General features: G+C 71.6%; 58 protein-coding genes and 2 pseudogenes (2 of these 60 cut by a window edge). 26 read left to right on the top strand and 34 right to left on the bottom strand.

Annotated features, from left to right (window positions below):
• Positions 1–491 carry the 5' portion of a diacylglycerol/lipid kinase family protein gene (locus JKJ07_RS07685; protein WP_202990523.1) on the bottom strand. It extends 424 nt beyond the left edge of the window, so only the first 491 of its 915 coding nucleotides appear in the window; it begins with the start codon at positions 489–491; its stop codon lies beyond the left edge, outside the window.
• Positions 492–612: 121 nt separating this feature from the next.
• On the opposite strand from JKJ07_RS07685, the gene JKJ07_RS07680 reads away from it, so the two are divergent.
• The gene (locus JKJ07_RS07680; protein WP_202990815.1) at positions 613–1383 is read left to right on the top strand and encodes an MBL fold metallo-hydrolase; all 771 of its coding nucleotides are present in this window, start codon (positions 613–615) and stop codon (positions 1381–1383) included.
• The gene (locus JKJ07_RS07675; RefSeq protein WP_202990522.1) at positions 1380–1982 is read left to right on the top strand and encodes a DedA family protein; all 603 of its coding nucleotides are present in this window, start codon (positions 1380–1382) and stop codon (positions 1980–1982) included. The genes JKJ07_RS07680 and JKJ07_RS07675 overlap by 4 nt, the downstream gene beginning before the upstream one ends.
• Here JKJ07_RS07675 and JKJ07_RS07670 read toward each other — a convergent pair.
• Positions 1957–2922 carry a serine hydrolase gene (locus JKJ07_RS07670; protein WP_202990521.1) on the bottom strand — a complete coding sequence of 322 codons (966 nt, stop codon included), beginning with the start codon at positions 2920–2922 and terminating at the stop codon, positions 1957–1959. The two genes, JKJ07_RS07675 and JKJ07_RS07670, sit on opposite strands and share 26 nt — an antisense overlap.
• A 139-nt stretch (positions 2923–3061) precedes the next feature.
• Here JKJ07_RS07670 and JKJ07_RS07665 point away from each other — a divergent pair, with 139 nt between their 5' ends.
• Positions 3062–3955, top strand: a complete 894-nt coding sequence (locus JKJ07_RS07665) for a hypothetical protein (protein WP_202990520.1) — start codon at positions 3062–3064, stop codon at positions 3953–3955.
• On the opposite strand, the gene JKJ07_RS07660 is transcribed toward JKJ07_RS07665, so the two are convergent.
• The 8 genes and pseudogenes from JKJ07_RS07660 to JKJ07_RS07630 all read right to left on the bottom strand — a co-directional run bounded on the left by JKJ07_RS07660 (position 3952) and on the right by JKJ07_RS07630 (position 10500).
• Positions 3952–4449 carry a DinB family protein gene (locus tag JKJ07_RS07660; RefSeq protein ID WP_202990519.1) on the bottom strand — a complete coding sequence of 166 codons (498 nt, stop codon included), beginning with the start codon at positions 4447–4449 and terminating at the stop codon, positions 3952–3954. The two genes, JKJ07_RS07665 and JKJ07_RS07660, sit on opposite strands and share 4 nt — an antisense overlap.
• A 26-nt stretch (positions 4450–4475) precedes the next feature.
• Entirely contained in the window at positions 4476–5081 is a 606-nt protein-coding gene (locus JKJ07_RS07655; RefSeq protein WP_202990518.1) for a sensor domain-containing protein, read from the bottom strand.
• Positions 5082–5220: 139 nt separating this feature from the next.
• The gene (locus tag JKJ07_RS07650; RefSeq protein WP_202990517.1) at positions 5221–5838 is read right to left on the bottom strand and encodes a carbonic anhydrase; all 618 of its coding nucleotides are present in this window, start codon (positions 5836–5838) and stop codon (positions 5221–5223) included.
• A gap of 18 nt (positions 5839–5856) precedes the next feature.
• Positions 5857–6213, bottom strand: a complete 357-nt coding sequence (locus tag JKJ07_RS52425; protein WP_438871374.1) for a methyl-accepting chemotaxis protein — start codon at positions 6211–6213, stop codon at positions 5857–5859.
• Between the two features lie 150 nt (positions 6214–6363).
• Positions 6364–7311: pseudogene (locus JKJ07_RS52420) on the bottom strand (GAF domain-containing protein); the annotation flags it as partial.
• A gap of 237 nt (positions 7312–7548) precedes the next feature.
• The gene (locus tag JKJ07_RS07640; RefSeq protein WP_307834157.1) at positions 7549–8583 is read right to left on the bottom strand and encodes a S1 family peptidase; all 1035 of its coding nucleotides are present in this window, start codon (positions 8581–8583) and stop codon (positions 7549–7551) included.
• Between the two features lie 166 nt (positions 8584–8749).
• Positions 8750–10003 (bottom strand): FAD/NAD(P)-binding protein, encoded by a 1254-nt coding sequence (locus tag JKJ07_RS07635; protein ID WP_202990515.1) that lies wholly within the window; start codon positions 10001–10003, stop codon positions 8750–8752.
• Complete coding sequence (locus tag JKJ07_RS07630) at positions 10000–10500, bottom strand: winged helix-turn-helix domain-containing protein (RefSeq protein ID WP_202990514.1); 501 nt, start codon at positions 10498–10500, stop codon at positions 10000–10002. The genes JKJ07_RS07635 and JKJ07_RS07630 overlap by 4 nt, the downstream gene beginning before the upstream one ends.
• 93 nt (positions 10501–10593) lie before the next feature.
• On the opposite strand from JKJ07_RS07630, the gene JKJ07_RS07625 reads away from it, so the two are divergent.
• Entirely contained in the window at positions 10594–11073 is a 480-nt protein-coding gene (locus JKJ07_RS07625) for an NADPH-dependent FMN reductase (protein WP_202990513.1), read from the top strand.
• A gap of 407 nt (positions 11074–11480) precedes the next feature.
• Here JKJ07_RS07625 and JKJ07_RS07620 read toward each other — a convergent pair whose 3' ends face one another.
• A complete protein-coding gene (locus JKJ07_RS07620) occupies positions 11481–13121 on the bottom strand; it encodes a S8 family peptidase (RefSeq protein WP_202990512.1) in 1641 nt (546 codons plus the stop codon).
• A 115-nt stretch (positions 13122–13236) separates the two neighbouring features.
• On the opposite strand from JKJ07_RS07620, the gene JKJ07_RS07615 reads away from it, so the two are divergent.
• Positions 13237–13359, top strand: a complete 123-nt coding sequence (locus tag JKJ07_RS07615; protein ID WP_202990511.1) for a ribosomal protein bL36 — start codon at positions 13237–13239, stop codon at positions 13357–13359.
• A 130-nt stretch (positions 13360–13489) separates the two neighbouring features.
• Here JKJ07_RS07615 and JKJ07_RS07610 read toward each other — a convergent pair whose 3' ends face one another.
• From JKJ07_RS07610 to JKJ07_RS07600, 3 genes are all read right to left on the bottom strand, one after another.
• A complete protein-coding gene (locus JKJ07_RS07610) occupies positions 13490–14125 on the bottom strand; it encodes a response regulator (protein ID WP_202990510.1) in 636 nt (211 codons plus the stop codon).
• Positions 14126–14138: 13 nt separating this feature from the next.
• Entirely contained in the window at positions 14139–15293 is a 1155-nt protein-coding gene (locus JKJ07_RS07605) for a sensor histidine kinase (protein ID WP_202990509.1), read from the bottom strand.
• A gap of 168 nt (positions 15294–15461) precedes the next feature.
• A complete protein-coding gene (locus tag JKJ07_RS07600) occupies positions 15462–16511 on the bottom strand; it encodes a hypothetical protein (protein ID WP_307834156.1) in 1050 nt (349 codons plus the stop codon).
• Positions 16512–16678: 167 nt separating this feature from the next.
• On the opposite strand from JKJ07_RS07600, the gene JKJ07_RS07595 reads away from it, so the two are divergent.
• Positions 16679–17974, top strand: coding sequence for a hypothetical protein (locus JKJ07_RS07595; protein WP_438871366.1), 1296 nt, complete (start codon positions 16679–16681; stop codon positions 17972–17974).
• On the opposite strand, the pseudogene JKJ07_RS07590 reads toward JKJ07_RS07595, so the two are convergent.
• Positions 17964–18374: pseudogene (locus JKJ07_RS07590) on the bottom strand (DinB family protein); the annotation flags it as partial. The gene JKJ07_RS07595 and the pseudogene JKJ07_RS07590 sit on opposite strands and share 11 nt — an antisense overlap.
• 91 nt (positions 18375–18465) lie before the next feature.
• Between JKJ07_RS07590 and JKJ07_RS07585 the strand changes: the two are divergent.
• Complete coding sequence (locus JKJ07_RS07585; protein WP_438871373.1) at positions 18466–19038, top strand: helix-turn-helix domain-containing protein; 573 nt, start codon at positions 18466–18468, stop codon at positions 19036–19038.
• Here JKJ07_RS07585 and JKJ07_RS07580 read toward each other — a convergent pair.
• Entirely contained in the window at positions 19025–20353 is a 1329-nt protein-coding gene (locus tag JKJ07_RS07580; protein WP_202990505.1) for a reverse transcriptase family protein, read from the bottom strand. The genes JKJ07_RS07585 and JKJ07_RS07580 overlap by 14 nt on opposite strands.
• Positions 20354–20541: 188 nt before the next feature.
• Here JKJ07_RS07580 and JKJ07_RS07575 point away from each other — a divergent pair, with 188 nt between their 5' ends.
• Entirely contained in the window at positions 20542–21186 is a 645-nt protein-coding gene (locus JKJ07_RS07575; protein WP_202990504.1) for a flagellar brake protein, read from the top strand.
• A 63-nt stretch (positions 21187–21249) separates the two neighbouring features.
• On the opposite strand, the gene JKJ07_RS07570 is transcribed toward JKJ07_RS07575, so the two are convergent.
• Both JKJ07_RS07570 and JKJ07_RS07565 read right to left on the bottom strand, forming a co-directional pair.
• Positions 21250–21915: a SanA/YdcF family protein gene (locus JKJ07_RS07570; protein ID WP_202990503.1), complete on the bottom strand. Its 666-nt coding sequence runs from the start codon at positions 21913–21915 to the stop codon at positions 21250–21252.
• 22 nt (positions 21916–21937) lie between these two features.
• Positions 21938–22480 carry a nuclear transport factor 2 family protein gene (locus JKJ07_RS07565; protein ID WP_236028464.1) on the bottom strand — a complete coding sequence of 181 codons (543 nt, stop codon included), beginning with the start codon at positions 22478–22480 and terminating at the stop codon, positions 21938–21940.
• Positions 22481–22924: 444 nt separating this feature from the next.
• On the opposite strand from JKJ07_RS07565, the gene JKJ07_RS07560 reads away from it, so the two are divergent.
• Entirely contained in the window at positions 22925–23686 is a 762-nt protein-coding gene (locus JKJ07_RS07560) for a class I SAM-dependent methyltransferase (RefSeq protein WP_202990502.1), read from the top strand.
• A gap of 9 nt (positions 23687–23695) precedes the next feature.
• Positions 23696–24232, top strand: a complete 537-nt coding sequence (locus JKJ07_RS07555; protein WP_202990501.1) for a dihydrofolate reductase family protein — start codon at positions 23696–23698, stop codon at positions 24230–24232.
• Here the strand turns inward: JKJ07_RS07555 and JKJ07_RS07550 are convergent.
• The 3 genes from JKJ07_RS07550 to JKJ07_RS07540 all read right to left on the bottom strand — a co-directional run bounded on the left by JKJ07_RS07550 (position 24220) and on the right by JKJ07_RS07540 (position 27035).
• The gene (locus JKJ07_RS07550; RefSeq protein WP_202990500.1) at positions 24220–25317 is read right to left on the bottom strand and encodes an XdhC family protein; all 1098 of its coding nucleotides are present in this window, start codon (positions 25315–25317) and stop codon (positions 24220–24222) included. The genes JKJ07_RS07555 and JKJ07_RS07550 overlap by 13 nt on opposite strands.
• Positions 25310–25879: a nucleotidyltransferase family protein gene (locus JKJ07_RS07545; RefSeq protein ID WP_202990499.1), complete on the bottom strand. Its 570-nt coding sequence runs from the start codon at positions 25877–25879 to the stop codon at positions 25310–25312. The genes JKJ07_RS07550 and JKJ07_RS07545 overlap by 8 nt, the downstream gene beginning before the upstream one ends.
• 187 nt (positions 25880–26066) lie before the next feature.
• A complete protein-coding gene (locus JKJ07_RS07540; RefSeq protein ID WP_202990498.1) occupies positions 26067–27035 on the bottom strand; it encodes an NAD-dependent epimerase/dehydratase family protein in 969 nt (322 codons plus the stop codon).
• Between the two features lie 148 nt (positions 27036–27183).
• Here JKJ07_RS07540 and JKJ07_RS07535 point away from each other — a divergent pair, with 148 nt between their 5' ends.
• Positions 27184–28233, top strand: coding sequence for an RNA ligase RtcB family protein (locus JKJ07_RS07535; RefSeq protein ID WP_236028463.1), 1050 nt, complete (start codon positions 27184–27186; stop codon positions 28231–28233).
• A complete protein-coding gene (locus JKJ07_RS07530) occupies positions 28233–28874 on the top strand; it encodes a peptide chain release factor-like protein (protein WP_202990497.1) in 642 nt (213 codons plus the stop codon). The genes JKJ07_RS07535 and JKJ07_RS07530 overlap by 1 nt, the downstream gene beginning before the upstream one ends.
• Here the strand turns inward: JKJ07_RS07530 and JKJ07_RS07525 are convergent.
• Positions 28816–29556 carry a dienelactone hydrolase family protein gene (locus tag JKJ07_RS07525; RefSeq protein ID WP_202990496.1) on the bottom strand — a complete coding sequence of 247 codons (741 nt, stop codon included), beginning with the start codon at positions 29554–29556 and terminating at the stop codon, positions 28816–28818. The two genes, JKJ07_RS07530 and JKJ07_RS07525, sit on opposite strands and share 59 nt — an antisense overlap.
• A gap of 143 nt (positions 29557–29699) precedes the next feature.
• On the opposite strand from JKJ07_RS07525, the gene JKJ07_RS07520 reads away from it, so the two are divergent.
• Positions 29700–29912 (top strand): hypothetical protein, encoded by a 213-nt coding sequence (locus JKJ07_RS07520; protein WP_202990495.1) that lies wholly within the window; start codon positions 29700–29702, stop codon positions 29910–29912.
• On the opposite strand, the gene JKJ07_RS07515 is transcribed toward JKJ07_RS07520, so the two are convergent.
• From JKJ07_RS07515 to JKJ07_RS07505, 3 genes are read right to left on the bottom strand one after another with little or no spacing between them, the layout of a single operon-like run.
• Positions 29909–30592, bottom strand: coding sequence for an HAD family hydrolase (locus JKJ07_RS07515; RefSeq protein WP_202990494.1), 684 nt, complete (start codon positions 30590–30592; stop codon positions 29909–29911). The two genes, JKJ07_RS07520 and JKJ07_RS07515, sit on opposite strands and share 4 nt — an antisense overlap.
• Before the next feature lie 9 nt (positions 30593–30601).
• On the bottom strand, positions 30602–31483 hold the full coding sequence (locus JKJ07_RS07510) for a GlxA family transcriptional regulator (RefSeq protein ID WP_202990493.1): 882 nt from the start codon (positions 31481–31483) through the stop codon (positions 30602–30604).
• Between the two features lie 7 nt (positions 31484–31490).
• On the bottom strand, positions 31491–32075 hold the full coding sequence (locus tag JKJ07_RS07505; protein ID WP_202990492.1) for a cysteine hydrolase family protein: 585 nt from the start codon (positions 32073–32075) through the stop codon (positions 31491–31493).
• 115 nt (positions 32076–32190) lie between these two features.
• On the opposite strand from JKJ07_RS07505, the gene JKJ07_RS07500 reads away from it, so the two are divergent.
• The 3 genes from JKJ07_RS07500 (at position 32191) to JKJ07_RS07490 (ending at position 34670) form a co-directional block, all read left to right on the top strand.
• Positions 32191–33057 (top strand): S66 peptidase family protein, encoded by an 867-nt coding sequence (locus JKJ07_RS07500; protein WP_202990491.1) that lies wholly within the window; start codon positions 32191–32193, stop codon positions 33055–33057.
• A 69-nt stretch (positions 33058–33126) separates the two neighbouring features.
• The gene (locus tag JKJ07_RS07495; RefSeq protein ID WP_202990490.1) at positions 33127–33468 is read left to right on the top strand and encodes a YciI family protein; all 342 of its coding nucleotides are present in this window, start codon (positions 33127–33129) and stop codon (positions 33466–33468) included.
• Positions 33465–34670 carry an RNA polymerase sigma factor gene (locus JKJ07_RS07490; protein ID WP_202990489.1) on the top strand — a complete coding sequence of 402 codons (1206 nt, stop codon included), beginning with the start codon at positions 33465–33467 and terminating at the stop codon, positions 34668–34670. Before JKJ07_RS07495 ends, JKJ07_RS07490 begins: the two co-directional genes overlap by 4 nt.
• Here JKJ07_RS07490 and JKJ07_RS07485 read toward each other — a convergent pair.
• The gene (locus tag JKJ07_RS07485; protein ID WP_202990488.1) at positions 34653–35114 is read right to left on the bottom strand and encodes a hypothetical protein; all 462 of its coding nucleotides are present in this window, start codon (positions 35112–35114) and stop codon (positions 34653–34655) included. The two genes, JKJ07_RS07490 and JKJ07_RS07485, sit on opposite strands and share 18 nt — an antisense overlap.
• A 10-nt stretch (positions 35115–35124) precedes the next feature.
• Entirely contained in the window at positions 35125–35526 is a 402-nt protein-coding gene (locus JKJ07_RS07480; RefSeq protein ID WP_202990487.1) for a hypothetical protein, read from the bottom strand.
• 84 nt (positions 35527–35610) lie between these two features.
• Between JKJ07_RS07480 and JKJ07_RS07475 the strand changes: the two genes are divergently transcribed.
• Together JKJ07_RS07475 and JKJ07_RS07470 are read left to right on the top strand one after the other, a co-directional pair.
• Positions 35611–37665, top strand: coding sequence for a M14 family zinc carboxypeptidase (locus tag JKJ07_RS07475; RefSeq protein ID WP_202990486.1), 2055 nt, complete (start codon positions 35611–35613; stop codon positions 37663–37665).
• A 76-nt stretch (positions 37666–37741) separates the two neighbouring features.
• Entirely contained in the window at positions 37742–37933 is a 192-nt protein-coding gene (locus JKJ07_RS07470; protein ID WP_184955943.1) for a hypothetical protein, read from the top strand.
• Here the strand turns inward: JKJ07_RS07470 and JKJ07_RS07465 are convergent.
• Genes JKJ07_RS07465 through JKJ07_RS07455 form a run of 3 tightly spaced genes read right to left on the bottom strand, consistent with a single transcriptional unit; the run spans position 37930 to position 40090 of the window.
• Positions 37930–38856: a sugar kinase gene (locus JKJ07_RS07465; protein ID WP_202990485.1), complete on the bottom strand. Its 927-nt coding sequence runs from the start codon at positions 38854–38856 to the stop codon at positions 37930–37932. The two genes, JKJ07_RS07470 and JKJ07_RS07465, sit on opposite strands and share 4 nt — an antisense overlap.
• Positions 38853–39500, bottom strand: coding sequence for a bifunctional 4-hydroxy-2-oxoglutarate aldolase/2-dehydro-3-deoxy-phosphogluconate aldolase (locus JKJ07_RS07460; RefSeq protein ID WP_202990484.1), 648 nt, complete (start codon positions 39498–39500; stop codon positions 38853–38855). Before JKJ07_RS07460 ends, JKJ07_RS07465 begins: the two co-directional genes overlap by 4 nt.
• Entirely contained in the window at positions 39497–40090 is a 594-nt protein-coding gene (locus JKJ07_RS07455) for a hypothetical protein (protein ID WP_202990483.1), read from the bottom strand. The genes JKJ07_RS07460 and JKJ07_RS07455 overlap by 4 nt, the downstream gene beginning before the upstream one ends.
• 147 nt (positions 40091–40237) lie before the next feature.
• On the opposite strand from JKJ07_RS07455, the gene JKJ07_RS07450 reads away from it, so the two are divergent.
• Positions 40238–41140 (top strand): NADP-dependent oxidoreductase, encoded by a 903-nt coding sequence (locus tag JKJ07_RS07450; protein ID WP_202990482.1) that lies wholly within the window; start codon positions 40238–40240, stop codon positions 41138–41140.
• Positions 41141–41163: 23 nt separating this feature from the next.
• Here JKJ07_RS07450 and JKJ07_RS07445 read toward each other — a convergent pair whose 3' ends face one another.
• Entirely contained in the window at positions 41164–42069 is a 906-nt protein-coding gene (locus tag JKJ07_RS07445) for a TetR/AcrR family transcriptional regulator C-terminal domain-containing protein (protein ID WP_202990481.1), read from the bottom strand.
• Positions 42070–42151: 82 nt separating this feature from the next.
• Here JKJ07_RS07445 and JKJ07_RS07440 point away from each other — a divergent pair, with 82 nt between their 5' ends.
• Positions 42152–43348, top strand: a complete 1197-nt coding sequence (locus tag JKJ07_RS07440; protein ID WP_202990480.1) for an FAD-dependent monooxygenase — start codon at positions 42152–42154, stop codon at positions 43346–43348.
• 35 nt (positions 43349–43383) lie between these two features.
• Positions 43384–43848: an NUDIX hydrolase gene (locus JKJ07_RS07435; protein ID WP_202990479.1), complete on the top strand. Its 465-nt coding sequence runs from the start codon at positions 43384–43386 to the stop codon at positions 43846–43848.
• A 19-nt stretch (positions 43849–43867) separates the two neighbouring features.
• On the opposite strand, the gene JKJ07_RS07430 is transcribed toward JKJ07_RS07435, so the two are convergent.
• The gene (locus tag JKJ07_RS07430) at positions 43868–46162 is read right to left on the bottom strand and encodes a putative bifunctional diguanylate cyclase/phosphodiesterase (protein WP_307834154.1); all 2295 of its coding nucleotides are present in this window, start codon (positions 46160–46162) and stop codon (positions 43868–43870) included.
• A gap of 177 nt (positions 46163–46339) precedes the next feature.
• On the opposite strand from JKJ07_RS07430, the gene JKJ07_RS49685 reads away from it, so the two are divergent.
• Both JKJ07_RS49685 and JKJ07_RS07420 read left to right on the top strand, forming a co-directional pair.
• On the top strand, positions 46340–48757 hold the full coding sequence (locus tag JKJ07_RS49685; RefSeq protein WP_307834153.1) for an N-acetylmuramoyl-L-alanine amidase: 2418 nt from the start codon (positions 46340–46342) through the stop codon (positions 48755–48757).
• A 40-nt stretch (positions 48758–48797) separates the two neighbouring features.
• On the top strand, positions 48798–49163 hold the full coding sequence (locus JKJ07_RS07420) for a VOC family protein (protein WP_202990478.1): 366 nt from the start codon (positions 48798–48800) through the stop codon (positions 49161–49163).
• Here JKJ07_RS07420 and JKJ07_RS07415 read toward each other — a convergent pair.
• Positions 49160–49792 carry a TetR/AcrR family transcriptional regulator gene (locus JKJ07_RS07415; RefSeq protein ID WP_202990477.1) on the bottom strand — a complete coding sequence of 211 codons (633 nt, stop codon included), beginning with the start codon at positions 49790–49792 and terminating at the stop codon, positions 49160–49162. The genes JKJ07_RS07420 and JKJ07_RS07415 overlap by 4 nt on opposite strands.
• A gap of 54 nt (positions 49793–49846) precedes the next feature.
• Here JKJ07_RS07415 and JKJ07_RS07410 point away from each other — a divergent pair, with 54 nt between their 5' ends.
• Positions 49847–51400, top strand: a complete 1554-nt coding sequence (locus tag JKJ07_RS07410; protein WP_202990476.1) for a CocE/NonD family hydrolase — start codon at positions 49847–49849, stop codon at positions 51398–51400.
• Positions 51401–51457: 57 nt separating this feature from the next.
• Positions 51458–51604: a hypothetical protein gene (locus JKJ07_RS07405; protein WP_202990475.1), complete on the top strand. Its 147-nt coding sequence runs from the start codon at positions 51458–51460 to the stop codon at positions 51602–51604.
• Here JKJ07_RS07405 and JKJ07_RS07400 read toward each other — a convergent pair.
• Positions 51594–53288, bottom strand: coding sequence for a glycoside hydrolase family 13 protein (locus JKJ07_RS07400; RefSeq protein ID WP_202990474.1), 1695 nt, complete (start codon positions 53286–53288; stop codon positions 51594–51596). The two genes, JKJ07_RS07405 and JKJ07_RS07400, sit on opposite strands and share 11 nt — an antisense overlap.
• Before the next feature lie 82 nt (positions 53289–53370).
• On the opposite strand from JKJ07_RS07400, the gene JKJ07_RS07395 reads away from it, so the two are divergent.
• Positions 53371–54161 carry the 5' portion of a glycosyltransferase family 4 protein gene (locus tag JKJ07_RS07395; protein WP_202990473.1) on the top strand. Its footprint extends 211 nt past the window's final position, so only the first 791 of its 1002 coding nucleotides appear in the window; its start codon is at positions 53371–53373; its stop codon lies off the right edge, out of view.

The raw sequence follows: 54161 nt of genomic DNA, 5'->3' as shown, positions 1-54161 counted from the left end.
TCCAGCACGATCCGGGCCCGCATCGGCCTGTCCCGCAGGTGCTTGAGCGCCCCGCCCACGTACGCGAGCCAGCCGATCCGCTTCTTGGCCTGCTCTGACGTGCCCTCGAGCATCTGGGCGTCGAACCCCATGCCGGCCATCACCACGAAGCACTTGCCGTCGCAGACGCCCACGTCGATGCGGCGGCGCCCGCCCTCGATGGCGACCTGCACGCCGGTGGCCGCGTCGGTGCCGAGGCCCAGGTTGGCCGCGAGCAGGTTGCCCGTGCCGGCCGGGAGCACGGCCATCGTCGTCTCGGTGCCGGCCAGCGCGGTCACCACGGCCATCACCGTGCCGTCGCCGCCGCAGGCGAACACCAGCTCGGCGCCGTCCTCCACGGCCTGCTTGGCCTGGCCCTCGCCGGGATCGTCGGGCGTCGTCTCGTACCAGGCCGGGCGGGGCCAGCCGACGCTGTCGACACCCTCGTCGACGATCCGATGGAGAAGCTCCATATCGGGCACTTTGGTGGGGTTTACGACAACTGCGCTGCGGGGTCCCGTCACGCGGCACAGTTTGCCCGGCTGAGGTAACGACTGAAACTCCCCAGCGGCTCTGTACCTTTAGCTCGTGAGCATGACAACGGTCACCTGGTGGGGCCACAGCACCGTCTGGCTGGAGGACTCGGGCACCACCCTGCTCACCGACCCGGTGCTCACCGATCGGGTGGCCCACCTCAAACGCATGACCGGTCCCACGCCTGAGCTGCCCGGCGTGCCCGACGCGGTGCTGCTCTCCCACCTGCACGCCGACCACTTCCACGTGGCGTCGCTGCGCAAGCTCGGCGGCCGTCCCCAGCTGATCGTCCCGCGCGGCGCCGCGCCGTTCGTGGCCCGTTGCCTGGGCGCCGAGGCGGCCGCCCGCACGATCGAGCTCGCCCCCGGGGAAGAGACAACCGCGGGGTCCGTACGGGTCAGGGCCGTGCCCGCCGCCCACGACGGCGGCCGCGGCCCCTGGTCGCGGGAGCGCGCGATCGCCATCGGGTTCGTCGTCGAGGGCGCCTCCCGCACGTGGTATGCGGGCGACACCGGCCTGTTCGACGAGATGAGCGACCTCGCCCCGCTCGACCTGGCCCTGATTCCGGTCGGCGGCTGGGGCCCCACGCTCGGCTCGCACGGCCACCTCGACGCGGAGGCGGGCGCCGAGGCCCTGCGCCGCGCGAAGGCGTCGTGGGCGGTGCCGGTGCACTACGGCACGCTGTGGCCGATGGGCCTGAGCCGGGTCCGCTCGCACATGTTCCGCGAGCCCGGGGTCACCTTCGCCCGCAAGGCCGAGCGCGCCGCCCCCGACTCCGTGGTGCGGGTGCTGGCGCCCGGCGAGAGCCTGACGATCGGCCCCACCGCGTGATCGCCACCCTGGGCGCGCTGGCCTGGTTGTTCGCGGTGGTGGCGTTCGGCGCCATCCTGCCGATCGTGCCGACCGGGGCCGCCGTCAGCGGTGCGGCCGCGCTGGCCTTCCACGAGCACCACCCGCTCACCATCGTCTTCGTGATCGCGGCCGGCGCCGCCGGGGCGTACGTGGGCGATCTGGTGATGTACGCGATGTGCCGGTTCGGCGGCGAGAAGCTGGCCCGGCGCCTGCGCTGGCTGCGCGACGAGGAGCACCTGGCGGCGGTGAAGGAGAAGCTCCACAAAAGCCAGATCCCGGTGCTGCTGGTCTCCCGCCTGATCCCCGGCGGCCGGGTGCCGGTGCTGCTGGCGGCGGCCTTCCTGGGCATGCCGTGGCGCACCTTCGTGGTGGCCAACGCCCCGGCCTGCGCGCTGTGGTCGACCGTCTACGCCGCCATCGGGGTGGCCGGCGGCTCGATCTTCCCCGAGCCGTGGGAGGGCGTGGTCGCCGCCGTCCTGGTCATCCTGATCGTGAACCAGACGATCTCGTGGATCTCGAAGCGCCGCGAGGCCCGGGCCACGGCCGAGGCCCCTAATACTTCAGGTGCTGCCGGGTGAGCTTGGCGACCTTCTGCACCGAGGTGATGCCGCCCGACATCGTGCCGTTGTCGTGCGACAGGACGGCGATCGAGATGTCGGTCCGCGGGCCCGTGACCCGGCCGACCGAGTTGATGATCCAGCGGTAGTTCTCGGTCGAGCGGGCCAGCCAGCCGTTCTTGACCGTGAACTTCTCGCCGGCCTTGGCGACGGCGGGCACGCCCCAGTCCTGGCTGTCGTCGACCGTGCTCATCAGCGTGTAGGCCAGCTTGCGCGAGCCGACGTCGAGCGGGCCCGACGTGTCGACCAGCTCGGACAGCAGCTTGACCTGGTCGTTCACCGTCGTGCGGGTCAGGCCCCAGGCGCTGTTGACCTTGGTCTCGGTCAGCCCGAGCCGCTTGTTGCACGCGCCGACGCCACCGGCCCGGCCGAGCTTGGCGAAAAGGGACGTCGTGGCATCGTTGTCGCTGAGCCGGATCATCCGCTTGGCCAGGGACAACTCGGTTGCCGTGAGGTCGCGGCCGGCGTCCTGGGCCTTGAGCAGCAGGCACGCGAGCACCTGCACCTTGACGACGCTGGCGGTCTCGTACTTCTCGGTGCCCCGGAACGAATAGCGCTGCCCGGTGCGGCGGTCGAGCACGGCCACCGAGAACTCGGGGGCGCTCGCGGCGTACTTCTTGAGCGCGGCGTCGAGGGCCTTGACCCGCTTGGCACGCTCCTGCGCGGCCAGCTCGGCCTGCGACGGGCCGCTGGGCACCGGCGCCACCTGCGCCCGTACGCGGGCCGGGCCGGTCGAGGCGGGGGCCGCGTTCGCCGCGTTGGCCGCGTCGCTGAAGGTGCCGATCGGGCCGGCGCCGGAGTCGTCGCGCATCATGCCCACGCCGACCAACCCCGCACCCCCGAGGAGCCCCACCGTCGCGATGGCCAAGATCCAATTCCGCGTACGTCGCACGCCTGCCATAGTGCCGTGTCGCGCCGGTTCATGTGCGTCCTAGCGTGCTTCGCATACGAGATTGACAGAGACTATCGACGTACGGGTGACTCGCGCTCACCGCGGGTGACTACCGGCCGGACGTGACGTTCTGCCGCATGATGGAGGCATGCGCTTCCCGTTGGTGTCACCGTCCGCGCTCGCCGAGCTAGCCCGTTACGCCGTGGGTCAGGCGGTCGAGACCGCGGCCGCGGTGGCCACCGTCCCCGTCCGGGTGATCAGCGTGCTCGGCCAGACCGAGCTGCTGGTGAGCCGCGTCACGATGCTCGCCGACGAGGCCGAGGGGCTGATCCACCGGGTCGGCGCGGTCGTCGAGGCGGCCGAGGCGACGGTCACCGAGGCCCGCGCGATCGCCGCGGCCGCCTCCGACGTCGTGGGCCAGGCGGTGGCGATCAGCGCCCGCGCCGACGTCGTGGTCGGCCACGCCGAAGAGATCAGCTCCCGCGCCGGGGCGGTCGTCGGCACCGCCGAAGAGATCAGCTCCCGCGCCGGGGCGGTCGTCGGCACCGCCGAAGACATCAGCTCCCGCGCCGGGGTCGTCGTGGGCAGCGCCGAGGAGATCAGCTCGCGGGCCGGGGTCGTCGTGGGCGGGGCGGAAGAGGTGAGCGAGCGGGCCGGCACGGTGGTGCTGCGCGCCGTCGGCATCTCGGACGCCGCCGAGGGTGTCGTCGAGCAGGCCGCGGCCGCCGCTCAGGAAGCCGCCCGGCTGCTGGAGGCGTACTCGGAAACGCTCTTGAAGGGTGCCCCGATAGCGCAACGATTCGTCAACGAGCTCTCGCCCGAGGAAGTCACCGCGGCGATCCGGATGGTCGACCAGCTGCCGGCGCTGCGGGCCCACCTGGTCGACGACGTGATGCCGCTGCTCGGCAAGCTCGACCAGGTCGGCCCCGACCTGCACAAACTGCTCGAGGTGACCGAGGATCTGCACCTGGCGATCGCCGGCCTGCCCGGCCTCAAGATGCTGCGCCGCCGCGGCGAGGAGCGCGTCGAGGAACAGCGCTAACCGCGGCGCACGACGTCCAGCATCAGGTCGAGGTGGCCGCGATGCTGGGCGGTCTCGCGGATCATCTGCACGATCATCCAGCGCAGGCTGACCGGCGCCTTCCCGAACGACGGCAGCGCCGCCCGCGCGTCCAGATCGCCGAACCGCGCCACCGCGGCCCGGCTGCGCTCGCAGGCCGCCGAATAGAGCTCCCGCAACTCCGCGACCGAGTCGTCCCGCGCCGACTCCCAGGCCCAGCTCTCGTCATCACCCACCGCCTCCCACGGCGACGGCCACGCATCCCCGAGCAGCGTGCGCGTGAACCAGAGATCCTCCATGTGCGCGAGGTGCTTCACGATGCCGCCGATGGTCATGGCAGTGTCGGGCAGCAGACGAGCGGCCGCCACCTCGTCGCCGAGCCCGTCGAGCGCCGCCAGCGTCATCCCGCGGTGCTGCTCGAGAAACTGCTCCAACGTCTCCCGCTCCGGCGGGTGCAGCCGCGGATGGTCCACCATGGCCCGATTCTGCCCGGAGTTCGCGATCAGAGCAGGGCGCGGGCGAAGCCGGCCTCCAGGCGGGCCGCGAAGTGGGTGACGAGCGGGAGGGTGGCCGCGGCGACGAGGGCCACGATCAGGTAGAAGCCGGTGGCCGTGAGGTAGGAGTCGCCCAGGCCGAGCAGCTGCGGGAGGTCCGTGTCGTCGGGGCCGTCGGGCAACGCCCAGCCCCACAGGGCGTACGTGGCGCCGCCGAGCACGCCGGCCCACCACGTGAGCACGAGCGAGGTCGAGATCGTGCTGGGGATCCAGCGCAGGGTCGCGTGCATCACGTCCTGCCACGACTGCGGGTCGGTCAGCATGGCGAGCACGCGTCGGCTCCCGCCGTACGAGGGTGTGGGCAGGTGGTCGCCGAGGGCCGCGAGCCGGGAACGTTCCCCGGCGGCGAAGGCGCGGGCCTGGGTCATCGTGAGGACCAGCAGGGGAATCCCGATCCAGACCACGGCCAGGGTCAGGCCGGCGGTGAGGAGGGTCAGGCAGACCGTGAAGGAGGCCACGGCCAGCGGGAGGCCGGTCAGCACGTAGCGGGTGTCGGCGGCCACCCGGGGCCAGAGCCGGACGGCCAGGGGCATTTCGAGCTGCGTCGTGGTCATGACCTGACGCTATGCGCGGCCGGGGCGCGGGCCGATCCGGTGAGCCGGTCGATCGAGGGTAGGGCTAGCCCTACCCCGGAAACAGACCGGCCGTCCCGGTGGGGGAACCGGGACGGCCGACTGCGGGGGGACTGAGGGGTCAGGCCGCTACGGGCACCGCCGCGCGGATCTCGGTGACGGCGCCGGTGCTCAGGCAGTACTGGGCCGCCACCGCGCCGACCGTGCCGTCGCGGAGCGCGTTGTCCACGACGGACGAACGCTCGCGCAGCAGGTCGAGCGTGTAGACCGAGTGCCGGGCGCTGATCTCGCTGGGGGTGGTGGCGCCGTCGAGGCGGGCCCGCAGCACGTCGGGGGCGATGCGCTCGGCGATGTCGCGGACGTAGCCGGCCGGGACTGCCGCGTTGTCGACCACGCCGGTGCCCGCGGCCACGGCGCCGCAGCCCTCGTGGCCGAGCACGACGATCAGGGAGACGCCGAGGTGGGCGACGGCGTACTCGACCGAGCCGAGCGTGGCCGCGTCGACGACGTGTCCGGCCGTCCGCACGACGAACAGGTCGCCGAGGCCCTGGTCGAACAGGATCTCGGCCGGCACCCGGGAGTCCGAGCAGCCGACCACCAGCGCGAACGGGGCCTGCGACTGGCTGAGCTCCGCACGGCGTACGGCGCCACGGTTGCCGGCGCCCGTGCTGCGGTCCTCGAGCCAGCGGCGGTTGCCTTCGAGCAGCTTTTCCCAGGCGGGGGTCTGGTCAGAAAACATGAGTGGGGGGCTCCGAAATCAGTTGAGGATGGCGCCGGTGGTCGCGACCTGCTCGGTGAGCACGCCGCTGATGAGTCGCTGGGTCTGGTTGATCTCCTCGACGGCGGTGTGGATCTCGGCCAGGGAGGCCGTCACCGCGTCGACGCGGGCCTGAATGGCGTTGACTTTGTCGCTGACCTCGTCGGTGGCCCGTTCGGTCTCGGTGGACAGTTCCTTGACCTCGCCGGCGACGACGGCGAAGCCCTTGCCCGACTCGCCCGCCCGGGCCGCCTCGATTGTCGCGTTGAGGGCCAGCAGCTTGGTTTGAGCCGCGATGGACTGGATGCTCCGCACCACCGCGTTGATCTCGGCGCTGGCCTGGCCGAGCGCGGCCACCTGCTGGTTGGCCTCGACGGTCAGCCGCTCGCCCTGCTCGGCGACTGTCGCGGCCGAGGTGACGTTGCGCTCGACCTCGGCGATCGAGTCGAGCAGCTCGCGGCCGGCGTTGTGCAGCTGTTCGGTCGAGGTGAACCGCTCGAGCGCCTGCCCGACCAGGAAGGCCGTATTGCGCAGCGCGCTCTCCCGGCTCGCCGACATGAGCAGCGTCCGGGTGGCAAAGAAGTCCATCGTGCCGACGATCTGGCCGCCGACCCTGATCGGCAGGCAGACGCCCGACTTGACCCCCGCGGCCTGGGCGGCCGGACGGCGTACGCAGTCGGTCAGCTCGCCCAGGTCCTCGACGAAGACGAGGTCACCGCGGGCCCAGGCCCGGCCGGAGAGCCCGACGCCCTTGGCGAAGGACGCGGACATCGTCACGCGGCGGAACTCGGCGCCGGCGTCGCCCGACTCGAGCGCGAACCGCAGCACGCCGTCGTTCTCGTCGAGCTGCCAGAACGAGCCGTACTGCCAGTCGAAGTCCTTGCGGATGATCTCGAGGGCGGATCGCAGGGAGTCGTCGCGGCTGGTCGTCTGCGTGAGCGCGCGGATGACCTCGGAGACCGCGTCGACGTCCTGCGCGGCCTTCTCCTGCCGGACCGCCTCGTGCAGCCGGGCCAGGGCGCCCGAGACGAGCTGGCCGACCGCCCGCAGCACGGAGAGCCGGGCCTCGGAGAGGTGCAGCTCCTCGGTGGCGAAGAAGTCCATGGTCCCGACGACCTGGTTGTCCTCGATCAGCGGGAAGCAGACCCCACTGTGCACACCCGAGCGGGCGGCGACGGGGGCGCGGACGCAGTCGGTGACGTCGGCGATGTTGGTCACGAAGACCAGGTCGCGGCTGCGCCAGGCGCGTCCGGAGAGGCCCACGCCCTCGGCGAAGGAGGCCTCGAGCGTCACCCGGCGGAAGTCCTCGTTGACGCTGCCGCTCTCCTGGGCGAACCGCAGCACCTTGTCGCCCGCGTCGAGCTGCCAGTAGGAACCGTAGGCCCAGCCCAGCAGGCCGCGCACCAGATCCAGGGCCTCGCCGATGGCCTGCTGCGGAGAGGTCGCGCCCTCCATCGCCCTCATGATCGCGGTGACCGCCTGGACGTCGGCGCGAGCCTCCGCCAGGTCGGCCTCGGCCTTCTCGGCCGCCGCGCGCTTGCCGGAACGAAGCACCACAGCTCCTCGGGGGGTCGTGAATGGCGCACCGCCACTCAAGTGCCCGCAAGATCGGCTGCGAGGTCGTTCAGTTGAAGGGTCGCCGGGCAGCAAAAAAGAGCCCCGCCTCACGGCGGGGCTCTTTCCGGGATGCGATCAGAACACGTTGACGCCGTAGACGTTCAGCGCCTCGACGACCGGCTGGAAGTACGTGGTGCCGCCGGAGGAGCAGTTGCCGCTGCCGCCGGAGGTCAGGCCGAGGGCGGTCGTGCCGGAGTAGAGCGAGCCGCCGCTGTCGCCGGGCTCGGCGCAGACCGTGGTGCGGATGAGGCCGGAGACGGAGCCCTCGGCGTAGTTGACCGTGCTGTTGAGGGCGGTGACCCGGCCCGAACGCAGACCCGTGGTCGAGCCGCGGCGGTAGACCGTGGAGTTGACGGCCGGGGTGCCGGCCGAGGTGATGTCCTGCGAGCCGACGCCACCGGTCTTGGTGATCGTCGTGTTGGTGTAGCGGACGATGCCGTAGTCGTTACCCGGGAAGCTCGTGCCGGACCGGGTGCCCAGCGTGGTCGAGCCGTTCGTCCAGGTCGAGCCGATGTTGGTGCAGTGACCGGCGGTCAGGAAGTAGTTGGTGCCGGCGCTGTTGCGCACGTTGAAGCCCAGCGAGCAGCGGCCGCCACCGGCATAGATGGCGTCGCCACCGCTGATCTTGACGCTCAGCGTGCCGGCGGTCTTCTCGATGCGGGCGCTGTCGCCGAGCTTGGCCACGGTGGCCTCGACGGCGGCCAGCGAGGCGCCGGTGACCGTGCTGTCCACCTCGACGACGACCTGGTTGCTGATCGGGTCGACGGCGAACGCGGTGCCGGGGGTCTTGAGCGAGCTCTTCAGCGCGTTGTCGGCCGAGGCGAGCTGAGCACCCGTACGGGTGACGAAGCGCGGGGTTGCGCCCGCGGCCTTCACCGACTTGGCGGTCGCGGCGTCGGTGACGTTGACGACAACCTTGCCGGCGTCGTCGATGTACGACCCGGCCGTGTTGACGCCGAACTGGGCGTCCAGCTTGGTGGCCAGGGCCGACGGGGCGAACGAGGGGTCTCCGGCAGGGGCGGCCGAGGCGGGTGACGCGGCAAGTCCGGTGCCGACGAGCATGCAGGCAGCAAGGCCGACGATCGGCCGGCGCAGCTTCCGGTTGAGCACGGGGTTCCTCCCAGGGGGTGGGGGATGCGCCGGAACCGGCGCACCACTTGCCCTCGGAGTATTGACACTTCTCAATGCACGTTCAAGAGTCGGCAATTGTTGCCACAACCCCGTTCACAACCACCCTGAGCTGCGCAAACACGCCCACATACCGCGAATCGTATTACTAAACCGGGATGGCGAGGTTATGGGCCTGAGCCCGGATCTCGGGCACGGCGGTCGTCTCCCACAGCGCCCCGCGGCGCAGCGGCCCGATCAGCCACCGGTCCTCCTGCACCCGGCCGTCGGCGGCGATCAGCCGGCCCGACGCGTCGATGTCGAGCCCCAGCCCGTGCGGGCCGACCCGGGCCTGACCGGCGGCGAGCAGGCCGCCCACGAACGACCCGGCCGCGGCGGGCAGCCGGCCGGGACCGGCACAGTTCACGACCGCGCCGAACCACTGCACGCCCGCCTCCAGCTCGACCAGCAGGCCACCGGCGGGCGGGGCGGTCATCGAGCGGACGCCACCGGCCCGCACCTCGAGCCGGCCCTCCTCGCGCAGGGTGGCCACGCGGGCGCCGACCGAGGGCGCCATCCGGTGCCGGTGACACTCCCACGGGCGGGCCAGATGCCGCAGGAACGCGTCCTGCTCGGCCGGCGTGAACGCGGTCCAGAGCTGATCCAGGTACGGGCGGAGGCCGTCGACCACGGCACGCCAGTCCCCCGCCCGCGCCGCCTCGGCCCGCACCGCCCGTACGACGTCGCGCAGCGTCGCGCAGTCGTCGAGCGCCGGCCCGACCGGCGGCGCGGCCACCTCGGTGTGGGTCAGCGGCAACTGGCCCCGGCGGCTGACCGCGGTGATCGGCGCGTCCCGGTCGCCCTCGGTGAGCGTGAGCGCCACGTCGATCGCGGTCAGCCCGGCCCCGACGAGCAGCACCGGCACATCCGACGGGATCGCCTCGAGCGCGCCCTTGGCCCACGGGTCGGCGACGTAATCGGGGTGGTCGGGCCGGGCCGCGGGCTGGGCCGGGGCCGGGCTGCCGGTGGCCACCACGACCCGCTCGGCTTTCACTTCCGCCCCGTCGGCCAGCACGACGCCGGTCGCCGACAACCCGGCGGCCCGAGAGCGCCGGATGGTGAGGCGCGGTCCCGAGATGTCCGACAAAACATCCCTCAGATAGCGCCCATAATCCACCCTCGGCCGGAACTCGTCCGGCGAGCAGCCCGCCCACCTGGCGAAATGTCCGGGATCGCGGGAGTCGGCACTCATCGCCCCGGCCCGCGAGTTGAGCAGATGCCACGGCCGGGCCGCCCCGTAGGCCAAGCCCCCGCCCGGCTCGTCCGGCTCGATCAGCACGACCCGGTCGTCGGTGTTGCTGAGCAGCTCCCGGGTGGCCAGCACGCCGGCACAGCCACCTCCCACGACGGCGACCGTCGTCACCGCTCGACCACCGTCACGCCGGAGTCGTCGGCCAGGCGGTAGCCGAGCCCGTAGACGGTCGTGACGACCTCCGGGTCCGAGAGCTTGGTGCGCAGCCGGCTGACGTGCACGTCGACCGTGCGGTTGGTGGTGTGCGTGTGCCCCCACACCTGCGCGAGCAGCTGGCTGCGGCTGAACACCTGGCGCGGGTGACGCGCGAGGAACAGCAGCAGGTCGTACTCGAGGCGGCTGAGGTCGAGCGGCTTGCCGTCCCGCATGGCGGTACGGGCGCCGGGATCGAGTCTCAAACCCTCCGCCCCGCCGGGATCGGACAGGGTCACCCGCACCGCCTGGCCCGCGGCGTCGACGAGGTCGCGCAGCGCGGCCACGACCCGCTCTCGTCCCGCCCCGGAGCCGGAGACGCTGATGGTCACGGTGACGGGTGAGTCGTCGAGGTCGGGCACGGGGTGGAGCCGGCGACGTGGAACGGCGGGGTGGGCGACGGCGAGCACGGACATGGGGTTCTCCCTCCGGTGACAGCCGGATTAATATATCTCCTATGTGCGAGGTAGGTTAATAGCCTCACCGGTGATTCGCCTCGAAGGAGAGCCATGACTCAGTACGTCGTCGTGTCCGGCAACCCCCGCTCCGGCTCCCGCACCTCGGCCCTGGCCGCCGCCGTGGGCACGGCCCTGTCCGGCGGCACGTTCACCACCATCGAGGTCGGCGATCTCGGCCCCGGCCTGCTCACCCCGGGCGACGAGGCGACCGCGGCCGCCGTCACGACCCTGCGCGAGGCCGACGTGCTGGTGGTCGCCACGCCCACCTACAAGGGCAGCTACACCGGCATCCTCAAGGTGCTGCTCGACCAGCTGCCGGCGCAGGCGCTGGCCGGCAAGCGGGCCGTGCCGGTCGTGACCGCCGGCGTGGCCCCCCAGGCCGCCGCGGCCGAGGCGCTGCTGCGGCAGCTGCTGACCGAGCTGGGCGCCGACGTCGCCCCGGGCCTGCCGGTTGTCGAGAGCGACCTGCCCGAAACGGCGGCGATCGCGGAGAAGTACGCGGCCACCTTCAGGGAGTCCACAGGTTCGTGACAGGGCCCTCTTAGCCATCGTCCGTAGCTTTCGCCCTGCCCGATCTTGGGCCGGCAACAACGCACGAAAAGACTCGTCCCGCTCGGTGATGCCGTGCCCCCGGTCACCGAGCGGGACGAGCCGTTCCCGCCAACCCGGCCCACCGCGCCCGCCTCGCCGCCCGGCCCCACCGCGTCCGGCCGTCGTCGTGTGAGTGAGTACTCACAAACAAGCGCAGCACCGACCCCACTGCCGGGCTCACCGCGTCCGGCCGCCGTCCTGTGAGTGAGTACTCACAAACAAGCGCAAGTCCGACCCCAATGCACCCGGCCGCCGCTGGTAAGTGAGTACTCACATCCCGGGCATGGCGACGGCCCTGGCCTGTGAGTGAGTACTCACAAACCAGGGCCGGTCGAGCCGGGCAGCGATCAGGCGACGTTGATCGTCAGGGTCTTCGTGGTGCGGGTGCCCCAGGCGTCGGTGAACGCGACCGTGAAGGTGGCCGAGCTCGCCGGCCAGCCCTCGATCAGGCCGCTCTCCGACAGCGACAGCCCCGACGGCAGCGCGCCCTCGGCGAGCGTCCAGGTGCCCGAGCGCCCGTCCGCGACGGCCAGCTTCTCCGAGTAGTAGGCGCCCGCCGACCCGTCCGGCAGGCCGTTCGTCGAGATCACCGGGGCGGTCTTGCGAACCGACACGGTCAGCGTGCGGGTGGCCGACTGCGGCACGTAGTCGGTGAAACGAACCGTCACGGTGGCGGTGCCCGGCGCGACCGGCTTGCCGGTGATCGAGCCGCTCGGCCACAGCGTCATGCCCGTGGGCAGGCGGCCCGCGACGACGCTCCACGCACCCCGGCGCGCGGTCTTGAGGGCCAGCTTGCCCGCGTACGCCTGCCCGGCGGTCACGGTCAGCGCCGAGCTCGTGATGACCGGCGCGGCGGGCGGGGCCGGCACGAACAGCAGCTTGTTGGGCGAGCCCTTGAGGTCCTTGACCTTGCCGGCGGTAGCGTTCTTGACCAGGTAGGCCGCGACCTGAGCCGGGGTCATCGTCGGCGACGCGTCCAGGGCCAGGGCGGCCGCCCCGGCGACGTGCGGGGACGCCATCGAGGTGCCGCTGGCCACGGCCGTGCTGTAGTCGCTGCCGTAGAAGTCCGAGCGGATGTTGACGCCGGGCGCGAACAGGTCGAGCACCGGGCCGAAGTTGGAGAACGACGCCCGGCGGTCGGCCGCGTCGCTGGCGCCGACGGTGATCGCGGCGCGCAGGCCGGCCGGGCTCATCTTGCCCGCGCTGGCGTTCTCGTTGCCGGCCGCCACGACGTACGTGACCCCGGAGTTGATCGAGCGCTGGACGGCCGCGTTGAGCGAGGCGCTGTACGACCCGCCCATGCTCATGTTGGCCACGGCCGGCTTCACGGCGTGCGCGGTCACCCAGTTCACGCCGCTGATCACCTGCGACAGCGTGCCCTCGCCCTTGCAGTTGAGCACCCGTACGGCAACCAGCTGCACCTTCTTGGCCACGCCGAAGACCTGGCCGCCGATCGTGCCCGCCACGTGCGTACCGTGGCCGTTGCAGTCGCCCGCGTTCGAGGTCTGGGTGATCGCGTCGTAGCCGTAGGTGGCCCGGCCGCCGAAGTCGGCGTGCGTGATCCGGATGCCCGTGTCGAGCACGTACGCGTGCACCGCGCTGCCGTCGTCGGTCGGCGTGTACGACTTGGAGGCCTTGACGGCCCGCTGGTCGATGCGGTCGAGGCCCCACGGCGGGTTCTTCTGGGTGCCCTGGATCGTGAGAATGCGGTCCTGCTCGACGTAGCGCACGTCCGGGTCGGCGGCCAGGCGACGGGCCTGGGTCGCGCTCATGTCGGCGACGTACGTCGTGCCACCGTCGGCCGACATCGTCGACGCCTGGCCGGGGGCCGGCTCGTTCAGCGTCACGATGTAGCGGCCGGGGATGGCGCCGGGCGCGCCCGCGCCGACAACCGTCCCCTCGGGCAGGGCGGCCAGCGCCGGGACGGCAGTGCCGGAGATGACGACGGCGGCGGTGGCGGCCGCGGTGGCAAGGGTGCGCATTCGCATGGCCGCCTCATCGGCGTACGCCCTGGTCAGGTGAGGAAAAGACCCGGCTCGCACCACGGAAATACCGGCCTTGCCACGAGCGTTGACCGGTACGGCTTCAAGAGAGGAACCCATCATGAAGGTCCGGAACTCGTTGCGTTCGCTGAAGGCCAAGCCCGGCAGCGTGGTCACCCGTCGGCGCGGCCGTCAGGTCGTGATCAACCGGAAGAACCCCCGCTGGAACGGCCGCCACGGCTGACCCTCAAGCGCCACGCGAAGTGCCGCCAAGGCTGACACGCCCGATCGCGGGACGCGAGGGGCGAATCGCGATAGCGTAGAGGAGACAAAGCCGGAGTCCCGCCGCCACGGGGCTCCGGCTTTTCCCATGCCTAAGGGCCGTTCTGATGCGCGAGCAGAGCCAGCCGTACGCGGTTGGGGCTCCCGGTCTTGGTCATCAGCGCGGTGATGTGCGTCTTGACCGTGGTGATCCCGATATGCAACCGCTCGGCGATCTCGGTGTTGGACAGCCCCTCCCCCACCAGGTCGAGCACGTCCTGCTCGCGCGCGGTCAGCCCCTGAACCGGCCGCCGCCGCTGCTCGGCACCCACGTCGGTGGCGCGTCTCACCAGCCGTTGCAGCACGTCCCGGCTGAACGGGCTGTCACCCGCCGCGGCCCGCCGGATCCCCTCGAGCAGCTCGGCCGGCGGCGCGTCCTTGAGCAGGAACCCGCACGCCCCCGCGTTGAGCGCCGGATAGAGATGGTCGTCGTCGCCGAACGTGGTGAGGACCAGCACCCGGGTGGCCGGTCGCTCGGCCAGCACCCGGCTGGTGGCGCTGATCCCGTCGACACCCGGCATCCGCAGATCCATGACGATCACGTCGGGCGCGAGCCGGGCGGCCAGGGTGATCGCCTCCCGCCCGTCGCCGGCCTCGCCCACGACCTCGAGATCGGGTTCGGCGTCGCACAACATCCGCAGCCCGGCCCGAATCAGCTGCTGATCGTCGACCAGCAAGACCCGGATCACGCGCCGCCCCCGCTCACGCCGCGGCTCCCGTGTGGGCGGGCAGCACTGTGGCGACCCGCCAGCCCCGGCCCGACGGTCCGGCGGTCAGCTCGCCGCCCAGCACCTCGACCCGCTCGCGCATGCCCGTGAGGCCGTGACCGCCGCCCGGGGGCTTGGGTGCGGGCCCCTGGCCGCCGTCGTCGGCGACCTCCCAGATCACGTCGCCCTCCTCGACGGCCACCCGCAGCCGCGCGTGGGCCGACGGTCCGGCGTGCTTGGCCACATTGGTGAGTGCCTCCTGGGTCAGGCGGAGCACGGCCAGGCCGCGTACGGAATCAATTGTCCCCACCTCGTCGTCGACGTCGGCCTCGACCGTCAGCCCGGCCCGCCGCGCGGTGTCGACGGCCGTGCCCAGGGCCGCCGGCAGCGAACCCGGCACGATCGCGGTGATCGCCGCATCATGCACCTGGCCGTCGTCGCGCAGCACCGCCACCAGCCGCCGCAGGTCGGCCAGCACGGCCGTGCCGGTGCCGTGCACGTCGTCGAGCACCTCGCCCACCCGCGGGTCGATGCCGGGAATCACGTGCCGCGCGACGCCGACCCGCAGCACCATCGACGCCACGTGATGGGCCACCACGTCGTGCAGCTCGCGGGCGATCGCGCTGCGCTCGTCGGCCCGGGCCGCGCGATTCTCCATCGCCGCGCGCTGCTCGGCCTGGTGGCTCAGCTCGCGTGACGTGCGCACGACCAGCCCGAGCAGCATCGGCAGCCCGATCGGGATGACCAGGCTGAAGATGCCGTCGTTGATCCGCTCGTCGCCCGGGATCACGTCGAACGCCAGATGGACGGCGGTGAGCAGCCCCGCGCCGATCGCGTAGGTGCGGACGCTCGCGGCCCAGACGACCAGCTCGCCGAGCGCCCAGCTGCTGCCGACCGCGTTGATCGTGGCGTCCTCGATCAGCACGAACGCCAGGATCAGCAGGCCGGTCTGCACCAGCAGGTTGGTCACCGGCCGCCGGCCGAGCAGCGGAAGCGAGACGAACGCGACGACCGCCAGGATCCACTGCTTCATCGAGGTGACGTGGTGGCCGTCGGGGGTGAAGAGCAGATAGCTCAGGCCGGTGAGGTCGAGCAGGATCATGCGCGCCCATGTGTCCCGCTTGTCGAAGAGACGCCCTAGCCAGCCCATGGCGCTCAGACTAGGCGGTCCGGCCACGAGCACTTCCGAGTTATCCACAGGCCCGGAGTTATCCACAGGCTGCCCACCTCGCCCCGCCAAAGATCAGCATTCCCCGGCATAATCACGACGGGGAGGCCCCCGGGAGGGTGGGCCTATGTCCACTCCAGTAGCAGTTGATCATGTGTTCGGGCCGGACTTGATCACGGCGGGCGGGTCGGTCTCGGCGACGGCTGACCGGCCGGGCTCGAACACGCCGGACCCGCCGCGCTCGATGACGCCGGACCGGCCGCGCTCGATCACGCCGGAGCGGCCGGGCTCGGGGATGTCACCCCCGCCGATCTCGATCACGTCCGCCCGGCCCGACCGCAGCACAACCAGAACGGCCACGGCCGTAGCTGCGATCAACCCGCCCAACGCGACCAGCGTCACCGAGTCGGGCCGCAGCAACGGCTGACCGCGCAACGCCTGCCAAGTCAGAAGCACAACCACGCCCGCGTACGCGAGACCACTGACCAAAATCAGCCGAGCGCCGACCTTCTCCCCCAGCCGCGTGCGCCGGGTCAGCAGCAGGGCCAGCAGCGGCAGGAACTGCAGCCCGTGCATCCCCACGAAGTGCCCGATCCGCAGGTCGCCGCCAGTAGTGCTCCACCCCGTGACGGGCAGCCCCGGCCCCCCGTCCGGCACCCCCACGGCATGCGCCCCCGAGATGCCCTCGAGCCCCGGATCCTGCATGGGGAGCACCATCGGCACCGCGGCCGCCATGCCGAGCAGTGACAGGAAGAGTCCGAGGCGGATCGCGTACGCGGAAACGCGGTTGGCTATGCGCTGGAACAGGGCGACGACGCCGATGGCCAGGTGCGCCACGAAGAGCACCATGATCGAGGCGCCCATGATCGACCAGAGGGTCTCGTCGAACGGGGTGGTGTCGTTGAAGTGGCTGCGGTGGCCGCGGGCGGCCTGGAGGGTGATGATCGCGACCTCGATGACCGAGACGGCCACGATCGCCGTGCCGGCCCATTCGGCGAAGCGGCTGCGCCGCGGCAGGACGGCCAGCATCCACGCCAGCGTGGCGGCGTAGACGGCGAACGAGACCGCGAACTTGAACGGCTTGAGCCAGACCGGGGCGCCGAGCAGGGTCCGGTCGTCGGCGAGGACTCCGACGACGGTGACCAGGGTCAGCAGGGCCGTGGCGGCGGTGAGGACCAGCAGGGGTCGGTGCCATCTCATGACCGCAGCGTCGCGTGGTTCGGGGGCCGTTTCGTCAGTCCGCGGGCCCCTCTCGCGGCCGCCGGTCCGAGGCTGCGTCCTACCCAGGTAGGAGATACTGTCTCGCCGTGATCGACTTCCCCGCCGACGATGCCGGCCGTCGCAGCAGCGCTTCCTTCGGCCGCCACGTGGTGGCCGATGCCCTGCGCGTGGCCGACCCGGCCGCCGCCGACGCCACCCTCGCCGTTCAGGATTGGCGCCGCGGCTACCTGCGCCCGTTCTGCTCGCTGATCTCGGCGGCGGAAAAGAGCACGGCGGAAAAGGGCGGGTACGACATCGCCGCAGCCGGTCTGGCCTCCGTGCGCGAGCGGATGCCGGTCGAGATCGCCCCGCCGGCGCAACCGTTCGAGACGGTCACGATCGACGGGGAGGCGCCGCGCGAGACCGAGGTCGTGCTGCCCTATCGCGGGGAGTCGCTGCGCGGCGCCGCACTCATCCAGCGGCTCGACGCGTGGGTCGCCGCCGGCGTGATCGAGCAGTCGTGCGCCGACGCCGTACGGGAGGTCGTCAACAACCCGGATTGGCTCGACCTGTCGGATCAGCGGCTCGTCGTGCTGGGCGCGGCGGCCGAGATGGGCCCGCTGCCGGCCGTGCTGGCCTGGGGCGGGACGGTCGTCGCGGTCGACCTGCCGAGGGTGTGGGAGCGGGTCGCGGCGGTGCCGAGCGCGGGCCGCCTGATCGCGCCAGTGCTCCCGGGCCGTGACCCCGGCGCCGACCTGCTGGAGGAGCTGGGCGCTGTCGCGCAGTGGCTGGAGGGCGTCGACGGCCGGCTCGTGCTGGGCAACTACGTCTACGCGCCGGGGGCGGCGTACGCGAAGCTCTCGGTGGCCGTCGACGCGCTGGCCGTGCACCTGCGCGAGCGCCGCGAGGATGTGGCCCTGGCCTTCCTGGCCACCCCGACCGATGTCTTCGCCGCCACGCCGGGCGCGGTTGAGCTGTCCCAGGAGCGCTACAGGAAACGCTCGCGAACGGCCCGGCTCACCGGCGCGCTCTCGGGCGGGCGGCTGCTGCAACCCAACTACGACGGCGACGCGATCAACGACAGCCTGGTCCCGCAGCAGGGTCCGAACTACGCGCTGGCCAAGCGGATCCAGCGCTGGCGGGCCGCGGTCGCCCGGCGCGAGGGGGTGGTCAGCTTCGCCGTGGCCCCGCCGACCCGCACCCGTTCGGTCACCAGCAACCGCCTGCTGGCCGCGGCCTACGCGGGCGCCCACCTGTTCGACGTGGAGATCTTCGAGCCGGCCACGGCGAACCGGCTGATGGCCCTGCTGCTGGTGCACCAGCTCCGCAAGCCGCGCGCGGCCGCCCCGACGACGGCCGCGGACGAGGCGGTGTCGGCGGCCCACGGCGGCCTGTGGACCACGGCCTATCACCCCCGTACGGCGTTGGGCCTGGCCGCCGTACGGGGATTGGTCAGCCGGTAGCGCCGTCGATCCGCTCCCGGATGATGTCGGCGTGACCGGCGTGACGACCGGTCTCCTCGATCATGTGCACCAGCACCCAGCGCCGGGAGAGCGGCACGTTGCGGCCCTTAGGGCGGGGCGCGGGCTCGCCCAGGTCGGTCCAGCCGGCGATGACCTTGTTGGTCTCCTCGATCGTCTCGCGATAGCCGGCCAGGATCCCGTCGACTGTCTCCTTGGCGGTGGGCCGCAGGGTGCGGTTCATGTTGGTGATCGGCTCGCCCAGGAAGTAGAAGCGTTCCACGTACGTCAGGTGTTTGATCAGCCCGAGCAGGTTGGTGCCCGAGGCCACCCCGGCCGTACGGACCTCGGGCTCGGGCACGCCGTCGAGCTTGCCCGCGATCGAATCCCGCAGCCCGTCGAGCACGTCCAGCAGCACACTCTTCTCCGTCGCCATGCCGCCCAGCTTGATCTTCGCCGTTCGCGGCTTGCAAGAAACGTTGCGGATCCGCAAAATCGCAGGTGTGACCGACGATGTGCTGGCCGGTGTCGGGCCCCGGCTGCGGGCGCTGCGCCGGTCGCGGGACATCTCGCTGGCCGCGCTGGCCGCCGAGACCGGCCTGACCGCGAGCACGCTGTCGCGGCTCGAGACCGGCAAGCTGCGCCCGACCCTCGAGCAGTTGCTGCCGCTCGCGCGGGCGCACGGCGTGCCGCTTGACGACTTGGTCGCCGCGCCGCCGACCGGTGATCCCCGCATTCACCTCAAGCCCGTACGCCGTTCCGGCCTGACGGTCGTGCCGCTGACCCGCCGCCCGGGTGGCGTGCAGGCGTACAAGGTGATCTATCCCCCGGCCGGCGGGACCTACCCGACCGAGCTGCGCACGCACGACGGGTACGAGTGGTTCTACGTGCTCAACGGCCGGATCCGGTTCGTGCTGGGCGATCAGGAGTACGAGCTGGGCCCGGACGAGGCCGCCGAGTTCGACACCCGCATCCCGCACTGGCTGGGCAGCGCCGGCGCCCAGCCCGCCGAGCTGCTCACCCTCTTCGGCGCCCAGGGCGAACGGGTCCACCTCACCCCGCGTTGAGGGCGCTTTCGAGCAGGCGGTGCAGCTTGGCGGCCCGGGTCGGGTGGCGGTGGGACATCCAGGCGACCCGGCCGGCCAGGTGCGCGGCAAAGTCGGCGTGGCCGTCGCGGTTGGCCTCGGCCAGGCCGTGGGTGGCCGCGTTGTGCAGGGTCGCGCGCAGCCGGTCGTAGTCCTCGCGAGGCACGGCCGGGCGCTCGTTGACGACCAGGCCGGTCAGGGCCTGGCGCTGGGACCGGGTGCGGACGCGCGTCTTGTGCGGGTGCAGCCGAAAACCTTCCTCGTACGCGATCCGGCCGGTCAGCGCGACGAGGCGATCGACGCGCGGGGCGCTCAGCGTGCCCGAGAAGGCCAGGTCGTCGGCGTAGCGGCCGTAGGTCAGGCCGAACCGGTCGGCCAGGCCGCTCAGCCGCCGGTCGAGCCGGTACGCGCACAGGTTGGCCAGCGCGGGCGACGTCGGAGCGCCCTGCGGCAGGTGGGGCTGGCGGAGCAGGGCGGCCAGGTGCGGGTCGGGGGCGGCGCGCAGGACGGCGGCCGGCGTACGGGTGGTGGTGAGCGCGGTCAGGGCGTGCGCGACCGGCTCGGGATAGCCGATGCCGCGGAACAGGCCGTAGATCCGGGCCGCCGTGATGCTCGTGAAGAAGGCCCGCAGGTCCATGCTGATGAGCAGGTCACGGCCGGTGTGCGTACGGGCGAAGGTGTGGGTGCCCCGGCCGGGGACGAAGCCGTGAACCCGATCGTGCACGGGCACCCGCCCCAGGATCCGCGCGAGAACCCGGCGCTGGTGCTCGCGCAGGCGGGGTTTGGGCGCCTCGATCAGCCGGTGCGGCAGCCACAGGTAGCGGTAGTGGCGGAGTCGCTCCTCGCGGGCGTGCCGGTTGAGCTCGCGGCGGTCGGCGAACCAGTCGAGCGCGTCGCCGTCGAGCTCGAGGAAGGCGGCCAGGTCGGCCAGGTCGCCGATTTCCGGGGCGTTCCAGCGCATCCGTACGACCCGGGTCGCGCTGACCAGCCGGTGGCGGACGACCACGCGGCCCGGAATGCCGTCCCACGCCGCCAGGAACTGGCGGAACTCGCGGGGCCGGTCGTAGGGCGCGCGCGGATAAACGCGCGACACGGCCTCGACCAGCCGGCGCGTCCAGCCCTTGGGGCCCACGGTCACCCGGCGTACGGCCGCCTGCATCTTCGCCGGGTGCCAGTCCGTGGTGAGCAGCGCGTCGGCGACGGTGCCGGTGGCAGCGTGCCCCGACGAATCCCGGTCGTGCCTGCGCCGCCCTGCGCGAAGCGCTGCGGCGCGCCGGCGATGCGCTGCGATGGTCAAGCAAACTCCCTCGGGGTTGCCCCGAAGAGCCGTCGGGTGACGACGGCCAGCTCGGGACACGCTGCCACGAGCCAGCATAGTAATCACCGGGCGCGAACCATTTTGCTACCGAAACTCTCACGTTCCCGCACCCGAAGCCGATCAGCTCCCTCGACCGGATCTTCCCCCAGCCGCGAGGTGCTCTTCCCATGACTGTTGTGGTCTCCGCCGCCACCGACCTGCCCGACGTCGGCACGGCGCTGTTCCTCGTCCTCGGCGAGGGTGTGAACTTCCGGTCCCGGCTCGAATCGGTCGACGGCGAGACGTTCACGGTCGCCGCCCCGCTCGAGACGGCCGGCCCGGCCGGGTTCACGCCCGGTCAGGAGTTCGAGATCTTCTGGGCCACCCCGCGGACCCGCATCGTGCTCCCGACCCGCCTGGTCGCGCTCTCCGACGAGTCGCCGTTCCGCTGGCGGCTGACCCCGACCGCGGCGCCCCGGCAGAGCAACCGCCGGGAGTACGTACGCGGCGGGGGCGGTGCCGCGGTCCGGCTGGCGACCGAGGAGCACTCGATGGAGGGTGCTCTGCTCGACATCAGCGAGGGCGGCCTGCGCTGCTGGATCGACGAGCCGGCCGACCTGGCCCCCGGCGACGAGTTGCGCGCCACCGTCTCGCTCGGGCCGGAGAACGAGGTCGAGGTGACCGGGACGATCCTGACCGTCCGGGAGGCCCCGCACGGCGACCCCGGGCAGCACGTGGTGCTCACGTTCACGTCGGGCGAGAGCCTGGCCCAGATGATCCGCCTCTACGTGATGACGTGGGAGATCAACGAGCGACGCCTGCGCCTCGGCTGACCGCTACCAGGGGACCCCACGACAACCCCTTCACCGCGCTGACCGACCTGGTGCGCGCGGCGGTCAGCTCCGAGCCAGGGCGTCCTGGATCGCCGGGCTCGGTGGTGACGTGACCGCTGGGGGCCGTTGCCGTACGGCGTCCCAGGCGGCCTTGCCGCTGGCGAAGTAGTCGCGCACCGACTTCTCGGCGAGCAGGGCCCGGCCGCAGCCGTCGCACTTCGCCTTGACGCCGTCCACGTCGAGGCCCAGGCTGCGGCAGAGCGTCACCGCGCGGGACAGGTGATACGCCTGGGTGACGACGAGCGCGCGCCGCACCCCGAAGACGTCACGGGCCCGGAGGCAAGAATCGTAGGTGTCCAGGCCGTTCGGGTCGGCCACCACGCGGGCCGGGTCCACCCCGAGCGGGCCGGTCAGATAGGCCGTCATCGCCGCCGGTTCGTCGCCGGAGTCGCCGCCACCGTCGCCCGAGACGAGCACCACCCGGGCCCGGCCCGTGGAGACCAGGTCGGCGGCGGTCTGCAGGCGCCCGGCCAGCCGCGACTCGGGCTGCCCACCGGCACCGACCGTCGTCCCCAGCACAATCACCACGTCGGCCGCCGGCGCGTCGGCCACGTCGTACACATGCCCTATGGCCGCTGTGGTCGTCCAGATCCAGGGTGCGCTGACCAGGAGCACCAACACCAGCACCGCGCCGACAAGCCATCGCCGCTTGGACACCCTTGAACTCACGGGCGCAGCGTAGGCGTCGTTGTCACCCTTGTTTCGGCCCGCCTGCTTGTTCCTGCCACCCTGCTTGTTCCTGCCACCCTGCTTGTTTCGGGCCGCCTGCTTGTTTCGGCCACCCTGCTGGTTTCGACCCGCTTGCGGCAGGTTCGACGCCGCGGCCGGCCTCTCGGCGGGGTGTGACCGTTCGGTGTGCGATGCGCCAGCCCAGCGGGGTGCGGACGAGCCTGTCCTCGTATGTGAAGCTGGCCGACGAGCCGTCCTTGGTCAACGCGAACCCCTTCGACCAGGCCCGGGCGCCGTCACCCTCGGCGCGGACGATGACGTTGGTGACGTGATGGGCGATCGGGCCGTCGGGGCCGAGGCGGTGCGAAGCCGCGATATAGATGTCGAGCCGCGGCCGGGACGGGTCCGACGCCGGCAGCGGCGCGCGGCCCAGGGCACTCGCGTCGACCTCCAGGTCAGGGGTGAACACCTCGTTGAACCGCTCGTAGGCGCCGGCGTCGCTCAGATGACCGTGCAGGGCGATCACCTCGTGAATCTCCAGCCGGTCCTCAACGCTCAAGCTCATCGCAGCTCCAAACACGACACTCAGCACGCGACGGCCGACGATAGCTCCGCCCCCAACACACCGCCAACCATTAGGCGCCGTAGACGCCGCTTGACCTCGTCGCGGATCACGGCTGTCGAGTTGCGGATTACTGGCGTTGCCGAGTGCGGCGTTGCCGAGTGCGGCGCTGCCCGAGTTGCGGCGCTGCCGAGTCGCGGCGCTGCCGACGGCTCCGGATACGACGAAGCCACGGTGATCACGTCGTCATACCCATCCCGGGTAGGGTTCGCGCGCGGTACGGCCATCCCAAACCCCCACCCACCCGGGGCAGGGCAGGGCAGGGCAGGGCAGACCTTACGCCTGGGGTGTGACGGGAACGGGTGGTTATCCACAGGCGGGTGCGGGAACCGGCTGATTGTGGATAACTCCGGCGGCGGTGGGTGGGCGTGCGAGGCTTGCGCGGTGATGGATGCGGTGATCGCCCACTTCGATGGGGTGGCGGAGCGTTATGACGAAGTGTTGCCGTTCTTCTCGGGGTTTGCCGGGCTTGCTGTTGAGCAGCTCGCGCCGCCGGTGGGCGTACGGGCGCTTGATCTGGCTGCGGGGCGCGGGGCGCTGACCGAGGCTTTGCTCGCGCGGGGAGCGGATGTCACCGCCGTGGATGCGGCGCCGCGGATGGTTGCGTTGTTGCAGGCGGCTCATCCTGGGGTGCCGGCGACTGTCATGGATGTGAGCCGGCTCGGGTTTCCCGATGACAGTTTCAACCTTGTCGTGTGCGGGTTCGCGATTCATATCGTGACCGATCCCGAGGCGACGTTGCGGGAGGCGCTGCGGGTGACTCGGCCGGGCGGGCGGCTGGCCTTCACCGTTCCGGGGCGGGCGGACGGCAGCCCGGATCCGTGGGACGACCCGCTGGTCGAGTTGTATGCGGAGTACCGCCGCTATCAGCAGAGCGGGCACGGCCGTCAGGGGAACGACTTCGATTTCGAGGACGGCTTTCCGGGGCTCGAGGATCTCACGGCGGCCACCCTGGAGGTCGCCATTCCGGTGCCCGACGGCGAGACCTATTGGCGGTGGAGCCGGTCGCACGGGTCGGGGCGGTTCATCGACAACCTGACGGCGTTCCGGCGGGCCGAGATGCACGCCCGGCTGCTGGAGCAGATGGTCGAGCGGCCCGGGTTCGTGTTGCGGCGGTCGGCGACGTTGTGGACAGCGCGACGAGGGTAGATGCAAAGTATGCGCAGACTCGTGGTGACGGAGAACATCACCCTCGACGGGTTCATCTCGCCGATGGGTGACTGGTTCGATCCGATGGTGCCGGACGACGAACTGACCGTCGTCAACAATCAGAACAGTGCCGACTCCGACGCGCTGGTGCTGGGCCGGGTGACGTACGAGGAATTCGCCGGTTTCTGGCCGCATCAGCAGGGGCCGGTCTCGGACTATCTGGACCAGGTGGCCAAATACGTGGTGTCGAGCAGTCTGGACAAGGCGGACTGGCAGAACACGACGATCCTGAGCGGGCCCCTGGAAGAGGAGATCGCGGCCCTGAAAGCCACCGACGGGAAGGACATCACCGTCACGGGGAGCACGACCCTCGTACGGTCGTTGGTTCCGACGGGGTTGGTGGACCTTTACCGGCTCTTCGTCTATCCGGTGGTGCAGGGGCACGGCATTCGGCTGTTCGAGGAGCACGAGCTGCGGCTGCAACCCGTACGGGCGAAGGCTTTCGTCGCGGGTGTGGTGCTGCTGGAATACGCCTACTCGGGGTGAATGCGCCCGGCGGTCGCGGTCAGCCGGGCGCCGGATCCGCCCCAGCGCAGGGCCACGATCTCGGCGGCGATGCTGACCGCGGTCTCCTCCGGGGTGCGCGCGCCCAGGTCGAGGCCGACCGGGGAGGCCAGCCGGGCCAGGTCGTCGTCGGTGAGGCCGGCCTCCTGCAGGCGCTTGTTGCGGTCGTCGTGCGTGCGCCGCGAACCCATCGCCCCGACGTAGGCGACCGGCAGCCGCAGCGCGACCTCCAGCACCGGCACGTCGAACTTGGGGTCGTGGGTCAGCACACAGAGGACGGTCCGCTCGTCGATCCGGCCCGCCTCGACCTCGGCGTTGAGATAACGGTGCGGCCAGTCGACGACGACCTCGTCGGCCGACGGGAAGCGCCGGGCGGTCGCGAAGACGGGCCGCGCGTCGCAGACGGTCACGTGATAGCCCAGGAACGAGCCGATCCGGGCGGTCGCCGCGGCGTGGTCGGTGGCGCCGAAGACGAGCATCCGGGCCGGCGGTGCGAACGAGGCGACCAGCACGGAGAGTCCCTCACCCCGGCGCTCCCCCGACGGTCCGTAGTGGAGCACACCCGTACGCCCCGCGGCCAGCAGCCCGCGCCCGTCGTCGGTGACGGCGTCGTCGACCCGGTCGCCGCCCAGCGTGCCGGTGCGCTCGTCCGGGGTGACCAGCAGGTGCGCCGCGTCGTCGAGCCGGGTCAGCAGCGCAACCGGCCGGCTTGTCCCGATCGCCGCGGCCAGCTCGGGCAGCTGCGGGAACGACTGCCGGTCGACCCTCTCGATCAGCAGCTCGATGATGCCGCCGCAGGTCAGGCCCACCTCGAACGCGTCGTCGTCGCTGATGCCGTACCGGACCGTGCGGGCCTCGCCGCTCTCGATCGCCTCGAGGCACTGCTCGTAGACCGCGCCCTCGACACACCCGCCGGAGACGCTGCCCACAACCTCGCCGCCGGGCCCGACAACCATGGCCGCGCCCGGCTGGCGGGGCGCGCTCGACCAGGTCGCCGTGACGGTCGCCAGCCCCACCGGCTCACCGGCCTCCCACCAGTCCAGCAGCTTGTCCAGCACGTCACGCATGAGGGTTCAGCTCCGGAACGTCGAGATCGAGATCGTCGGCCACGTCGTCGACCGGCACCACCCGTACGGGGTGGGTCTTGAGATAGCCCCGGGCGCCCTGATCACCGACGGCGGACTCGATGACGCCCGGCCAATGGTCGCGGCCCAGCAGGACGGGATGCCCGCGCCGGCCCTGATAACCGCCCATGACCAGGGCGTCGGGGGCGGCGTGGGCGACCACCCGGCGTACGGCCTCGGGGGTGATGCCCGGCATGTCGACCAGCACGATCACCGCGGCGTCGACCGACTCGTCGAGGGCCTGCAGGCCGGCGCGCAGCGACGAACCCATGCCGGAGGACCAGTCGGGGTTGATGACGACTCGGGGCAGGGCGGGCACGGCATTGATTACCCGCTGCGCTTCCGCTCCAAGCACCACGACGGCCGGTGACGCGCCGGCCTCACGGAGAGTGTCGGCGGCCCGCTCGACCAGCAGCTTGTCGGGATAGGGGATCAGGGCCTTGGGCATGCCGTAGCGTCGCCCCGCCCCAGCGGCGAGCACCAGCCCGGCCGTGACCCACGCCATAGATCGAGCCTAGTCCGCCGCGGGCCCATGATCCCGACCCTGACCCGAACGACATTTCCGACTCCCGAGGCGAAACGCGTTGCGGGGGTGGCCGGTAGCGGTGGTGACGGTGACAACTGCAGGCCGCCGGTGGCGCTGCGACTCATCATTCGGTGGCTGCGGGGGGGGCGGGCTCCGAGCCGTGGGTTCAGAACTGCTGGCCGCCCACGTCGGCCTGGTTATGGGCGACCATCCACAGCAGGCTGCCGTGCATGGCTTCCAGGGAGGTGTAGCGCGGGGCGTAGCCGAGGATCGTACGGGCGCGGTCGATGCTGGCCGCGATGCCGCGTTCGATGTGTTCGCGGGTGACGTCGGCGTTTTCCTTGCCCGCGCGTTCGGCGAATTCGGGCCAGTCGACGAAGTCCAGCGACGGGGTGCGGCCGAACCACGCGGCCACGCCGGCGGCCAGGCCGCGGGACGTCATGGCTTGTTCGGCGACCACGTGGAAGCTGGAGCCGATGGCCGCGGGCCGGGTCAGGGCGCGTTGGAAGGCCTGGGCCACGTCGTCGGCATGCACGTGGTTGAGGATGCCCATGCCCAGCGCGGGCAGGGCGACCGGCTCCCCCACGGCCAGGCGGCGCCACACGTCGGCGTCCATGTTGCCGGCCGGGTTGATGGCGCGGCGGCCGGGGCCGCTGATGTGACCGGGGTGCAGCACGACGCTGGGGACGCCGCCGGAGAGGGTTTCGCGGTGCAGCAGTTCCTCGATCGCGGCCTTGCCGATGCCGTAGTCGCCGTACGGGGTGCGCGGTTCGTCCTCGGTCAGCGGCGCCCGCTGGGCCGGGCCGTGCACCCAGATGCTGCCGCAGTGCAGCAGCAGCGGGCGGGCCGGGCGCAGCGCCTCGACGAGCTGACGGGCCGAGCCGGGCGTAAAGCAGATCATGTCGATCACCGCGTCGGGGCGCAGGGCGGCGATCCGCTCGCCGAACGTGCCGGCGGTGTCCTCGGCGCGGCGGTCGGCGGTGACCCGCTGCACGGCCTGCCACTCGGGGCGCTCCTGGTGGGGCGTGCGGTCGCCGCGGCTGACCGCGATCACCTCGTGGCCCGCGTGCACCAGCCGGGGCACGAGATAGCTGCCGGTCTGTCCCGTCGCCCCGATCACCACTACTCGACGCATCCGGTCAGCCTAGTCCGGTAAATCGGTTGCCTCGCGGCTCAGGGTTCGCGACGATTCCGGCATGACGTACTGACGGACCAAACCCAGCCTTTCCTCGGCGCCTCTTTCGAGGTGTGTCCGCCCCATCGTCATCTCCGGAGCATCCGCCTTGTCTGTGCGAGTCTTCGCCTCTTCCCAAAGCTGGATCGAGTCCGACGCGGTCGACCAGTGCCACCGCGTCGCCGCCCTCGACGGCATGCGGCACGTCGCCGGCATGCCCGACCTGCACCCCGGCAAGGGCGCCCCGATCGGCGCCGCCATGCTTTCGTCAGTCCTCTATCCGTTCCTCGTGGGGTCGGACATCGGCTGCGGCATCGCCGTCTTCCCCATCAAGCTCAAGCGGCCCAACCTCGAACGGCTGGCCGCCCGTTTCCCCGACCTCGACCGGGCGCTGACCCCCGACGATGAGTTGTGGCCGGACGAGATCCCCGCCGATCACCCGGAGAGCCTGGGCACGGTCGGCCGCGGCAACCACTTCGTCGAGCTGGCCCGGGTCGACGAGGTCATGCAGGAGGGCCGCGTCGGCAAGGGCGATCTGGTGCTGATCGTGCACAGCGGGTCGCGCGGGCTGGGCGAGAGCATCCTGCGGGCGCACACCGAGGTGCACGGCGCGGGCCCGGCCGCCGATCCCGCCGCCTATCTCGAGGCCCACGACCAAGCCGTACGGTGGGGGTCGCTGAACCGGCGGCTCATGGCCGAGCGGGTCGCGCACGCGCTCGGGGCGGCCACGGCCGAGCCGATCGTCGACGAGTGTCACAACTTCGTCGAGGTGCGCGACGGTCTTTACCTGCACCGCAAGGGCGCGGCCCGGGGCATCGGCAACGACGTGCTGGTCGCGGGCACCCGGGGCACGCCGTCCTACCTGGTCGCGGGGCATGCGGGGGCCGAGGCGAACTTCTCGGTCGCGCACGGGGCCGGCCGCAAGATGTCACGTTCCGACGCGCTGCGGCGCAACAAGGCCAAACACACGGTGACCGAGCTCCGGCGTACGGCGGTGGGGTCGCTGGTCGTCTGCGGCGATCGGCAGCTGCTGTTCGAGGAGGCGCCGACGGCCTACAAGCGCATCGAGCAGGTGATCGGCGACCTGGTCGCGCACGAGCTGGCCACGCCCGTCGCGGTCACGATCCCGCTGGTCACCTACAAGACGCGGGACCGCTGATGAGCGTGCACCTGCTGATCTCGGCCGGGCGCGGGCCGCGGGAGTGCGACTGGGCGCTGGCCGAGCTCGTCCGGCGGCTCGAAACGGAGGCGGCCGCGGGCGGTCTCACGATCGGTAAGACGGAGATGCAACGGTCCGTGGTGGTCGAGATCGACGGCGAGGGCGCGGCCGATTTCGCGCAGGGCTGGACGGGCACGCTGTGCTGGCAGGCCCCCAGCCCCTTCCGTACGGGGACCGGCCGCAAGAACTGGTACGTCATCTCGCAGCCGTGCTCGATGGAGGCGGCCCGCACGACGTTCGACGAGGCGGACGTGGACGTCGTCGCCACGCGCACGGGCGGGCCGGGCGGCCAGCATCGCAACAAGGCGAGCACGGCCGTCCGGGCCACCCACCGGCCGTCCGGGCTGGTCGTCGTGGTCGACACCGAGCGGCAGTTCAGCCTGAACCGGCGGCTCGCGATGCGGCTGCTGCGCGAGCGCCTCGAGTCGGGCGACGCCGCCGCCGAGCGGGAGGCGATCACCGCCCGCTGGCGGGTGCACGACGACCTCGTACGGGGAAACCCGACTCGGACGGAGAGGCCGGCTATTGAAGCGAGCGCCCGCGCAGGAACGAGACGGCCTCGTCGAGCCCGCGGTCGGTGAGCTCGGGGTCGTAGCGGGGGCCGACATCGCGCATGAACGCGTGCTCCCCGCCGGCGTAGACGTGCAGTTCCAGATCCTCGTGGCCCGCCTCGTAGAGCGCGGAGACGATCTGGGCGCGCGCGGCGGCGGGGACGTGCGGGTCCCGCGACCCAAAGATGATCATCAGCTGGCCCCGGATGTCGGCCGCGCGAGCCAGCGCGTCGGAGTGGTCGGCGCCGAGTGCGCCGTTGTGCAGGCCGGTCGGATAGAAGCAGACGGTGGAGGCGACCCGCTCGTCGAACGCGGCCCGGAAGGCCAGATGCCCGCCCAGGCAGTAACCCGCGGCGTGCACGGTGGTGACGTCGGGGCGCTCGGCAAAGTAGTCGAGGACGGACACCCGATCCTCGTCGAACTCGGCGGTCGTCATCGACGCGGCACCGGCCAGCCCGGCCTGCTTGCCCGCGTCGTCGAACTCGAGGGCCACCCCGGCCAGCTCGCCGCGCGGATAGATCTCGGGCACGCAGACGATCAGCCCGGCCGCGGCCAGCCGGCGACATGTGCGCAGCGTCGACTCGGTCAGCTGGAAGATGTCGGAATAGAGCACCACCCCCGGCCGGTTGCCGCCGCCGACCGGAGTCAGCACCTTGGCCCGGATCTCGTGTCCGGCCCCGGGGATCCGTACGTCTTCCTCGCTCACCTTCATAAGGCCGCACCCTACTGACAAGATCGCGCCCCGGCCGCGCGGTGGCGCTCCACAGATAGCGTGTCTTCTATGCGCGGTCGCTCGGGACCGTCCGCAACCTGAAACCACCCCACCCGGGCGACCCTGGCGGCGGCGGCCAAGGCGTGCTCGTCGGCGACTGCGTCCGGGTGCAGGGCGACAAGTTCCTCGGGGAGTTGCCCTGCAAAGGCGGCGGCGATCCCAAGCCGACCCACGTCGTCAAGGAGATCGGCCCCACGGTCTGCGCCGGCTACGACATCCAGATTTTTCGCTATCCCGAGGGGTCGCTCGAGGACGCCCTGAGCAATACCGACACGTACTGCCTGAACAAGCTTTAGCGGGACAGCGCCGGGGCCAGGCCGGCCAGCGTGGTCAGGCGGTCGGGCTCGTCGTGCGGGCCGGCGTCGTGGCGGTCGAGGTGGATGGCGCGCAGGCCGGCCGCGCGGGCGGGCAGCACGTCGAGGTCGTGCCGGTCGCCGACGCTGACGACCCGGGCCGGTTCGAGGCCGAGGCGCTCGCAGGCCAGCCGGAACGCGTCGGGCGACGGCTTGGCCACGCCCAGATCCTCAACCGTGAACAGCGGGCCGACCCGGCCTTCGAGCCCGGCCTTGACGAGTTTCGCGCGTTGTTGCGCGACCGTGCCGTTGGTGAGCACGGCGGTGGCCAGGCCCGCGGCCGCGAGTGCGACCAGCGCATCGTCCACGTCGGGGAAACGGCGCCAAGAGGCCTCGTACGCCCGCAGGTAGCCCTCGAAGATGTCGTCCAGCGCGCTTTCCTCGTACGGGACTTGGATCTGCGGCAGGAAGTCGCGCAGCCGGCGTCGTCGTTGCTCGGCGAACGTCACGCGACGCTCGCGCCAGGCCACCATGTGCCGTTCCTGCACCTCGTCCCAGAGCGCGTAAGTGTCCGAAGTCGACGCGACACCGAACTCGGGCAGCCAGCGGTCGAGCGCCGCCCGCACCGCCCCGTGGTGATCGATGAGCGTGTCGTCCAGATCGAGCAATACGGCGCGCAACACATGAGCAGCTTAGGCGCGGGCTCGCAGGCGGCGGAGCATGCGGGCGTCGCTGAAGCCGACCGCGCGGGCCGCCGACTCGACCGTGGCGCCGTGGCCGATCAGGTATTCGGCGCGTTCGACACGGAGTTGCTGCTGATAGCGCAGCGGCGTGCGGCCGGTGGCGGTCTCGAAGAGGCGGGTCAGGGTGCGTTCGCTGACGCCCGCGCCGGAGGCCAGGGCGCCCAGCGGCAGCGGCCTGGTGAACTGGGCGTCGATCCTGTCCTGCACACGATGCACGACGTCGCTCAGATGCGCGCGGTGGCGCAGCATGGCCGACGCTTGTTGCTCGTCGCCGTTGCGGCGCGCGTAGACGACCATCTCGCGCGCGACCCGGGCCGCCACCGCCGGGCCGTGCCGCTGGGCCACCAGGTGCAGGGCGAGGTCGATGCCGCTGGCGATCCCGGCCGACGTCACCACCCGGCCGTCACTGACGAACAGCACATCCCGTACGACGGAGGCCCGCGGATATTCGCGGGCCAGCCGATCCTGCAGGTCGTGGTGGGTGGTGCAGCGCCGCCCGTCGAGCAGCCCGGCCCGGGCCAGCGCCTCGGCGCCCGAGCAGACGCTGGCGACCGTGCCCCCGGCCGCGTGGTGGGCCGCGATCCGCTCGAGCAGGGCCGGGCCGACCGGCTCGTACCCGTCCCGCCAGCCCGGCACCAGCACCAGGTCGTCGGCGGTGAGCGCGGGCCACTCGACGGCGGCTTGCAGTGTCACGCCCTGCCAGGACGGCACGGCCTCGGTCTCGGCCACGTAGTCGAGCCGATAGCCGGGCGCGGTGGAGAACACCTGGGCCGGCCCGGCCAGGTCGAGCAGGTGCAGGCGCGGGGTCAGGACGAACACCACCCGGCGCACGATCCGGTCACTCTCCCAGATAGTCGTCCACCGTACGCACGGCGGCGAACCGGCCGGCCAGCGCGTATTCGGTGCGGGACACCACGTCCGCGGCGGCCAGCGTACGCGGGTCGGCCAGCAGATCCGCGACGGTCTGCTCGGCCGGGGCCGTCCAGTGCGGGATCGGGAACGTGCCGGTCGCATCGGTGACGAACGTGACCTCGTAGCCGAAATCGGACGCGACCCGGGTGGTGGTCTCGACGCACTGCTCGGTGCGCAGCCCGCACGTCGTGACCGCGGTGACCCCGTACGAGGTCAGGTATTGCTGCAGATTCGTCGTGCTGAAGGCGTTGTGCGAGGTCTTGACGACGACGTGCTCGTCCGGGGCCGGCTTGAGCTCGTCGACCACCCGCACGTGCCCCGAGGCGGGGTCGAACAGGTTGCCGGTGCCGGGCTCGGCGTGCAGCACCCAGACGACCCGGTCGCCGGCCGTCCGCGCCGCGTCGACGAGGCGGGCCACGTTGGCGATCAGCGCGGGGTTGTCGAGGGTCGACCAGAGCGGTCGCTGCCGGAACGATTCCTGAACGTCGATGACGAGGAGCGCGGTAGTCATGCCGTCAAGACTTCGCCTTTCATCGAGGCCGGAACAGGCACCATCGCGTCCCGAGGCGGAACGATCCGGTCGGTCGTCCGAGGCGGCGCGGCAAAAGCGACGCGATAATGCCGGAGTGCAGAGTGCATACGAGTATGTCGATGTCGTCCGGCCGCCGCGGCTGCGGGCCGGCGACCACGTGCGGGTGGTGGCGCCGACGGGCGCGCCCGAGCAGGCGGAGGTCGAGCGGACGACCCAGTGGCTCAAGAACCAGGGTCTCGAGGTCTCGGTGGGCACGCACGTGCTGGACGCCCTGGACGACGGGGATCGCGTCCAGGACATCGACCGGGCCCTGCATGACCTGTCGGTCAAGGCGATCATCGCGGTCGGCGCCGACCCGTGGGCGCATCGCATCGCGGACGACCTGGACTACACCACCGCGGCCCACCTGCCGACGCTGCTGGTCGGCTATCGCGAGTGCACCATCCTGCACCTGGCGTTCTGGGAGCGGGCCGGGCTGGCCGGCGTCTACGGCGAGCCCGGTCAGTCGTTCGTGGCGGCCGCCTTCGGCACCGAGCCGGTGGTCGTGCGGGCCGAGCCCGACTCGCACACGGGCGAGCTGACCACGAGCGGGCGGGCGTCCGGGGTGCTGCTCGGGGGCGACCAGGAGCAGATCGCCACCGCCGCCGGGTGGGTGCTGCCCAGCCTGCACGGGGCGATACTGCTGCTGGAGGCGTACGGGCTGCGGCCGGGCCAGATCGATCGGCAGCTGACCATGCTGATCCGCACGGGGCGGCTCAAGGGCGTACGGGGGGTGGCCGTGGGTCGTTACACCGAGTGCGGGCCGGGCAATGTGCTCGACGTGTTGCGTGACCGGCTGGCACCACTGGGCGTACCGATTCTGGGTGGTCTGCCGATCGGTCAAGGGGCAATTCCGGTCGGCACGCCCGCGATGCTCGACGCGGACGCGGGCACGCTGACCATCGAGCCGGCGGTTTCCTGAGACTGTCGATTCCCGGGCCGCGCCGTTCGTCGGTGAGGTGAGATCGACCCACGACGGAAGGCTTTGATCATGGCGAAGTACACCCTGCTCATCTATGGCGACTCGGCCCAGTGGGAGGCGCTGACCGCGGAGCAGCGGCGCGAGCACGACGCCGCGCACGAGGAGTTCCGCCGGGCGGCCGGTGACCGGGTGCTCGGCGGGCAGGAGCTGGAGCCGTCGCCGAACGCGACGACGCTGCGCGGGTCCGCCACCCTGGACGGGCCGTTCCTCGAGACCAAGGAGGCGCTGGGCGGGTTCTACCTGCTCGAGGCGGACGACCTGGACGAGGTGCTGGCCCTGGCCAAGCTGCTGCCCGAGGTGCGGGCCGGGCACAGCGGGGTCGAGATCCGGCCCGTCGTCGATCACGGATGACCGCCGTCGCGGACGCCCTGGCCCAGGCCCACCGCCGCGACTGGGCCCAGGTGCTCGCGACGACCGTGCGGGTCACGCGCGATCTCGACCTGGCCGAGGAGTGCACGCAGGACGCGTACGCGCAGGCCTTGGAGACGTGGGGCCGGGACGGGATCCCGGACCGGCCCGGCGCCTGGCTGACCCGGGTGGCCCGGAACCGCGCGATCGACCTGCTGCGGCGGGAGGCGGCGCTCCAACGGCGGCTCCCCTTGCTGCTGACCGACGAGCAGGATCGGGATGATCGGCTGCGGCTGGTCTTCACCTGCTGCCACCCGGCGCTGTCCCGCGAGCATCAGGTGGCGCTGACCGCCCGGCTCGTCTGCGGCCTGTCGACGGCCGAGGTGGCGCGGGCCTTCCTGATCTCGGAGGCGACGATGGCGGCCCGCCTGACCCGGGCCAAGAAGAAGATCGCGACGGCCCGGATCCCGTATCGGGTGCCGCCGCCGGAGGCCCTGGCCGAGCGGCTCGAACCGGTCCTCGAGGTGGTGCACCTGCTGTTCACGACCGGTCACACGGCCCCGACCGGCCCGTCGCTGACCCGGGCCGACCTGACCGCCAGCGCGCTCGAGCTGGCCCGCACGCTGCACCTGCTGATGCCGCGCGCGGCGCCGGTGACCGCCCTGCTGGCCCTGCTGCTGGTGAACGACGCCCGCTCGGCGGCCCGGGTCGCGCCCGATGGCCGTCTGTTACTGCTGTCCGAGCAGGACCGCACGCTCTGGAATCGCGATCGCATCACCGAGGGTGTGGCCCTGCTGACCGACTCGCTGCGCCGTCACCCGCCGTCCCGCTACTCGGTCGAGGCCGCGATCGCCGCCGTGCACGCCGAGGCCCCGTCGTGGGAGCAGACCGACTGGTCCGAGATCGCCGGCCTCTACGCCGTGCTGCTCCGGCTGACCGACGGCTCCCCCGTCGTGGCGCTGAACCGGGCGGTGGCGATCGGCTTCCGCGACGGCCCCGCGGCGGGACTGGCCGAGCTGAAACCGCTGACCGCCGAGCCCGCCCTGGCCACCTATCCCTACCTGGCGGCGGCCCGGGCCGACTTCCTGAGCCGGCTCGGCCGCGCCGCCGAGGCGATCACCGCGTACGGGGAAGCCTTGGCCCTGACCGACAATCAGGCCGAGCGCGATTTCCTCGCCGCGCGGCTGTCAGCCCTGCAGGAATGAGCGCAGGCCGGCGGCCGGGGTGATCAGGGTGACGGCGGACCCGTCGGCGAAGTCGAGCCGCAGGCGGCCGTTGCCCTGGCCGGCCGAGGACTTGAGCTCCGTACGGGGGCACTCCCAGCGCAGGCGCAGCGGGGTGGAGGGCCGGAACCAGGTCTTCTGCTTGGCCAGCACCAGCAGCCGCTGATCGGTCAGGGCCAGCACGCGAGGGTCGCTGACCGTGCGGATGTGCTCGTCGAGGCCGACGGCGAGGCTGGTCGGGATGCCGTGCACGCCGCGACGGTCGCCGGGCCGGTTGGGCACGGGCCGACGGAACCGGAACGGCGACAACTCGGCCTTGGACAGCCCGGCCGCCGTCAGCCCGTCGGCCCGGCTCGCCCACACGGCCGCGCGCAGGGTCTCGTCCGGCTTCAGGTGCTCCCGCACGCCCTCGAACTCGGTGGTCACCGTTTCCCTCTCAGTCCCAGAAGTTGAACAGGGCCGCACCCGTCGACTCCGGCTTCCACGACCTGATGTCGTACGCGCTCAGCTCCGGCCACCGCGCCGGATCGAGCGGGGCGGCCAGCTCCTCCGGCGTCAGCACCCGGAACTCCCCCGCGAAGGCCAGCGCCCCGATCAGATCGGGAAGGTCGACGAACGTCAGGGGGCCCCAGTCCCCGTCGAGGCTACGCGGCTCGGCCACGGCTACGGCCCCGGTGTCCCGGGCGATGACGACGGCCACGGTCCGGTCGCCGTAGTCGACGATCCCCTGGTGGAAGTTCGGGGTCACCCGGTCGGAGACCCGGAACTCGGTCACCCGGCCGCCGGTCAGGCGGGCCCCCTCGTGGCACACGCGGCGGAACTCTCTCAGGTCCGACATGAGGGGAAACTCTAGCTTCATTGACAAACACCTATGCGACGGATGGGGTGGGGAGCGACATCCTTCAATGAAGCAGGGGGTTCGATGTCGTCTCGAGCTCGATGGGTGGCGGTCGCCGCCGCTCTCGCGTTAACCATCACGCCGGCCGCGCTGCCGGCCCAGGCCGCGCCGGACGAACCGGCGCTGACCCTGGCCGCCGGGGAAGCCGCGCTCGTCCGCTTCCGGCTGCCCGACGAGGCCGCGCTGCAACGGCTCGTCGCCGAGGGCGCCGACCTGGCCGCCCGGCCCCGCACCCAGCAGGGCGTGGTGCTGGCCGACCTCGTCGTCGACCAGGCCCAGCTGGCCACGCTGACCGGCCGCGGGGCCGTGCCGGTGCAGGTCATCCAGCGGTCGTCGCAGGCGCCCCGGGTCGCGGCCCAGCGGCAGGCGCTCCAGGCCGACACGCTGCAGTTCCTCCAGGCGTACTGGTGGACCACCGGCGGCAAGACGTTCCTGCAGACCCAGGTGGCCACGACCGCCACCGCCGACCCGGACGTCGAGATCACGGTCACCTGGCGGACGGCCGACGGCGCGACCGGGTCGTTCCCGCTCGTCCGATTCGAGGACTCGGGCGAATACCAGTATCACTTCACGCTGCCGCGGCCCGTCCCGGCCAAGCCCGTCCAGGTCACGGCCACCTCCAGCCTGGGCGGGACGTCGCGCGCGGTCACGCCGGCGGCCTGGCCGGGGGCGACCCCGCCGGCCCCGCCGAGCGGCTATCAGAAGGACTTCGTCGACGCGTACATGACGCCGGTCGACGTGCAGGCGCGGATCAGGCGGCTGGCCCGGCAGTACCCGGCGCTGGTCGACGTGATCAACCTGCCCAACAAGACCCAAGGCTATCGCCGTACGGCGGTGGGCTACCTGGGCAATCCGGCCGCGGCCGCCGTGGTCGTGGAGTCGGTGCGGTTCGGGTCCCAGGCCATGAACGGCGTGCAGGTGCGGACGGTCGACCCGGGCCTGCCCAACCGTCCGCTGTCCGCGACGTACCGGGACCGGGTCTTGACCGTTCGGCTGGCCACCGATGCGGGCGGCAAGGTGATCAGCACGACTGACGACGTGGCCGCCTTCATCACGGCGCGTTATCCGCAACAGTTCCGGGCGTTCGTGGAGGAGGGCTCGGCCGGGGTGCCGATGCCCGTCGCGGGCCCCGTACGGCTTGACGACGGGCTCAAGGGCACGGAGGTCCCCCGCGCGCCGTGGACCGTGCAGGCGCTGCGCATCGGCAAGGTCCGCGACGGGTCGAAGCCGGGCGTGCTGGCGTACTCGCAGGAGCACGCCCGCGAGTGGGCCACGCCCCTGGTGACGCTGGAGTTCGCCGAGCGGCTGCTGGCCAACTACGCGACCGACGCGGCCACCCGGGAGCTGGTCGACGCCGTGGACGTGTTCGTGGTCCCGACGGTCAACCCGGACGGCGCGAACTACTCCTTCAACGACTACAACTTCCAGCGCAAGAACCTCGTCAACCACTGCACGGGCACGGCTCGCGACCCGCGCAACCGCGACTCGTGGGGCGTCGACCTCAACCGCAACTACACCGTCGGGTCGTATTTCGACGGCTATGTCGGGGCCAGCGCCAACTGCCTCTCGGGCACGTACGCGGGCACGGCCGAGCTGTCCGAGGCCGAGAGCGGCAACGTGATCGCCCTGGCCAAGGCGCATCCGAACATCGGGCTGGCGATGAACGTGCACAGCTACGGCGGATACTTCATGTGGCCGCCGGGGGCTTATCGGGCCGACGGGCGGGTCACGCTGCCCCGGCCGTCGATCGACGAGTCGAAGTTCTTCCTCGACAGCGCGCGGCGGATCGTGGGCGCGATCTCGGCCGAGCGCGGGACGGTGACGTGGCCGTCGTACACCGGGCCGGTGGCCGACGTGCTGTACTCGGCGGCGGGCAACTCGGCCGACCAGCTGTACTACGAGCTGGGGGTCGACGCCTGGGACTTCGAGGTGGGCAACGACCGGTGGAACGACGCGACCCAGCAGTGGGAGGGGGTCGGGTTCCAGCCGCCGTTCGACGAGGCGCACGCCGAGTCACAGGAATACGCCGGTGGTCTCGTGGAACTCGTATGGGTGGCCCGGGACAAAGCGCGGGATTAGCTCACATCCGTTTGGTGCCGTGCCGATAGTTGGGGTACAAATTATTGGCACGGCAACGAACGGAGAGGGCGCTGACATGAAGGTTCGCCAGTGGTTCCACGAGACGTTCGACGACTGGTGGTTCCGGTCGCTGATCGGCCCGGCCCAGACCAAGGGCGCCGTGCAGGGATGCGACGAGGGCGCCCGCGAGCAGTGGAAGCGCGACCTCGAGCGGCGCAAGGCCTACACCCGCGAGCAGCGCGAGCGTAAGCGCCAGGCCCGGCTCTAACGCCGTACGTCGTCCCCGCTCAGCGCGGCCAGCTCGGCGCGCGTCGGGGCGCCCTCACAGTCGCCCGGCACGGTCACCGCGAAGGCGCCGGTGGCGATGGCCGTGGTCAGCCGTTCCTCGGGGGCGGCCCCGGCCAGCCGGTCGGCGAGATAACCGGCCACGAACGCGTCCCCGGCGCCGACCGGGTCGACCACCGTGACTGACAGCGCGGGCTTGCTCAGCCGCGCACCCTCGATCAGGGCCGTGCAGCCCCGGCCGCCGTCCTTCACGATCACCTCGGCCGGGCCCAGCTTGGCCAGGTTGGCCGGCACGTCGCCGGTGTCGACGAACAGCGCCGCCTCCTCCGGCGAGGCGAAGACGATGTCGGCCCGCGAGACCAGGTCACGCAGCACGGGCGCGGCGTCGAACCGGCTCCACAGCTTGGCCCGGAAGTTGACGTCGACCGACACGGCGACGCCGGCCGCGCGGGCCGTCTCGATCGACTGGAACACGGCCGCGCGGGCCGTCTCGCTCAGCGCCGGCGTGATGCCGGTGACGTGCACGATCGAAGCGCCCTGGAGCTCGGCCGCCGGCACGTCGGCCGGGGAGAGCCGCGAGCCCGCGCTGCCCGCCCGGTGATAGTCGACCTGGGCGAACTCGCCGGAGCGGCGGTGCCGCACCATCAGGCCGGTGAACGACTCGTCGGTGACAGCCAGGGTGCGTACGCCGGCCGCGGCTATCCTCGACGCGATCAGCGTGCCCGTGGCGTCGGGCCCGACCCGGCCCAGCCACGTCGCCTCGCCGCCCAGCCGGGCCACGCCCATCGCGACGTTACTCTCGGCGCCGCCGATGCCGAACGAGAAGCTCTTGGCGTGCCCCAGGGGCCCGATGCCGTCGGCGGCGACCAGCCCCATCGTCTCGCCGAACGTCAGCAACCCGGTCATGAGCGGGCGAACTTGACCGCGCTCACCGCGTGGCGGGCGCGGTTGGCCAGGGCGGTCAGGCTGCCCCCGGTGACGGCGTCGCCGACGAGCGGGCCGCCGACGCCGACCGCCTTGGCCCCGGCGAACAGCCAGTCGGCGATGTCCTCGATCTTGACGCCGCCGGTCGGCATGACGTTGATCTGGGGCAGCGGGCCGCGCACGTCACGCAGCCAGCCGGGGCCGAGGCCGGCCGCGGGGAAGACCTTGACCAGCGGGGCGCCGGCCAGGTGCGCGTTGTACATCTCGGTCGGGGTGGACGTGCCGGGATAGAACGGCAGCTCGGTGCCGCGGACAAGCTCGGCGTCGAGCACCGGGGAGACCAGGAACTCGGCCCCCGCGTCGGCCGCAGCCTTCGCGTCGTCGGCAGTCAGCACGGTGCCGGCGCCGATCGCCACCGCGGCGGGCAACTGGCGGCGCAGGCCGGCCAGCGCCTCGATGGCGCCGCGGGAGGTGAGCGTCACCTCGAGCGCGGTGATGCCGTTGCCGGCCAGCACTTCGGCGACGGCGGCGAAATAGTCGGCCGTGGGAGCGCGCAGGATGGCGACGATCCCGCTGTTGACCACGGCGGCGGACACGGCGTCGAGGGGAACGCTCTGTTCGGTCACACCTTGCGATCCTGCCCGATCTCGGCCAAACCCTCCAGAGGCTCCGAGCGTGCGGGACGTCTCAGCAGACCCCGGCTCCGCCCGTTCGACGCCGGGGGCGGGGCCGGCGGGTTCGTGTCGATACCCAGCTCCTCGCGGATGGCCGCCTCGAACTGCTGCACGACGAGCGGGACCTGAGTCAGCAACTCACGGAAATGAATCTCCGGCTGCACCCCGATGACGGCGGCCGGGTTCATCTCGCCGTGCAGCTTCTGCAGCAGCAGGTGCACGGCCAGGGCGGCGCTGCGCACCGGGCCCGACGCGAGCAGCCGCACCTGCATCAGGGGCGCGCCCACCTCGTCCAGGTAGACGAGCGCGGACACCGGCTTCTCCCCCGCGTCGTACGCCGCGCGCAGGCGGAAGGTGTCGCGCTCAAAAACGGCGAGCAACGCGACATATGCCGCCTTCCGTTCCTCGTACCACCTCCGGGTGCGCCGGCGGCGGCTGAGCAGGTAGTCGTTACGGGCGGACGTGAGCTGGACCGCGGCCGCTCCGGCCAGGGCGAACAGCGCTGCGATGAGGGGCAGCCCCCACCACGGGACGTTAGACACGCGCTAACGGTAGCGACGCCGCGCCCGGCGGTCGCGCCGCGCCGTCCGATCGTGACCGCGCGGCGACCAAAGCTGACCTATCCGGCCATCCGGGACAGCACACCGTCGACTTGACTTCAACTCCGGTTCAGCTTGCAGAGTTCGTTCATGAGAGCTGCTGTGTTCGACAAGTTCGGGTCGGCCGATGTCTTGCATGTGGTGCACATTCCCGATCCGCAGCCCGGTCCGGGCCAGGTGCGCGTGCGGGTGCTGGCCGCGGGTGTTCAGCCCTTCGACGTGGCCGTGCGGGAGGGGAACATGCCGTGGGCCAAGGTGGAGTTTCCGCAGACGATCGGTCAGGAGTACGCCGGGGTGATCGACGCGCTGGGTGAGGGCGTACGGGAGCCGGCCGTGGGTGACCCCGTGCTCGGGTCGACAATGCTCGACGGCAACGCGGAACTGGTGGTCGTGGCGGCCGAGAACGTGGTCCGCAAGCCCCGCGACGTCGACTTCCCGACCGCGGCGGCGCTGGTGGCGGCGGGCCAGACGGCCAGCGGCGCCCTGCTCGAACTCGGCGTCGGCGAGGGTGACGTGCTGCTGGTGCACGCCGCCGCGGGCAGTGTCGGCACGGTCGCCACGCAGCTCGCGCGTCTGGCCGGCGCCACGGTGATCGGCTCGGCCAGCCTCGAGAACCACGACCGCGTACGGCGGCAGGGTGCTGTTCCGGTCACGTACGGCCCCGGGCTGGTGAGCGAAGTGCGCAACCTCGGACTGCAACCGACGGTCGCGCTGGACTGCGCCGGGGCGGAGGCGATCGCTCAATCCGTGCAACTGGGCATCGCCCCCGAACGCATCGGGACGATCGTCGACGACAAGGCCGCCGCCGAACACGGCACTCGCGTGGTCCGAGCCGGCCGCGACCCGAAGCGGCTCGCGCACGTGATCGACCTGGCCGCCCAGGGCAAGGTGCGCATGCCCGTGCAGGCGTTCCCGCTGGCCGAGGTGGTCGAGGCCCACAAGGCCGTCGAGTCCCGGCACAGCCACGGCAAAGTCGTCCTGATCGTCTCTTAGGCGCGCGCCTCCACAAACGTCTCTTAGGCGCGCGCCTCCACGAACAAGGAAATGCCGTCGAGCAGGCGGGCCAGGCCGAACTCGAAGAGCTGATCGAGCCCGAAATCGAAACCGTGCTCGGTCAGTTCGCGGAAGTGGTTGATCGCGCCCGAGTCGATCATGGAGGCGAGCAGGCCGGACTGCGTCTGCAGCCACTGTTCGTTGGTCATGCCGGTCTCGCGGATCGCCTCGTTCTCGATCTCCAGGGCGGTCGAGAGCCCGCGGACGAACGTGAACAGCAGGATCTGGATGTACATGCGCTCACTACCGGTCAGCGTCGTGCGGTCGAAGGCGCTCAGCACCCACTCGGTGAGCAGCACCCCGTTCGGCGCGAGCTGCGGGCGGGTCAGCGACATCGACGGGCCCAGCCACGGGTGGCGCTGGAAGACCGCCCACTGCTCACGCGCGCACAACTCGAGCGCGACACGCCAATCCGCCGGGTGCTTCGGCGGCAGCCGGACCGCCCCGAGAGCCACGTCGATCATTCCCAGTACGAGTTCCTCCCGCCCCGGCACGTGCCGGTAGAGCGACATCGTGGCCACTCCGAGCTCGGCCGCGAGCCGGCGCATGGTCAGCTCGGCCATGCCACGCTCGTCGGCGATCGTCATGGCGACCCGCACGATCCGATCGCGGCTGAGCTCGTGTTCGCGGCGCGGCACCGGCCCGGCGACGACTGTGCCCACCCCGGGCCGCGGAATGGTCAGCCCCGATTCGCGCAGCGCGGCGTGCACTTTCGTGGCCGTGGCGATCGCGACGCCCCACTCGCGCGTGATCGCCCGCGCCGACGGCACCCGATCGCCCGGCTGCAACCGGCCGGACTCGATGCGGCGGCGGATCTCGGCCACGATCCGCCGGTAGGGCGCCTCCGTACTAGTACGCTCGCTCGCCATGACCGGCAGCGTACTAGGGCACTTTGCGCTCGGGACGGACCGCTTCTAGCGTCCTAGTACATGCGAGTACACAGTACGCAGTTTGCGCGTTCTCATCTCCGGCGGCGGCATCGCCGGACCGGCCCTGGCTTGGTGGCTGCACCGCGCGGGCGCCGACGTGACGATCGTCGAACGGGCGCCCGGCCCCCGCCCCGGCGGCCACGCGGTCGACGTCCGCGGCACCGCCCGTACGGTCGTCGAGCGGATGGGCCTGATGCCGGCCGTGCGGGCCCAGCGGGTCGACGAGCGGGGCATCGCGCTGGTCGACGCCCGCGACCGTCGCCTGGCGTCGATGCCGGCCGGCCTGTTCGGCGGCGAGGGCATCGTCGCCGAGATCGAGATCTCCCGGGGCGACCTGGCCGGCATCCTGCTCGAGGCGACGGCGGCCACGACCGAATACCGCTACGGCAACCAGATCACGGCCCTGCGGCAGGACGACGACGGCGTCGACGTGACGTTCGCGAGCGGCGGCACCGAGCGGTTCGACATCGTCGTCGGCGCCGACGGCGTCCACTCCGGGGTACGCGCGCTCGCCTTCGGTCCCGAGTCCGATTTCGTACGCCCCCTGGGCGGCTACGGCACGTACTTCACCGTGCCCGACCCGGGCGACCTCGACCACTGGTTCCTGATGTTCAACGCGCCCGGCGGCCGGGTGGCCGGCCTGCGCCCCGAACGCGGCGGGACGGCCAAGGCCAGCCTGAGCTTCCGTACGCCCGAACGCCTGGGCCGGCTCGACCGCGCGAGCCGGCAGCGGCTGCTCGCCGAGCGTTTCGCCGGGGTCGGCTGGCGGGTGCCGTCGCTCCTGGCCGCGCTGCCCGAGGCCGGCGACTTCTTCTTCGACTCCATCGACCAGGTGCGGGTGGACCGCTGGTCGCGCGGCCGGGTGGTCCTGCTCGGCGACGCCGGCTACTGCGGCTCCCCGCTGGCCGGCCTGGGCACGAGCATGTCCCTGGTCGGCGCCTACGTGCTGGCCGGCGAGCTGGCGGCGGCGGCCGACCCGGCGGCCGCGTTCACCGCCTACCAGTCCACAATGGCCGCGTACGTGGCCGACGGTACCGAGCTGCCCCCGGGAGGCATGGCGGCCTTCGCCCCGGGCAACCGGCTGATGATCCGGATGCGGGCCCTGTCGATGAGGTCGATGGGCCGCTGGCCGATGAAACAGCTGCTGGCCAAGCAGTTCGCCAAGTCCGACGCGATCACCTTGCCGGACTACGCCGCCCTGGCACCGCACCACTCCTGACCCGCCCGGCTCGGCCGCCCCTTATCCTGCGGACCATGAGCGAGTCCTACGTGGAGCGCATGCGCGCACTGGTCGGTCACGAGACGCTGCAAGTCGCGGCGGCCGGTGTGCTCGTCCGGGACGACGAGCGGCGAATCCTGTTGCAGAGACGCTCCGATGACCACACCTGGTGCCTGCCCGGCGGCGCCGTGGAACCGGGCGAGCGGCTCGAAGACGCCGCCCGCCGGGAACTGCGTGAGGAGACCGGCCTGGTCGCCGGCGAGCTGACCCTGCTCTCGGCGCGATCGGGCCCGGAGTGCTTCCTGGTCTATCCCAACGGCGACCAGTGCCAGGTGATCTCGCTGATCTATCGGGCCGAGTCGTGGTCGGGGCGGCTCGACGTGTCGGATCCCGAGACCACCGCTCTCCGGTTCTTCGACCCGCTCGACCTGCCCGAGACGAACGCGTTCAACCGAGCCCTGTTCGCGCACCTGGCCGCGGAGGGGTACCTGACCGCGTAGGAGGAGGTCGAGGGACAGGTCAGGCCGGCACCTGCGGGCTGATCCACTTGGTCAGGTTCTCGGGGCGGTCGGCCTTGGCGTAGTACCAGCCCTGAATCAGGTCGCAGCCCTGGTTGCGCAGCCAGTCGCGCTGCTCGGCGGTCTCCACGCCCTCGGCCACCACCCGGTGCCCCATCGCGTGGGTCATCGCCAGCACCGCGCGGACGATGGGCTCGTTCGTGCCGTCGCCGATGCGCGACACGAACGAGCGGTCGATCTTCACGATGCCGACCGGCAGGCGCTGCAGGTAGCTGAGCGACGAATAGCCCGTGCCGAAGTCGTCGATGCACAGCGTGACGCCCAGCGCGTGCAGGGCGTTCAGCGTGAGCAGGGTGCCCTCGATGTTCTCCATGACGCCGGACTCGGTGATCTCCAGCCACAGCGCCGACGGCGGCAGGGCGGTCTCGCGCAGCACCTCGTCGACGATGCGGACCAGCGAGCCGTCGCGCAGCTGGCGGACGGCCACGTTGACCGAGACGTGCAGCGGGCGCGCGCCGGCACCGCGTTGCAACGACCACTCGACCAGCTGACGAGCGGATTCGCGCAGCAGCCACTCGCCCATCTCGACGATCATGCCGGTCTCCTCGGCGACCGGGATGAACTCCATCGGGCTGACGAACCCGAGCGCCGGCGACTGCCAGCGCATCAGCGCCTCGAAGCCGTCCAGCTCGCCGGTGGCCACGTCGACGATCGGCTGGAAGTGCACAGCCAGCTCGCCCCGCTCGGCCGCGCCGCGCAGGGCCTGCTCGAGGTTGACCCGATCGCGCACCTGGTCGCGCAGCGACGTGTCGAACAGGGCGACGGCATTGCGGCCCGAGCCCTTGGCCTTGTACATCGCGGTATCTGCGTCGCGGATCAGCTCGAGCGCGTGCGCGCCGCCGTGCGACTTCGCCAGGCCGATCGAGGCCGACACGACGACGTCGCCCACCGACAGCCGGAACGGGCGGGCGAATTCCTCCAGCAGACGCTCGGCCAGCGACTCGGCCAGCCGCAGGTGCGAGGGGCTGGCCAGCGCGATCACGAACTCGTCGCCGCCGATCCGGCAGACCAGATCCTGCGTACGCACCTGGGCCGTCAGCCGGGCGGCGACCGCGCACAGCAGCTCGTCGCCGACCTGGTGCCCCCAGCGGTCGTTGACGTGCTTGAACCGGTCGAGGTCGAGGAAGAGCAGGCTGATCTCGAGGTTCTCCTCGGCCGCCCGGTCGCCCCAGGAGCTCACCGTCTCGGCCAGCAGCTCACGGTTGGGCAGGTCGGTGAGCGCGTCGTGGGTCGCACGGCGGCGGCTGGCCCGTTCCGCGCGGGCCCGGGAGTTGTTCGAGCGCACCACCCGCGCCAGCACGGCCAAAGTGAGCAGAACGCTCAGGACCGTACGGACGACGTCGTTCACGGTGTTGCCCGCGGGCATCATCGAGGTCACCGCGGTCGGCACCGAGACGACCAGGCCGATCACGAGCAGCCGCCGCCGGCTCAGATCCCGTACGACGATGCGCTGCGGCTCGGTGAGCGAGCGCATCGACTTGTGCATCGGGGCGGTGGCCAAGGCGACGAACATGAGCATGAAAAGTGTGTCGATGACGCGCGGCGAGATGTCCACGAGCTGCGCGTTTCGCAGCGTGAAGTAGACGTCGCCGACGAACATGGCCGTCGCCGCGACCACCAGCAGCCAGAGCGCGGGCTGCCGGGCGCCGCCGGCCAGCAGCAGCTGGGCGACCAGCACGAGCAGCACGACGTCGATCACCGGGAACAGCGCGTCGACGATGCGCAGCGGGCTCATCCCCGAGTCGACCAGGGCGGGCGCGATCACGAACGACCAGACGACGAACGCCCCGGCCAGGCCCACCAGCAGCGCGTCGATCCGGGCGGGGTCGTCCTCGCCCGCCCGCCGCCGGCGCAACATGACCGTCAGGGCATAACCCACGCACCCGTACGCCCCCAGGCAGAGCACGTCCGGGACGAGCATCGCCGTGCTGATCGTCACCCCGTCCGCGCCCGGCAGGACCAGCCGGATCAGCGAGGTCGCGACGAACAGGTAGGCCCCGGCGCGCATGAACCGCCACGAGCGGCGCTCCCCGACCGGCAGCCCGTTGCGCCGCGGCCCGACGTGCAGGGCGGCCAGCCCGACCACCATGATCCCGGCCGTGGCCAGCTCCTGCGCGGCCACCGGCCCGAACATCTGCAGCCCGAGCAGCGGCAAGGCGATCGCCAGGTAGAGGGCGAACAGATTGCGCCGGCCCACGCCGGTCAGCGCCGGAGCGCCGGCGTCGGATCTGGTCACGCCCTTCCATCGGCCGCTGAGGGCGGCTCTTTAAAAGTCAGACACGCCCAACGTTCGGCCGGGATGCGCCGATTTTCGCCTGATTAGTCCGAGATAGTTTCCGGATTCCCGGGACGAGCAAGGCCGCGAACCCGCAAGGTGTCACTTGGCCGATGAACCAGGACCACGGGGGGACACGTGCACCGGAATCGGACGAAACTTCTTGCTGCCTCGGGTCTGCTGGCCCTGACCGCAGCCACCGGCCCCATCCCGGCCCGCGCGGTCGAGCCATCGCAGTCCTTCGCACCACCGCTGCAAACACTCACCTTCGCCACCGCCACCGCCCGCCCAGCCCCCGCCGGTTTCGCCCGCGCCGCCGGGCTCGCGCGGCACGCCGGAGGCGCAGCAGGCGCCGGATCCACGCGGAACGTCGAGCGCGCAGCAGGCGCCGGGTTTGCGCAGGATGCCGGGGGCGCAGCAGGCGCCGGGTTCTCGTCGGTTGTGCCGGCCACAACGACCACACCGTTCAGCCTGGTCGGCGCCACCTGGGCCGACCCGCGAACCGAGGTCGACGGCCTCGTGCAATTGCGCACGCGGGCAATCGGCTCGGCCCGGTGGACCCCGTGGCAGGCGCTCGAGACCGACGGCCACGCCCCCGACGACCTGCGCGGCGCCTCCGACCCCCTGTGGGTCGGCCCCTCGGACGCCGTCGAGGCGCGCGTGATCGGCGCCCGCGGCCCCCAAGGCCTCCGCCTCGACCTGATCAACCCGGAAGCGCAGGATGAGCCCGCGCGCGAACAAGCACCAACCGACGCCGCTCACGCACAACCGACGGACAACAACGCGCACAAACGAGCACCGAACGACGCCACCCGCGAACAAGCGGCGACCGCCGGGGTGAGCCAGGACGCAAGGAACGACAGCGAACGCGCAACAAACGACGCCGCGCACGCAGCAAACGACGGCGCGCACGCAGTCAGCAACCCCACGCGCGCAACAAACGACGGCAGCCGCGCAGCGAGCGACCCCACGCGCGCAACGAACGACGGCGGGCGCGCGGTGGGCGAGCGCGCGACATTGGGCGGGCTCGGGCGGCGGGCTGTGAAGGTTCCGTTGCCGGCGCGGCCGGTGCCCAGGATGGTTACCCGTGGGGGGTGGCGGGCCAACGAGGCGATCGTGAAGGGCGAGGCTGAATACACCGGCCCGACTCAGGTGTTCTTCGTGCATCACACGGCGACCGGCAACGGCTACAGCTGTGCGCAGTCGGCGAGCATTGTGCGGGGGATTCAGGCCTATCAGGTGCGTAGCCGCGGGTGGGACGACGTCGGCTACAACTTCCTCGTCGACAAGTGTGGGACCGTTTTTGAGGGGCGCCGCGGCGGGGTGGGGCGAACCGTCTTGGGGGCGCACACCGTGGGCTTCAACGCCGACGCCAGTTCGATCGCGGTGATCGGCAACTATGGCGGGGTCCGGGTCACGCCGAGGGTTCGCACCGTGATCGCCGCCGTGGCGGCGTACAAGCTGGGGGCGTACGGGAATGCTCCGAACGGCCGGGTCGTGCTCACCTCCGGCGGCGGACCGCGCTTCCCCAAGGGGCAGCGGGCCAACCTGTGGCGCATCGCCGGGCATCGGGACGGCGGCCTGACCGCGTGCCCGGGCAACGCCCTCTACGCGCAGCTGCCGTCGATCCGGGCGATCGCGGGGGCCGCACCGGCGGGGGTGCACGTGCTGCGGATCGGTGGCACCGCGCTGTCGGCCCGGCGGTATTTCAGCAAGGGCCTGATCCAGCCGGTCTGGACGAGCAGCACGCCGACCGCGTTGATCAACCGGTTTGAGATCTGGGTCGACGGCGTGTTGCGCGTCGCCACGCCGGGCGCTCACCGCACGACCCGGCTGCGCCTCACGCCGGGCAGTCACACCTTGTCTGTGCGGGCCGTGCACCTGTCGGGCCGCTCGACCACGGTGAGCAGCCGGGTCATCGTCGACGCGGACGCGCCGGTGTTCGCCGCGAAGCCGGTCCTCGCCCTGCGGCCGGGCACGATCAGCTCCGGGGCCGTGCCGCTGCAACTGCGCTGGAACGTGGGCGACGGCGTCGCGCTGGGCTCGGTCGGCCTGACCCGGCCGCTGGCGATCAACCTGGGCACGGCGGCCCGCAGCCGGGATGTGGCCGCGCCGCCGAACCGGGCCACGCCGTTCACGGTGCGGGCCCTGGACCGGGCTGGCAACGCCACGAGCGCCACCATCACCCGTACGCCGTGGGTGGTCTCGGAAGTGTCGGCCCAGCGGCGGGGCAGCTGGCGCACGCTGCGCAACGGGGGTTATCTCGGCGGCACGGCCGTGGCCGGCAGCACCCGTGGGGCCAGCGCGAGCTTCACGTTCACCGGCACGTCGGCGGCGCTGGTGTTCAGCCGGGGTCCGGGTGCGGGCCGAGTCGGGGTGTTCCTCGACGGGCGGCCGCAAGGCATGGTCGACCTGCGGTCGGCGAGCTCGGAGCCGCGCCGGATCGCCTGGTCGCGTTCGTGGGCGGGCGGCGGCGAGCACACCGTACGGGTGGTGGTCGAGGGCACGCCGGGCCGCCCGGGGGTCGCGCTCGACGGGTTGGTCTACCTGAAGTAACTGACAGCAGATGTCAGCCTCTGGGGGAAGGATCGCGTCCATGAGTGGATTCGCAACACTGGCGATGATCAATCTGGACGCGTCCGACCCCGCCGCGCAGGCCCGCTTCTACGCCGCGGTGCTGGGCTGGGAGGTCCTGCACGCCCAGGACGAATACGCGATGATCGGCGACGGCTCGACCAGCCTGGGCTTCGGCCGGGTGCCGGGTTATTCGGCGCCCGGCTGGCCCCAGGAGAAGGCGCCCAAGCGCTACCACCTGGACTTCTATGTCGACGATCTGACCAAGGGCGAGGAGCAGGCGCTGGCGCTGGGCGCGACCAAGCCGGACGAACAGCCCCAGCCGGACCGCTGGCGGGTGCTGCTCGACCCGGAGGGCCACCCGTTCGACATCTGCCTGAAGAGTTAGTGATCGAGGGCCTGGGTGACCAGGCCCGTCAACGTCCAATCGGCGATCCGGTCGAAACCGGGCTCGCGGCCCTGGCCCCCTTCGGCCAGGGCCGCCGCCAGTTCCGGGAAGTCCCCGCTGGCCACCGCCTCGCCGATCAGCGCGACCTGCTCCTCCTGCGGCGTCACCGGGGCCGTCTCGGCCGTGACGAACGAGGCCACGAAGCCGGTCATGAGCGCGACGATCTCCATCTTGGTCGGCCCGTCGAGGCCCGTCGGCGCGAGGGCGGCCAGCCCCTTCTCCAGGTACGCGAGCATGTTGCGCCCGGTCAGCCGCCGGTTGGGCAGGGCCGCGGGCAGCCACGGGTGCGCCAGCATCAGCCGCCGCTGGGCGCCGGCCACCGCGATCAGGTCCGTACGCCAGTCGCCCGTGATCTCGGGCAGCTCGAGCGCGGCGCCGATCCGGTCGACCATCAGGTCGAGCAGCCGGTCCTTGTCGGGCACGTACGTGTAGAGCGACATCGCCCCCGCCCCGAGGTCCTGGGCGATCCGGCGCATCGTGACCGCGGCCAGCCCCTCGGTGTCGGCGATCCTGATCGCGGCCTCCACGACCTGCTCACGGGTGTGCGACGGCGGGCGTCCGCGGGGCATCCGAACCTCCTGCTACTATTTTCGGTACGACGTACGAGAAATGCGGGGGTAGCCATGCGAAGACTGCCACTTTCCCTCCGACTCATCGCCCGCCGGGGCCCGAAAGCCCCGTACGAGGTCCGCCGTGAGACCGCCGTGCCGGTGCCCGCCGCCGACGGCAGCCCGCTGCTGACCGACCACTACGCCCCGGTCACCAGCGAGCCCTGCCCGGCCGTGCTCATCCGGGCCCCGTACGTGCGAAGCGGTTTCCCCTGGAACCTGTTCTACGGCGTGCGCTTCGCCGAGCAGGGCTTCCACGTGCTGATGCAGAGCAGCCGCGGCACCGGCGGCTCGGGCGGCGTGTTCCACACCTGGAACAACGAGGTCGCCGACAGCCGGGCCGCCGTCGAGTGGCTGCGCAAGCAGAGCTGGTTCACCGGCGACCTGTTCACCGTGGGCGCCAGCTACATGGCATACACGCAGGCCGCCCTGGCCGTCGACGCCCCGCCCGAGTGGCGCGGCGCCGTGATGCAGGTCGGCCACACCGACCCGTACGACTTCTTCTGGGGCAGCGGCGCGTTCACCCTGGAACGGGCGCTGGTCGGCGGGCTGGGCCTGGTGCAGGGCGAGGTCACCTCGTGGGACATGCTGTGCGGCGCCCTGCGGCTGAAGTTCCGGATGCGCCGGGCCACCGAGGGTCTGCCGCTCCTCGACGCCTATCCGTCGGCGATCGGGGGCCGGCGGCCGGCGCTCGAGGAGTGGCTCACCCACCCCGAGCCCGGGCATTGGGCCGAGACCGACCTGGTCAGGGTGGCCGGGGCCATGGACGTGCCGACCAGCCTGCTCACCGGCTGGTGGGATCTGTCGCCGGGCCAGGTGATCGAGCAGTACACCCGGATGCGGGCCGCCGGGCGCGACGTCGACCTGCTGATCGGCCCGTGGACGCACACGAACTTCCTGGAGCGCGACTGGCCCGAGGTGTTCGCCCAGGCGATGCGCCGGCTGCGCCGCGAGCCTCCGGCCTATCGGGTGCGGGTGCACGTGGGCGGCGTGAACGAGTGGCGCGACCTGCCCGACTGGCCGCCGCCGGACGCCCACCCGACGACCCTGCCGTTCGACCAGCTCAGAGCCGAGCGGGGCTGGAAGTTCCTATACGACCCGGCCGACCCGACCCCGTCGATCGGTGGCGCGCTGCAGTCACCCACGCAGGGCCAGGTCGACAACGCGCCGCTGGAGAGCCGGAAAGACGTGCTGCTCTTCACCGGCGAGCCGCTGGAGGAGTCGCTGACGCTGATGGGCCCGGTGCGGGCAGAGCTGGACGCGTCGACCACCGCGGCCAGCGGCGACCTGTTCGTCCGGCTGTGCGACGTCGACCCGGAAGGCGTCTCGCGCAACATCTGCGACGGCCTGACCCGGATCACCGCCGACGCCCGGCACGTCGTCGATCTGGGTCACGCCGCTCACGTGTTCCGGCCCGGCCACCGCGTACGGGTACAGGTGAGCGGCGGCGCCCATCCGCGCTTCCTGCGCAACTACGGCACCGGTGAGCCGCCCAGCTGGGCCACCGCGCTGACGCCGACCGAGACGACGATCCGCCCGGGCTCGGTCCTGGAACTGAGCATGGTTTAGTCGTCCTCGACGTGGGGGTAGAAGGTGCGCCGCTACCCCCACTATCGAGGAGTTTCCATGTCCACCCAGGGCGTTCTCTATATCATCGCGATCATCCTGCTCGTGCTCGCGGCGCTGCCGATCACGACCCGCGGCATCAGCCTGGCCCTGCTGGGCGCAGCGTTCGCCCTGCTCGCCTACGCCTGGCCCGTGCTCACCGCGTGACGCGCTTGTAGATAACGGCCTGCCACGGCTCCAGGGTCAGATTCTCGGGGGCCGTGGACAGGTTGGTGAGCAGCAGTTCGGCGCCCGACCAGTCGTCGTCCAGTTCGGCCCGCACCGTGGCGCCGGAGAAGTTGCCGATCACCAGCAGTTCCGTGTCGCCGAGGCGGCGGGTGAAGGCGTACAGCTGCTCGTGGTTGGGCAGCACCATTGTGAAGTCGCCGTCGACGACCGCCGGCTCGGTGTGCCGCAGCTCGATCAGCTTGCGGTAGTAGTGGAAGACCGAGTCGGGGTCGGCCCGGGCGGCCTCGGCGTTGATCTCGGGGTAGTTCGGGTTGACGGCCAGCCACGGCGTCCCCGTGGTGAAGCCGGCGTGCTCCGACGTGTCCCACTGCATCGGCGTACGGGCGTTGTCGCGGCCCCGGGCGCGCAGCACGGTCAGCACGTCCTCGGGCGAGCGGCCCTCCTGGTCGACCGCCTGGGTGTATTGCCCGAGCGCCTCGATGTCGCGGAAGTCGGCGATCGTCCGGAAGGGAAAGTTGGTCATTCCCAGCTCTTCGCCCTGATAGACGTACGGCGTGCCGCGGTGCAGATGCAGCACCGTGCCGAGCATCTTGGCCGACGCCACCCGATAAGCGGCCGAGTCGTCGCCGTAGCGGGAGACCGCGCGCGGCTGGTCGTGGTTGTTCCAGTAGAGGCTGTTCCAGCCCACCTCGGCCAGCCCGGCCTGCCACCGGTTGAAGATCGCCTTCAGGTTCGTCAGCTGCAGCGGCATCAGCAGCCAGGGGTCGTCGCCGCGGTCGGCCCAGACGTGGTCGAACTGGAACACCATGTCGACCTCGTGCCGGTCGGGGTCGGTGAACAGGATCGCCTCGTCGACAGTCACGCCGGGCATCTCGCCCACGGTCAGCATCGCGTCGCGGCCGGCGAAGACCTTGGCGTGCATCTCCTGCAGGAACTCGTGCAGCCGGGGGCCGTTGATGAAACCGGCCGAGCCGTCCCCGTACGAGGAACCGGCCGTCACCCGGCCGTCGGGCAGCGGCAGCACCTTGGAGATCATGTTGATGACGTCCATCCGGAAGCCGTCGATGCCCCGGTCGAGCCACCAGTTCATCATCGCGTAGACGGCCTCGCGGACCGCCGGGTTCTCCCAGTTGAGGTCGGGCTGCTTCTTCGAGAACAGGTGCAGGTAGTACTCGCCGGTCTTTTCGTCGAGCTCCCAGGCCGAGCCGCCGAACACCGAGCCCCAGTTGGTCGGCTCGGCCCCGGGCGTGCCCGCCTCGAGGCCCTCGCGGGCGGGCTGCCACCAATACCAGTCGCGCTTCGGGTTGTCCTTGCTCGAGCGGCTCTCGACGAACCACGGGTGCTCGTCGGAGGAGTGGTTGACGACCAGGTCCATGACCAGCTTCATGCCGCGGGCGTGCACCCCGGCCAGCAGCTCGTCGAAGATCTCGAGGGTGCCGAAGACCGGCTCGATGTTCTGGTAGTCGCTGATGTCGTAGCCGTTGTCGTCCTGCGGCGACGGATAGATCGGGGACAGCCAGATGACGTCGACCCCGAGCTCGGCCAGATGGTCCAGGTGGTCGATGACTCCCCGCAGATCGCCCATGCCGTCGCCGTCGGCGTCCGCGAAGCTTCGCGGGTAGATCTGGTAAACAACCGCGCTCTTCCACCAGAGATCCGTCATGGGTCTTCTCTAACACGAGAACGCCCGGTCAAACCGGTGGGCATACTAAGCACGTGTTAACTACCGGAATGAGGCATTTGTCATGAAGGTGGCCATGCTCGGCCCGATCGCGTGGCGCACCCCGCCTCTCCATTACGGCCCGTGGGAGCTCGTGACCAGCCTGATCACCGAGGGGCTGGTGGAACGCGGCATCGACGTGACGCTGTTCGCCACCCTCGACTCGATCACCAAGGCCACCCTGGACGGGGTCGCGCCGACCGGGTACGAGGAGAGCGACGAACTGGACGGCCGGGTCTGGGAGGCGCTGCACGTCGGGCACGCGCTGGCCCGCTCGGGCGAGTTCGACCTCGTGCACAACCACCTGGACTGGCTGCCGCTGGCGTTCTCGCAGTCGTGCCGTGCGCCGATGGTGACGACCATCCACGGCTTCTCCGGGTCGAACATCCTGCCCGCGTACCGGCGGGGCCGTTCGCACTTCGTGTCGATCTCGGACAGCGACCGCTCCCCCGACCTCGACTACCTCGGCACCGTGCACCACGGCATCGACCTGGACGGGCTGCCCGCACGGGAAACCGCAGGAGAAGACCTGATCCTCTTCGGCCGCATCCACCCCGACAAGGGCACGGATCTGGCCATCGAGATCGCCGCGCGGGCCGGCCGCCGGCTGGTGATGTGCGGGATCGTGCAGGACCGGGCTTATTTCGAGGAGCTGATCGAGCCCCGGATCGACGGGGACCGCGTGGTCTATCGGGGCTCGGTCGGGCCGGACAAGCGCGGCGCGATTCTCGGCTCCGGGCTGGCGCTGCTGCATCCCATCCGGTTCGCCGAGCCGTTCGGGTTGTCGGTGGTGGAGTCGATGGCGTGCGGGACACC

It is taken from the genome of Paractinoplanes lichenicola (genome assembly GCF_016785085.1).
GTDB lineage: Bacteria > Actinomycetota > Actinomycetes > Mycobacteriales > Micromonosporaceae > Actinoplanes > Actinoplanes lichenicola.
The sequence above is the reverse complement of the archived record's forward strand: the minus strand, read 5'-3'. Positions and strand labels throughout refer to the sequence as shown.

What these genes read in the sequence shown, in the direction of transcription:
- JKJ07_RS07405 (WP_202990475.1), top strand. Translation starts at nt 51,458, where the DNA reads ATGTCCACCCAGGGCGTTCTCTATATCATCGCGATCATCCTGCTCGTG.
- JKJ07_RS07505 (WP_202990492.1), bottom strand. Translation starts at nt 32,075, where the DNA reads ATGACTACCGCGCTCCTCGTCATCGACGTTCAGGAATCGTTCCGGCAG.
- JKJ07_RS07660 (WP_202990519.1), bottom strand. Translation starts at nt 4,449, where the DNA reads ATGGTGGACCATCCGCGGCTGCACCCGCCGGAGCGGGAGACGTTGGAG.
- JKJ07_RS07615 (WP_202990511.1), top strand. Translation starts at nt 13,237, where the DNA reads ATGAAGGTCCGGAACTCGTTGCGTTCGCTGAAGGCCAAGCCCGGCAGC.
- JKJ07_RS07450 (WP_202990482.1), top strand. Translation starts at nt 40,238, where the DNA reads ATGAGAGCTGCTGTGTTCGACAAGTTCGGGTCGGCCGATGTCTTGCAT.
- JKJ07_RS07625 (WP_202990513.1), top strand. Translation starts at nt 10,594, where the DNA reads ATGACTCAGTACGTCGTCGTGTCCGGCAACCCCCGCTCCGGCTCCCGC.
- JKJ07_RS07400 (WP_202990474.1), bottom strand. Translation starts at nt 53,288, where the DNA reads ATGACGGATCTCTGGTGGAAGAGCGCGGTTGTTTACCAGATCTACCCG.
- JKJ07_RS07490 (WP_202990489.1), top strand. Translation starts at nt 33,465, where the DNA reads ATGACCGCCGTCGCGGACGCCCTGGCCCAGGCCCACCGCCGCGACTGG.
- JKJ07_RS07410 (WP_202990476.1), top strand. Translation starts at nt 49,847, where the DNA reads ATGCGAAGACTGCCACTTTCCCTCCGACTCATCGCCCGCCGGGGCCCG.
- JKJ07_RS07525 (WP_202990496.1), bottom strand. Translation starts at nt 29,556, where the DNA reads ATGAAGGTGAGCGAGGAAGACGTACGGATCCCCGGGGCCGGACACGAG.
- JKJ07_RS07555 (WP_202990501.1), top strand. Translation starts at nt 23,696, where the DNA reads ATGCGCAGACTCGTGGTGACGGAGAACATCACCCTCGACGGGTTCATC.
- JKJ07_RS07435 (WP_202990479.1), top strand. Translation starts at nt 43,384, where the DNA reads ATGAGCGAGTCCTACGTGGAGCGCATGCGCGCACTGGTCGGTCACGAG.
- JKJ07_RS07545 (WP_202990499.1), bottom strand. Translation starts at nt 25,879, where the DNA reads ATGGCGTGGGTCACGGCCGGGCTGGTGCTCGCCGCTGGGGCGGGGCGA.
- JKJ07_RS07650 (WP_202990517.1), bottom strand. Translation starts at nt 5,838, where the DNA reads ATGTTTTCTGACCAGACCCCCGCCTGGGAAAAGCTGCTCGAAGGCAAC.
- JKJ07_RS07470 (WP_184955943.1), top strand. Translation starts at nt 37,742, where the DNA reads ATGAAGGTTCGCCAGTGGTTCCACGAGACGTTCGACGACTGGTGGTTC.
- JKJ07_RS07445 (WP_202990481.1), bottom strand. Translation starts at nt 42,069, where the DNA reads ATGGCGAGCGAGCGTACTAGTACGGAGGCGCCCTACCGGCGGATCGTG.
- JKJ07_RS07665 (WP_202990520.1), top strand. Translation starts at nt 3,062, where the DNA reads ATGCGCTTCCCGTTGGTGTCACCGTCCGCGCTCGCCGAGCTAGCCCGT.
- JKJ07_RS07550 (WP_202990500.1), bottom strand. Translation starts at nt 25,317, where the DNA reads ATGCGTGACGTGCTGGACAAGCTGCTGGACTGGTGGGAGGCCGGTGAG.
- JKJ07_RS07420 (WP_202990478.1), top strand. Translation starts at nt 48,798, where the DNA reads ATGAGTGGATTCGCAACACTGGCGATGATCAATCTGGACGCGTCCGAC.
- JKJ07_RS07655 (WP_202990518.1), bottom strand. Translation starts at nt 5,081, where the DNA reads ATGACCACGACGCAGCTCGAAATGCCCCTGGCCGTCCGGCTCTGGCCC.
- JKJ07_RS07415 (WP_202990477.1), bottom strand. Translation starts at nt 49,792, where the DNA reads ATGCCCCGCGGACGCCCGCCGTCGCACACCCGTGAGCAGGTCGTGGAG.
- JKJ07_RS07540 (WP_202990498.1), bottom strand. Translation starts at nt 27,035, where the DNA reads ATGCGTCGAGTAGTGGTGATCGGGGCGACGGGACAGACCGGCAGCTAT.
- JKJ07_RS07600 (WP_307834156.1), bottom strand. Translation starts at nt 16,511, where the DNA reads ATGAGATGGCACCGACCCCTGCTGGTCCTCACCGCCGCCACGGCCCTG.
- JKJ07_RS07465 (WP_202990485.1), bottom strand. Translation starts at nt 38,856, where the DNA reads ATGACCGGGTTGCTGACGTTCGGCGAGACGATGGGGCTGGTCGCCGCC.
- JKJ07_RS07620 (WP_202990512.1), bottom strand. Translation starts at nt 13,121, where the DNA reads ATGCGAATGCGCACCCTTGCCACCGCGGCCGCCACCGCCGCCGTCGTC.
- JKJ07_RS07530 (WP_202990497.1), top strand. Translation starts at nt 28,233, where the DNA reads ATGAGCGTGCACCTGCTGATCTCGGCCGGGCGCGGGCCGCGGGAGTGC.
- JKJ07_RS07565 (WP_236028464.1), bottom strand. Translation starts at nt 22,480, where the DNA reads ATGAGCTTGAGCGTTGAGGACCGGCTGGAGATTCACGAGGTGATCGCC.
- JKJ07_RS07480 (WP_202990487.1), bottom strand. Translation starts at nt 35,526, where the DNA reads ATGTCGGACCTGAGAGAGTTCCGCCGCGTGTGCCACGAGGGGGCCCGC.
- JKJ07_RS07670 (WP_202990521.1), bottom strand. Translation starts at nt 2,922, where the DNA reads ATGGCAGGCGTGCGACGTACGCGGAATTGGATCTTGGCCATCGCGACG.
- JKJ07_RS07630 (WP_202990514.1), bottom strand. Translation starts at nt 10,500, where the DNA reads ATGTCCGTGCTCGCCGTCGCCCACCCCGCCGTTCCACGTCGCCGGCTC.
- JKJ07_RS07605 (WP_202990509.1), bottom strand. Translation starts at nt 15,293, where the DNA reads ATGGGCTGGCTAGGGCGTCTCTTCGACAAGCGGGACACATGGGCGCGC.
- JKJ07_RS07680 (WP_202990815.1), top strand. Translation starts at nt 613, where the DNA reads ATGACAACGGTCACCTGGTGGGGCCACAGCACCGTCTGGCTGGAGGAC.
- JKJ07_RS07575 (WP_202990504.1), top strand. Translation starts at nt 20,542, where the DNA reads ATGACTGTTGTGGTCTCCGCCGCCACCGACCTGCCCGACGTCGGCACG.
- JKJ07_RS07560 (WP_202990502.1), top strand. Translation starts at nt 22,925, where the DNA reads ATGGATGCGGTGATCGCCCACTTCGATGGGGTGGCGGAGCGTTATGAC.
- JKJ07_RS07495 (WP_202990490.1), top strand. Translation starts at nt 33,127, where the DNA reads ATGGCGAAGTACACCCTGCTCATCTATGGCGACTCGGCCCAGTGGGAG.
- JKJ07_RS07475 (WP_202990486.1), top strand. Translation starts at nt 35,611, where the DNA reads ATGTCGTCTCGAGCTCGATGGGTGGCGGTCGCCGCCGCTCTCGCGTTA.